The organism is Dyella sp. KRB-257 (genome assembly GCF_049445995.1).
Taxonomy (GTDB): Bacteria; Pseudomonadota; Gammaproteobacteria; order Xanthomonadales; family Rhodanobacteraceae; genus Dyella_A.
Genome location: NZ_JBMSDZ010000017.1, coordinates 1 through 56250, shown reverse-complemented (window position 1 = coordinate 56250; position 56250 = coordinate 1). Strand labels below are relative to the sequence as shown.

The following is a 56250-nucleotide window of genomic DNA, read 5'->3' as shown; positions in this document are numbered from 1 at the left end:
GCCTGCACCGGCCGCCCTCACTTCACTCAACAGGTCAGGATGACGATCAAGCACCTTGAGCAACTTCACCAGCGCCAGTGGGGGCTTGGTCTTGCCGGTTTCGTACCGCGAGAACGCATTGACGCCACCGCCGAAGATTTCGGCCGCTTCGCGTTGGTCGAGCGCCAGCTTCTTTCGGACACTGGCGATGAAGCTCGGATCGACGATGGAGGCGTTCACCTGCTTGTTGAAATCCAGCATCGCCGCACTGGTCCGCGTCGACTCGGCAACATCCAGGATCATTTCCCCGCAGCTCGGGCAGAAGTCACCCGTGACGCCCGCAATGAGGGTCGATTCGCCCTTGTAGGTGTAGGGCAGGTCACGGGTGTCTCGCACCAGTTCCGCGCCTGCGCACGATGGACATTTCATGGTCAAAGCTCCTTGAAGGACACGATGAGCACGTCATCGATGACCGTCAGTTTCAGGTAGACCTCGCCAGCGGACGTGCGGGGCCGGTACACGCCTGCCACACCCGATGATCCGCATGCGTAGTCATGCTCTTGTAGAAATCCTTCGTGGTCAGCGAGGCAACCACGCCGACGATGCCGTCAAAGTCGAAGCCCAAGGCAGCACCTCCTGCCAAGGCCGAAAAGGTAGAGCGCACCTTGCCGTCGGCAAGCAAGGTCTTCACGGCGGCCAGCTTGCAATGAGGCGTGCTTTTCTCCATGCGGCAAGCCTAACCTAATAGGTTTAATTTAGCAAGTAGGTTAATGGCGCGGGTGAGCGCCGTTTGGCCTGTGCGCCACCCTTTCCGGCCTCGCGGCCGAGGGTGTGGTTGCCCAACGCGAACGCTTCGGACAAGGGCGCCGACGCGCCACCTGGTACCGCGACTACCTCGAAACCCTTGTGCCGCGCGACGTGCGTGACCTGGCCCGAATCAGCGCGCTGGAAGCGTTGCCACGCCTGCTGGCGTTGGCCGCGGCGCAAACAGCGCAATTGTTCAATCTGAGCGCGCTGGCTGCTCCGTTCCAGCTCAGTCGCCCCACCATCGGTGATTACGTCACGCTGCTGGAACGAGTGTTCTTGCTTGAGCGTCTGCCGCCATGGCACAGCAACCGGGTCAGCCGTCTGGTGAAAACACCCAAACTGCACATGGGCGATACCGGACTGGCCTGCGCACTGCTGGGCGTCGATGCCACCGCACTGGCGGCCGATCGCGCCTTGCTGGGGCACTTGCTGGAAACCTTCGTGTTCCAGGAACTGCGCCGCCAGGCCAGCTGGCATGATCAGTCGCTCGCTTTTTACCACTACCGCGACAAGGACATGGCCGAAGTAGACATCGTCATGGAACAAGGTGCACGCGCCGTGGCCGGCGTGGAGGTCAAGGCCTCCGCCACGGTCAACGCCAGCGACTTCCGCGGCCTGCGCAAGCTGCGCGACGCGGCAGGCAAGCGTTTCGTCGCTGGGGTGGTGCTGTACGACGGAGAAACCTGCGCCAGCTTTGGTGACGGCCTGTTTGCCGTACCGTTGCGGGCACTCTGGGAGAAGAAATAAGGCAAGTGGTTCGCGTTGTGTGTAATGGAATGGGTCGAGCTGGCAATGATCCGTACCAATACGACCGTACTCAATGAAGTCGACGTCGAAACCGCTGCCCACATTCGGGTATCCTTGCGAAAAAAGCTGAAGGCGCAACCCATGCAACATACCTACACTGCGGTCGTAAAGCGCGTAGCCGACGCCTGGATCGGCTGGATTGAGGAGGTTCCCGGAGTGAACTGCCAAGAGACCAGCCGCGAAGAGCTTCTTGAGTCCCTGCGGATCACCTTGGTCGAGGCCATCGAATTCAACCGGGCTGAGGCTATCGGCGCCGCTGGACATGGATTCGAAGAGCTGCCTATCGCGGTATGAAGCGCCGCGATCTTCTTCAACACCTCACATCCGAAGGTTGCAGGCTCCTCCGCGAAGGTGGCCGTCATTCATGGTGGCACAATCCTGCTCTTGGCAACCGCAGTGCCATTCCACGGCATAGCGATATCAACGATCACCTGGCTCGCAAGATTTGCCGCGACCTCGGCATCCAGGAGCCAGAGCGGCTCTGACCCTTCCACAACCAAGTCGAAGCCGCTCCGCGGCTTGGCTTGAATCAGGCAATACGTGGCCATGAGCAAGATCCTCGTCATCGCCGAACACCTGCACGGCAGGCTCAACCCCTCCACCGCGCGCGCCGTGAGCGCCGCCGTCGCGGTCAGGCCCGAGGCCATCGACGTGCTGGTGCTGGCCGACACCGTCGACGCCAACGGCACCGGCGCCGCCCCGATCGAGACGCTGACCGCCGACGTGACACGACCCACGCACGCCCGCTTCGTCGAACTGAGGCAGGGCGGCAGCGACCGCCCCGACCTGCAGAGTGCCAGCAAGATGGTCTCCGGCGGCTACGTGCCGAACGAACTGCAGGTCGGCCAGACCGGCAAGATCATCGCCCCCGAGCGTACAGGGCGATCGGCATCTCCGGCGCCATCCAGCACCTCACCGGCATCAAGGACGCCGGTACCATCGTGGCGATCAACAAGGACGGTGAGGCGCCGATCTTCGAGGTCGCCGATTTCGGGCTGGTGGGCGATCTGTTCAAGATCGTTCCGGAGCTGGGGCAAATGATCGGCTGATCCTTCTGTAAGTATGCCTGCTCAATGTCAGTTTGAACTTGCCTTCACTGCCAACTGAGCACGAGAAGTCGTTGCGTTTGTGCGCAAGCACGAAGAATCGAAAGGGAATACGGATGACCCAAACACAGGTAAGCCAAGCACCATCGCCGCAGGAACGTACGCTCGTTCCGCTGTGCGTCGATCTGGACGGCACCCTGATCCGCTCCGATTTGTTGGTCGAGTCTGCGCTGGCACTGCTTGCTCGCAAGCCGCTCACCGTGTTTGCGATGCTACTGTGGTTGCTAGGTGGAAAAGCGCGCCTGAAGCGTGAGATCGCCCGTCGCGTCGAGCTCGACGCCACCACCCTTCCCTACAACCACGACCTCGTCACATGGGTGCGCGCCGAGCAGCAAGTCCGCCCCGTGGTGCTATGCACCGCCGCGGACGCTGCATTGGCCGAGCTCGTCGCCGCCCACGTGGGTGGCTTCGAACTCACATTGTCCAGCGACGGCGCACTGAACCTGTCCGGCGCTAACAAGGCGCAGGCACTGGTTGACCGCTATGGCGAACGCGGCTTCGACTACGCAGGCAATGCGGCAGTCGACCTGCACGTGTGGAAGCACGCGCGCTCGGCCATCGTCATCGCCTCGGGCCCGAGCCTTGCGCGCGCGGCAGCGCGGGTCACTGAGGTCGAACGGACCTTTGCTTCCCCGAAAGCTTCCGTACACAAGTGGCTGAAGGCGCTGCGCGTGCACCAGTGGGTCAAGAACGTGCTGGTGTTCCTGCCGCTACTCGCAGCCCATCGGATGCTGGACATGCATGCCGTTGCCGATACGCTGCTGGCCTTCTTCTGCTTCAACCTGTGCGCTTCCAGCGTGTACCTGACCAACGATTTGCTCGACCTGGCAGCCGATCGTCAGCATCCTCGCAAGCGGCATCGCCCATTTGCAGCCGGCACGCTGCCGCTCACAGCTGGACCGATCGCCGCGATCGCACTGCTGATCAGCAGTTTTGCGCTGGCGTGGCTGGTGGAACCGACTTTCTTTGCCGTGCTGCTGGGCTATTACCTGCTCACCAGCGCGTACTCGTTGAGGTTCAAGCGCATCATGATGCTCGACGTTGTGGTTCTGGCACTGCTGTACACCACGCGGATACTCGCTGGCGCCGCGGCGCTGGATACGCCGCCGTCGTTCTGGCTGCTGGCGTTTTCCATGTTCATTTTTCTCAGCCTGGCGATGGTCAAGCGCTACACCGAACTGCTGGCAGCGCAGAAGGCCGGCAAGGTCACGGCCAGCGGTCGTGGCTACGATGTGGAGGACATCCCACTGATCCAGTCGCTGGGCGGGTCCAGCGGCTATCTTTCGGTCTTGGTGCTGGCGCTTTACATCAACAGTACCGCCAGCGAATCGCTGTATCGCCATCCACAGTATCTTTGGGTGCTGTGTCCGCTGCTGCTGTACTGGATCAGCCGCACCTGGGCCATCGCACACCGCGGCATCATGCACGACGATCCGGTGGTGTTCGCGGTGAAAGACAGCGTCAGCCGTGTGCTGCTCGGGCTGGCAGCCCTGATCGCCCTGCTCGCCATCTGATGGCCACGGTCGGTCAATCCTGGGGACGCTATCCTGCCGCCACGCAGTCGGTTGTGGTGATCACTGACCGGCATGCACTGCTGCCGACCACGGATGGTTCCATGCTGCCGCACGGCAACGGTCGCAGTTACGGCGACAGCTGCCTCAACGACGGGGGTACGCTGCTGCACGCGCGCGGCCTTGATCGTTACATCCGTTTCGATTCTTCAACCGGCCTACTTGAGTGCGAGGCCGGCGTACTGTTCTCGGAAATTCTCGAGCTGGTGGTGCCGCAGGGCTGGTTTCTGCCGGTGACCCCGGGCACCAAGTTCATCACCGTCGGTGGCGCCATCGCCAACGACGTCCATGGCAAAAACCACCACAAGGCGGGTACGTTCGGCTGCCACGTGCTGGCGTTTGAACTGCTGCGCTCCGACGGCAGTCGCCGGCTATGCACCCCGGTCGACCATCCGGAATGGTTCGCCGCCACGATCGGCGGCCTGGGCCTGACCGGGTTGGTCACCTGGGCGCGCATCCAGCTGCGCCGCATCGCCGGGCCTTGGATGAGCACCGAGGTTCATCGCTTCAAGGATCTGACCGGCTTCTTTCGTCTGTCCGAAGCCTCCGACCGCGACTACGAGTACACCGTGGCCTGGATCGACTGTGCGGCCAAGGGGCGCGCGCTGGGACGTGGCCTGTTCACCCGCGCCAATCATGCGCCGGCATATCCCGATCGTCGCCCGGCGGCCAGCGCCCGTCGCCTCGGGGTACCGCTGGTACCGCCGGTGTCGCTGATCAACCCGCTCAGCCTGCGCGCGTTCAACACGCTGTACTACCATCGCCAGCGGCAGCAGGTGGTACATCAAACCACCCACTACGAGCCGCACTTCTATCCGCTGGATGGCATCCGCGACTGGAACCGCATCTACGGTCCGCGCGGTTTTCTGCAATATCAATGCGTGGTACCACCAGCCGCCGCGGAAGCCTGCGTCGAACAGCTGGCGCGGATGATCTCGGCCAGCGGTAGCGGCTCTTTTCTCGCAGTATTGAAGCAATTTGGCCAGCGGCGCTCGCCCGGACTGCTGTCCTTTCCGCGACCAGGGGCCACTCTGGCGCTGGACTTTCCCAACCGTGGCGCACACACGCTGCAACTGCTGGATCGTCTGGACGAGGTCGTCGCCAAAGCGGGCGGGGCAGTGTATCCGGCCAAGGATGCGCGCTTGTCTGGCAAGCTGTTCCGCCAGTATTTCCCGGCATGGGAAACCTTCCACCCGTTTATCGACCCGCGTTTCTCGTCCAGCTTCTGGCGCAGGGTCATGGAGTAAGCATGCTCAGAGTACTCATCATCGGCGCCACATCGGCCATTGCCGAGGCCACCGCGCGACGTTACGCGCAACGCGGTGCGCGCATCTTCCTGATCGGCCGCAACGCAAGCCGACTCCATGCCATTCGCGACGATCTTCGCGTCCGCGGCGCGGCCGATGTCAGCTGTGACACGCTGGAAGTGAATGATCTGGCGGCCCATGCCGGTGCGCTGGATCAAGCCTGGCAATGGCTCAATGGGGTGGATGTGGTACTGATTGCGCACGGCACCCTGCCCGACCAGACAGCCTGCGAAACGTCCGTGCAAACGGCCATGGCCGAATTTGCCACCAACGGCACATCCACCATCGCGCTGATGACGGCGATCGCGCCCCGCATGGAGGCGCAACGGTCCGGTGTACTTGCCGTCATCTCATCGGTAGCCGGTGATCGCGGCCGGCAGAGCAACTATCTCTATGGCGCTGCCAAGGCCGCCGTCAGCACCTTTGCCAGCGGGCTGCGCCAGCGGCTGGCCAAGGGCGGCGTGAACGTGCTCACCATCAAGCCGGGTTTTGTGGATACCCCGATGACCCGCGATTTCCCCAAGGGCGCGCTGTGGGCCAAACCCGAAGCGATTGCCCGCGGCATCGTGCGCGCCGCCGATCGCGGCCGCAGCGTGGTGTATCTGCCGGGGTTCTGGTTGCCGATCATGCTGATCATCCGCCACATTCCCGAATTCATCTTCAAGCGCATCAAGCTGTGACCACTGACCACCCCACGAGCAAGATCGACAAACACGCCAAACTGGTACTCACCGGCGCTGCCGGGCTGGTGGGCCAGAACCTGATCGTGGAACTGAAGGCGCAGGGCTATACCCGGCTGGTCGCGATCGACAAGCATGCCTACAACCTGGACATCCTGCGCCAGCTGCATCCCGACGTGGCGACCGTGCAGGCCGACCTCGCCGAGGACGGTGACTGGACGCAGACATTTGCCGGCGCCGCCTGCGTGGTGCAGCTGCACGCCCAGATCACCGGCAAGTCGTCGGAGCTCTTTGTACGAAATAACCTCGATGCCACCGCAAAGGTGCTCGATGCCGTGCGCCAGCACGCGGTGCCCTACCTGGTGCACATCAGCTCCTCGGTGGTGGTGTCGGTGGCCAACGACGACTACACCCGCACCAAGAAGGCGCAGGAGAAAATGGTGGTGGAAAGCGGCCTCACCCACTGCGTGCTGCGCCCCACCCTGATGTTCGGCTGGTTTGATCCCAAGCACCTGGGCTGGCTGTCCCGCTTCATGGCCAAGACGCCGGTGTTCCCCATTCCGGGTGATGGCCGCTACATGCGCCAGCCCTTGTACGAACGGGACTTCTGCCGCTGCATCGCGCACTGCATCGCGACGCAGCCCGATGGCGACGTGTACGACGTGGTCGGCGATACCCGCATCGACTACGTGGACATCATCAAGACCATCAAGCAGGCCAAGCGGCTGCGCACGGTGATCGTGCATATCCCTTACGGCCTGTTCCACCTCCTGCTGCGCGTCTACGCGCTGTTCAGCGGCAAGCCGCCGTTCACCGCCGACCAGCTCAAGGCACTGACTGCCGGCGACGAGTTTCACGGTGTGGATACGGCGCAGGTGTTTGGCGTACGGCAGACGCCGTTCGCCGAGGCGATCCGCGAAAGCTATTGCGATGAAAAATATTCAGGCATAACCCTCAAACGATAGGCGCGCGACAACACGCCCCCCGCCCCAAGGTCCGTGAGTCGCGACGCGGCTATCGACATTCACTCTGCAAAAGGTTTGAAACATGAGCTCGGAAGCTGAAGTACTAAAAAGCATGTATGAAGCGCGTTTCGACAAGAACGCCCAGGCAAGCAAGAATGAAATATGGAAAGTTCTCTGCCGGAACTATTTCCAGAAATACGTGAAATCAACCGATACCGTGGTTGATATCGGCGCGGGTTATTGCGAGTTCATCAACAACATTCAGTGCGCCGACAAAATTGCCGTGGATCTCAACCCTGACGTATCCACCCGCGCCAACGCCGGTATCAGAGTCATCAATGAGTCGTGCACCCAGCTCTCGTCGATCCCCTCCGGCAGCGTTGACTGCGTGTTCATGAGCAATTTTCTCGAGCACTTGCCCAGCAAGGAGCTGGTGCTGAATACCCTCCGCGAGTCCCGCCGCATTCTCAGGCCCGGCGGCCGCGTCATGATCTTGCAACCCAATATCCGCTACCTCCCGGGAGAATACTGGGACTATTTCGACCATCACACGGCACTTACGGACCGCAGCTTGGCCGAAGCGCTTGGCTTGGCCGGCTTCGACGTCCCCGTCTGCATCCCAAGATTCCTTCCATACACGACCAAGAGCCGCCTGCCCCAGTCGCCATGGCTGGTGGCACTTTACCTTCGATTGCCCATGTTCTGGCGATACATCGGCAAGCAGGCTTTCCTGGTGGGTACCGTCCCGGCCTGAAGGTCGTCGGTGTCCACGCTGCATCAAAAATTTGCATCTTTCGGAATCAGGCAATGAATTTCAAGATCATTGGCGCCGGCCCCATGGGCCTGATGGCTGCCATGGAGTTGCTCAAGCGCGGCCACGAGGTCGACATCCACGAGCGCGACGACCGCATCGGCGGGATGTCCGCCACGTTCGATTTCGACGGCCTGGAGATCGAGCGCTACTACCACTTCATTTGCAAGACCGACTACTCGTTGTTCGAACTGCTGGCCGAGCTTGGCCTCAGCGACAAGCTGCGCTGGACCGACACCAGGATGGGTTTCTACTACAACGGCAAGCTGTATCGGTGGGGCACCCCGTTCGCCCTGCTGGCGTTCGACGGGCTGGGCCTGATCGGCAAGCTCCGCTACGGCGTGCACGCCATGTACGCCAAGGGCATCAAGGACTGGCGTCCGTTCGACCGCATGCGCGCCACCGAATGGATCCGTCGCTGGGTAGGCGACCGTGCTTACAACGTGCTGTGGAAGAGCTTGTTTGAACTGAAGCTGTTCGAGCACAGCGAGGAGATCTCCGCCGCCTGGATCGGTACCCGCATCAAGCGCGTGGCGCTGTCGCGCCGCAATCTCATGCAGGAAACCATGGGTTACCTGGAGGGTGGGTCGGCGACATTGTTGGAAGCCATGGAGCGCTTCATTGTCGAACGCGGCGGGCGCATCCACCTCAAATCCGGTATCGACCGGGTCAACGTCACCGACGGCCGCGTCAGCAGCGTCGAGGTCGGCGGCGAGCAGCGCCGCTGCCAGGCGGTGATATCCACCGCCCCGATTCAGTACGTGCCCCGGCTGGTGCCCGACCTGCCAGCCGAGTTCACCGCCCGCATCAACCGGATCAAGAACATCCCTGTGGCCTGCGTGATCCTCAAGCTCAAGCAACCCCTGAGCGAAAATTTCTGGATGAACATCAACGACGCGAGCATCGAGATACCCGGCGTCATCGAGTACACCAACCTCAACCAGATGACGCCCTCAGTCCTCTATGCGCCGTTCTACATGCCCAAGACACATCCCAAGTGGGCGCACAGCAACGACGAACTGATCGACGAGGTGATCGGCTACCTCGCCAAGCTCAACCCGGCCTTTTCAGCGGACTGGGTGCTCGCCCGGCATTGTCATCGCTACGACTTTGCCCAGACCATCTGCCCGCCGGGCTTCTACGACATGCTGCCGCCCATGGAGACCCCGATTGCCGGTCTGTACATGGCGGATACCTCGTACTACTACCCGGAGGATCGCTCGATCAACGAAAGTATCGCCGTCGCACGCCAGCTGGCTACTAGCGCGATTGGAACGTCCATATGATGTCGCGCCAATTCATCAAGTTCCTCGTGACGGGCGGTGTTGCCGCCATTGCAAACTTCGGCTCGCGCATCGTCCTGAGTTACTGGCTGCCGTACATCCCGTCGATCATCATCGCGTTCTGCATCGGCCTTATATCGGCCTTCGTCCTCAATCGCACCTTCGTCTTCGTCAATGCCGCCAACACGCTACGAAACCAGGCCTGGTGGTTCACCATCGTCAACCTGGCAGCCTTGGTGCAGACCCTGGCCATCAGCGTCATCCTGGCCAAATATGCGCTGCCCGCGCTTGGAATGGGGACACACGCCGAAACGATTGCACACGGCGTAGGCGTGCTGGTGCCGGTGATGACCAGCTATCTAGGGCATAAACACCTATCGTTCAGGCAATAAAGATGTCTGATTTCCCTGATTAGCCCGGAAAAGCTCTTGCTGAAGTTACCTTTTTCGCAAACCATCAGCCGGCGTGGGCCGATGGTCTGCGTCAATCACACTAGCAACTTCTACGCGTCTCATTCATTTAGCAAGCTCTAAGCCAATTTTAAGTGTCCGCGGCAGAACCTTTCCATCCGGCAGAGTTATGGTGGACGTGGGCTCGCTATTCGGATAGGTATAAACGGCCAAACGATTGTCTCCAGATGAACGCGTGAGTACATATTTAACCGCATGACCCGACACAAGCATCAGCGACTTGGTTAACGGGATCTTGAAATACATATTATCCTTAGATGCTGCTAAATCCTCCGAACCATCTGAACACTTTTCATCTTGACAGACATGAACTGTCAGACGTCCGGCCGACGAATTTCCGTAATTACCAACTTGCACATCAAAGCTTTCAACAACCCCACCCCGCGGTACAACGAATTCACCCTTTATAGATTGATTGGACGCAAGACCTTCTGTAGCATTACTTCGCCCGTCTAGTGGAGCTTCAATCAAACTCGTCCCTTGATTAGCGGAAGGCGTTCCTTTTGACATATCAACGTCACTACTGGGATTCTGAGCCGCGTGCTGATTGCAACCAGTCAACATTGCAAAAAGTATAGCGCCTGAAACTAGGTATATATTCTTCATAAAGACACCTCAACGATAATTCAAAAGACTGGATACATTCCAGGCTTGATTGGGTCGCAGAAAATAAATATGCCAAACCATTAAATTGAAAATACGTACGCGCCAGGACGATATAATTCATTACTTACAACCCTAATGAACTGGCCCTAGCGACAATCATCGCTACGCTTGTCGACACTTGAAACGCAAAACATATTATTAGCCAACGAAATTTAAGCCTATCTTGCATCCATTTAAGTGAGAGCAAAAGTAAAACTGGAGCGATAGCCTGAAATCCCATGAGTACCGGAACTGCAGGGCTACTAAAGACCCCAATCAAGAGTGCACCGGGAATCACTATACCAAAAAATATCAGGAAGCGAAGTGATCGAGCGTAATAGAAGCAACCCGCATAGGCCGCCCATATAAAAAATAGCCCCACCGCGCCAGGTAAACTCACCAAATTTTCTTGCACGAACTGATTTGCCAGTAGCGGATAGTCCTGAAAAAAGCTCGGAAAAGTAGCGATGTACCCATTATGTAAGCGGACCCAAAGCAAATCCACAATGGAAGCGCTTGAATCAAAGTTCTGAGCTATCAAGTCGGAAGGGATAGCCAGAATAATTCTGGACCATATAAACCAGGGAGCTACAACCAGAACGAAAGAGACGCCAAACGTGACCACCTTCTTTATGCGCACCGAAATATCACTTCCGGATAGAAATAAATACACTGCATAACTAAAAGCGAATACGATGGCATAAGGATGGGACAGGTAGCCTAGCGCGCTCAGTATGCCTGCAAGTACTAGGTTTCGTCGAAACCTAATTGCATGAGTTGCCATCAGCAAAAAAAATGCCGCCATCTCTTTAGGCCACGTAAACAACACTTGGGAAATGACGTAGGGGTTAATAATAAGAAGGATTAGACCTACCACCAAGTACACATTTGAAAGGCCAAACGACGCAAACAAAAGACCTGCAGCTACAACAAGCATGGCATTCAGTACTATCCCGACGACCAAAAAAGACCGAAAATACCTATCACTACCTAACCGACCCACGTCGGGCCAAAGAGTCCCTACGTAGGTAAATTTCGGCAGTTTGCCATACTGCTTAGGTGGGGGATCAAAGCTCGCTCCAAATGGAAGGGCGACAAGGGACATCAATATAGGACGATTCGAAAGCTCTTGGCCAGGCATAAGAGGCCGTTCTTCACTGAATTGAATATCTCTCAGTAGATACTGCTCAGCAAGATATGGAATGTAATTGTCAGCGGGTAGATTTCCGGTTATTACCTGTATCTTCACGTGAAGATCGTGATTTTTTATGACGTATGGACCATCGACCAACGTGTTTGGAAATTTTATTGGCGCATAAGTTATCAATAGGCACACAGCAACGATAAATACCCAAGCAGCAATTAGTATATTTGTAAGAAACCATCCGCCGGTTGAAAGAACTGAAAAGATCTTCACACGCCACAAGTAAATCCATGCGCTTATATTGCAGGCGATTAGCGTAGCAGCTGCGTTGAATTGATAAGACCAAGGCAGACATACAGTAATAATCCCCATGCATGCATGTATACCGACGCCACAAGCAATACCATATGCCAGAACCTCAACGCCATTAAGATTTGATGATTTTCCCGTAATTGCTAGAAAACATGCAACACCGACCCCAATGATTGATAACATCACTACCGCGGTTAACAAAATCACAAATGGTATCGAATCAAAGTAAATCGCCAAAGTGCTGTCCTCGGAACATGAATTTCTTTGCTGACTAATAAGAGTAGTCTAAATGCAAGTTATCTATTTATAACTAATGTCCACTCGCTAATGTCCGGTTGACTGTTGTGGCCCCGCAATACGTTAAACGAGATGTTCTTAGAAAATGGTGTCGTCCGTCGAACACGTGAAATCATTTGCTCCTGGATCAGCACTACTGGCACTGTGAAACCTGCCGCAGCATAGTCTCCGCGCGGCATTTGTAGGTATGGTCGCGCAGTGTTCGTTGCTGTGCCGCCTGAGCGATGGACAAGCATCGCTGCCGATCCCTAGTCATCTCCGCCATATGGCGGGTAAACTCCGCAACCGAATCGTAAAGTAAAAATTCAGAACCCGGTTGATAATAATCCATAATTTCAAGGCTTTCGACAAACATTGCCTGTGTTGTCCCCGCCATGGCCGCCTCAAAGGTCCGTGGCCCAGGTGTCGATGGTTCCAGTCTGAAGCGATCGTTGGCGTAATGAAAGTCGCGCCCCATGTTCAATGTTATCCAGGAGCGCGCGTAATGATCAGAGAGCTGAGCGTTTGGTAGGCGCGTATTTCTACAGAATGGCAATTCAGAGGCCGGCCAATCTGCTCCCAAGATAGTAGCGTCCATCTCCGCCAGCGGCTTGGCCAGATCTCGCAGCAAGCGAACTCGATTGGCAAACGCCACACCGCAAAAGAATACATTGACGTTTTTAGCAGTGACGTCAATTTTTCGGTAGTGAAACGTCTCGCTGGCCGCCAACGGCAAATGATAGGTGTTGGGATGATCGTAGTGCTCAGCGCACCAACGGTCATTACTGAATATGATATCCGCAACCCCACTCAACTTATAGTTGTAATCGAATTCATAGGGGTCATCATGAAGCCAGAACACCATTGGCGTACCGGTCTTATTGCAATAACTTCGGAGGTGAGAATAGTCGGCATCATCCGGCATACATGAACCAAAACAGACAACGAGTTCAGGCCGCACACCCCACGATTTTTCTGCTGCATATTCCAATGGCACGTTGTAAACCAGTTCAATTCCCTGCAATTGGGCGAAACCTTCGACAACATAACTACGAAGGACGGTATTGCGGTTCTGATTGTCGGGAGATGCGCCACAGACGAGGACTCTCGAAGGCATACTCACTTCGCTTCTCCCATTTGCTTTCCCCTAACCAAGGTCACTACTCGGATTAACGTCTTGATAACCCCATGCTTTCTGAAGAAGCGATACGCTCGCTGAAGCACACTGGCCTCCGGCGTAACTGAGAGTTGCGTCTTGTCATCTACGGTGATCCTGGCTGCAAGTGACACACTGGTCCAAGCCTGATCCACGAGAAGGATATCGAGATCCTTGATCGAGTTGCCACGCGACACCAAGGCCGACGCGGCAGTTGGCGTGAATGGCTGGGCTGGCAGCAAACGCTCGTATAACTTACCTAGCCAAAGCATATGCTCGTCGTATTCGACACCTAACTTTTTGTGAATATTGGATCGGGCATATTCGATCGTTTCACGATCTGATATCAAACGCCGAACCAGGGCCACAATAGCGCCCGCTTCACCAGCAGGTAGCTTGAATCCATTCAAACCGTCAGTAACGCGCTCACCAAGTGCCCCAATGTCCGACACAATCGGAACCAGTCCAGCATTCCAGGCTTCCGACAGGCTGATGCAGTAGGTTTCCGGCCAGAGGGAAAAATGCATGGACATCGAGTAGCCCACCATGATCCGCGGCAAAGTACCGGGTGCGTAAGCACCGTGGACGTGCACGTTGGGAATCTCAAGCGCATCGAAAATTTCGTTATAAGGTTCAGCGACCTTTCCGAATATCGTGAACTCTACGTCATCGGCACGCAGCTGATTTAACGCATGGACCAGCTGGTCGCCACCCTTGTTATGTGTGAAATTACCGAGGATGGCGATTCGCAGCGTTCCTTCCTTAGAGTGATCGGCTCCTTTGGCACGTACTTCCGTGGCATCCTCGTCCAACGGCATCGGGACGCCAAGGATTTCAATTCTCGTATCACCATCAAGCAGCGGATACATCCTGCGGTAGAGTTCAGCCACGCCCTTTGTATTGGCGTGTAATACGTCTATCGCCAGTAGCATCCTGCCAAAAAAAGCCCGCCGCCGGGCCTGACTTCCCGCTGCACTACCTTGCGATGCATTCAGGCAGACATCGCAAGTTGCAGGCGGCAGTTCTGAAATATTGCAATACCTTCCGCGATAGTCCAGCAAATTAAATCGCGCGCAGACAGAATAGTAGTCGTGCAGGCTAAGCACTGATCGAATACCCAGTGAAGACGGAATGAATCCAAGCGAAGGCACATGTCCGATCAAATGTTGAAAGTGCACCACCTCAATTTCATAGTGACGCAACAAACGCGAAAACAGTTCTTCACGCTCTGGACAAGAAAGCAAGGCCTCATCGATCCTAGAATTGCAGTCGAAGCTCTCAAGTACCTGCATGTTTTCGTCCAGCATGAGATAGCGCATACCCGCGGGTTGCACTGACCTGTCTGGAACGTAGAACATGATCTCGAACCGGCCCTTGAGCGCCTGGCGAATGGACTCCTGGTAGACCTCCACCCCGCCGTATGGCTCAACCCCAAGGATGTTGTGCGACACGATCAGCAGCCGACTGCGGCCTCGTGGGGCCGCAAGCTTCCACGTGCAATCCTCTGCAGCAATATCTTCAAGCGACGCCAACAGGCTTGCAACGCGATTGGCGTATAGATGTTCGGCAAGTGCTCTTTGCTGTGCGCTGCGCGCGATCCGTAGCCGATCCTGCGGATGCGTGAGGTAATAGCCCAGCCTGTCTACACAATCTCTGACGCCGTCAAAACTAATAAATTCCTTACCCTCTTGGAAGTAAGCACCAACCCGGATATCCGCAATGGAGGTATCCACCAATTGAAACCCACCAGCGAGCGCGACCTCAAAAAAGCGGGGTCCCGGAGTGAGTGCAACCCGGTCGTTACCTGATGAAGAGAAGTCCCGATGCAGTGTCAGGACAGAACGGCTTCGGTTCGCAAATTTCGCGAACTCGCTATTCGGGGTGCGCCAATCGTATTCGCTTTTGCACATACCCAGCTTCGGTTCGGGAATGTGGGGATTAGCCGGAAGCGCAAGCTTCAGGTTGATGCCTGGGATCGCGGCTTTGAGCTCAGCCAGAAATTCTGATCGATTTGGCCACGCAGTACCGGCGAAAAAGAGATCATAAAAATAGTGGCCATCGTCATGCTCAGGAACACCATGAAAATGAAAGTGTTCATCAGATGCAAACGGCAGATGACGCCCTTTCCCACCATAGGCGTCCACGCTCCCAGCATCGTTTGTGAACACCAGATCGAATAAATCAGCGTTTTGCATATTGACACTGCGCTCGTAAGGATCTTCGGTCACCCAGAGCACGCTATGACGGCACACCTGAGTTACCCGCTCGATGATTGCCCGGTCCAGTTCCTCACCATCGAACGCAATAAATAGATCGCACGCTTCCGCCTGCGCGTCGCGTATCGCAGTGGCGTAGCTGGACTTGATGACGCTACCTACTCGATCGCTTTGGCGCAGAGCCCTGGCGATGGCCAAGCAAATGTAGTGATTCGGATTGCTCCGCTTAGTATCGAGTAGCAGTACTGTCCTTGGTTTCATCGAACATTCCAGTTTTTTTGTTTGAGTTTCTATTGAGACACAACCACAAGATCTTGATGGTCGCCTAGATTTTGCGCTGACGAGTCCTAAATGGCGACGTCAGTCGCCAGCTAAGTGACTTCTTCATTTTCTCGACCTCAAGTTCCACTTGATGAGCCGACATAGTAACCCGCTCCAACTCGCTGTTTTTTAGCACCAGCAACTCGGATAGACGCGACAGATCAGATCGTATCTGGTCAACCACGGACAGAACGTCTGCGGTGCGGGCCAATTCGCCCTGCAACTGCCTCACGAGCGCGGTGCACTCGTCAGCCTTCGTAGCCGCAGTCGCCAGCTCGATATTTCGCTGGACTTCTTTCTGGTAGTTGGCCTGCAACTGATCCACGCTTGTAGCCAGCTCGGCAGCCCTCCCTGCAGCAGCGGACAACTCGATATTTCGCTGGACTTCTTTCTGGTAGTTTGCCTGCAGCTGCTCCACGCTTGTGGCCAACTCGGCAGCCCTCGCTGCACCAGCAGACAGCTCGCTATTCCTCTGGACTTCTTTTCGGTAGATCTCAAGCTGCTCGTCAAGCTTCAACTCCAATGCCAGACAAGAATCCTTCAGCGCAGCATTCTCTGCTACCAACGAACCATTGGCCAAATTAGTCTCATTGAGCAGTCCAGCAAGCCGCCCCTGCTCCCGTGCAAGGGTGCCGATATCGATGTTCGACGTAATCAGTCGACCCATCTGATCGAAAAGCCGGTTGATCAGTACTGTCTCCTCTGAGTCCTTGGCGCGGCACAAATGCAACAACGCCTCAGGCTGCTCATTCCCAACCAAGAGCACGCCTAACCCATGCGTATGCGTGAATTCGAAGGACGGATAGCGAGAAGCCAATTCTGACCAGTACCGCCAGACTCCAAACTCACGCTCACGCACATTGACATCGTGGAATAGAACAACAGCTCTCTTGGAGAGCTTTGGCGCCCAAGTCTCAAAATCGCTTCGGACTGCCTCGTATGTATGCATTCCATCGATGTGCAACAAATCGATGCTGCGCTCATCGAAATACTGGACGGCGTCGTCAAAAGGCATTTTCAACAGTCGTGAGAAATCCGCGTAATTCCGCTGGTGGTAATCAAGCAAATTCAGATAGACGTCCTCACCGTACTCCCCGGAGTGCTTGTCTCCTTTCCAAGAGTCAACAGCAAAGCACTTCGTCTGCACGGCGCATCGCTGGATTGCCTGGCAGAATGCCAAATAGGATGCTCCGCGATAAGTGCCCAATTCAACAAAAATGCCGGGGCGCATCTCTTCCACCAACCAACCCGCAAAAGGAATGTGTCCAAGCCACGCACTTTCGGGCGTGCTTTGCGGTGTCATGAACATAGTGTTGTTAATTGGAAAGTTTAACATCGCCTCTCTCTTTTCAACCAATTTTTGGGACGCCGGTTGTCAACACGCTTTGGGAATGAATGCTTCTATGAAGGCATCGATGTCGTCGTTGCATAGCAAATGCTGACGCATATGAATTTCTTCTACTGTCCAGTCCCACCAACGAATGGCAAGAAGGGCCGCTATCTGGCCTTCCGTAAAGCGCCTCTTTAAAATTCTCGCCGGATTCCCCCCCACGATCGTATAGGGCATTACGTCGCGGGTAACAACGGCCCGCGCTCCGATGATGGCTCCATCACCGACGGTTACGCCCGAAAGCACACAGGCACCGTGGCCAATCCATACATCATTACCTATACGAGTAGGTCCTTTACTGGCGGGGTGGCCGTCCAATCCGGCTAACGCATTACCGAATGCTATTCGCAGTGGAAACGTGGTTACCCAATCGCTTCGGTGCTCGCCCCCCCCAAAAATAACCACTTCGTCGGCGATAGAACAAAAGGACCCGATACTCAGCGTGTCGTTTTCCCCCCAAACCTTTAAAGAGGGATTCCCGTATGTGAAACGACCAATTGAAATTCGGTGATCGTTACTCACCAACGAATCGATATGACTCTTGCGCGCCTCGTCCATTAGTCACCTATCTTGCGCATGTCAACTCGCTCGAAAGGAATGCCCACTAGACCATAGCGGAGCGAAGGAGAGGAAACTTTTATAATCAATGCGTCATGCAACCAATGATGCTGGGTATTCGTCAAGGGATCTCCTTCGGCAATGGAGACAGTCATTGAATAATCGCCATTTGGAAGCAATGGCAAATAGAAAACAAACTCTGACTCAAGCTTCTCCCCAGCCTTCACATGAAGCGGCGGCTGCACATGGGTGAAGGTGTGCTCGCCAAACAGTGACTGCCCAAGACTATCTTTGACGAAGAACCCAAGAATAGGGCTTTTCATCTCTCGATGTATTTCAGCGCTGATACGTAGAAGTACGCGTTCCCCTCCATAAAAATGCGAGCGGTCCGGATCGCTCATGTTGGTCAATTGAACTGACGAAATACTGGCCACTCCCGACTGCCACCCATCCGAGTTTGCAATATTATCGAAAAGCTCCAACCTCACTTCCTCGATGGGCTTGGCTGGCATGAACGATGTTTTACGATCTGAGCGCTCGCGACGCTCAAGACTCTGCAACTTGACCTCGTCGCCATAGCTTTCCTGAGCACAGTATTCTATGTAAGCCTGAGTAACTTCCTGAGCTGAGGATTGAAGCCGGATATGCCCGTTGTCAAGCCACAGCGCTGATTGACAAAAACTTAGCACAGAACCGGTATCATGACTAACAAAAAGTAGTGTTCCACGTTCACGAAATGAGCGTAAAAATCGCATACACTTTTGAACAAAAACAGCGTCGCCCACAGCCAATGCTTCGTCAATAACCATTACATCCGCATCAACGTGCGCTATAACGGCAAAAGCCAATCGAACGTACATGCCACTTGAGTAAAGCTTGACAGGATGGTCGATAAATGTGCCTATGTCTGCAAAGGCAAGAATTCGATCGTACCTCTCATCTATTTGATCCTTCGTAAGTCCGAGAATCATTGCACTGAGATACACGTTTTCCCGCCCCGTGAATTCAGGATTGAATCCCGCCCCAAGTTCCAGGAGAGCAGCCACGCGTCCATAAACTTTGACATGCCCCGAGGTTGGATTAAGAGTGCCGCAAATAATTTGAAGTAGAGTGGACTTTCCTGAGCCATTTCGGCCAATAATACCAACGGTATCCCCTCTCCGCACTTCAAAGGAGATATTTTTCAGCGCCCAAAATTCCTGGAAATACTTCCGCGGGGAAAGACCTGTGACGCTACGTAAGCGAGGTAAAATTGCCTGTTTTAGTCGATCATGTGGCTGATCATAAACTTGGTAGCATTTTGAGACACTAGCAACTTGAATTGCAAATTCAGCCATTTGTTTGCCTTTGTACTTGAATAATATGTAATCGCTATACGACGTCGGCGAAACCGCGTCGAGTGAGCTGAAACCAAAGATACCCAAGGTAGGCGAAAATAATGCTTCCAATAAAGTATTCCAGCAAACCAATCCAGTCCGGAGGCAACCCCCAAAGGAGTACGTTTCGCGACTGCTCAATCATAAATGTGAGTGGATTTAGATAGATTATTTTTTGCAATTTTAGAGGTAATGAAGAAATCGGGTAAAGAGCAGGACTCATGAAAAGCATTACCGTGGCTATAATGCCTGTAACCTGACTCAGGTCTCTATAATAGACCCCTAGAGCTGCAAAGAATGCCGTGAATCCGTAAGCGAGAATAACGATCGGGAAGATTACGAGTGGAAAATAGAAGACCGTCAATGGGATGTGTCCCATAAAAAGATATTGAACACACAACAAAACCAAAAGCGTAATTACCATGTGAAAAAATGATGAAGCAACGGCCGACCAATTAAGTATCTCTAGTGGAAAAATTACTTTTTTGACGTAGCTCGCGTTGGATAAAATGAGCATCGGGCCGCGGCTTATGCACTCGGTGAGAAACCCATGAACCATGATACCGACGAACAAGATGACCGCAAATTCAGATCGATCACCTCCTACAGAGGTTCCCCATCTCGCTTTCATTACGTAAGAAAAAACAAAAGTATATACGGCGAGCATGAGGAGCGGGTTAAAGAATGACCAAGCTAGACCCGCAATTGAACCACGATATCGGCCGATTACTTCACGCTTCGCCAATTGATAAATTAGTTTCCGATGTTTTCTGAAGCTATCTATTGCCGACATTGGAGACAGTGAATTTTCCATTAAGTTATCTTCCTTGTTATTTTAGGTACTGCGGTGGATGCTAGCGCCCGCGATAACTCTAGGTATAAATCTTCGATGTTCTCCACCCCCACCGACAACCGCACCAGCCCGTCGCTGATCCCCAGCCGCTTGCGGTTCGCCGCCGGCACCGAGGCGTGGGTCATGATCGCCGGGTGCTCGATCAGGCTCTCGACGCCACCGAGCGACTCGGCCAGTGCAAACAGTTCGCAACGCTCCAGCATCTTGCGTGCTTTCTTGAGCCCGCCCTTCACCTGCACGCTGATGATGCCGCCGAACCCATCCATCTGCCGCTTGGCCAGTGCATGCTGCGGGTGGCTCTTCAGTCCCGGATAAATCACGCGCTCGATCGCCGGATGCTTTTCCAGCCACTTGGCCAGTTCCAGCGCGCTCTCGCAGTGCGCCTTCATGCGCAGGTGCAGGGTCTTGAGGCCACGCATGGCGAGGAAGGCGTCGAACGGACCGGCGATGGCACCGACCGAGTTCTGCAGGAAGCCCATCTGCTCGGCCAGTTCCCTGGTGCCGGCGACCACGATGCCGCCGACCATGTCCGAGTGTCCGTTGAGGTACTTGGTGGCCGAATGCAGCACCAGGTCCGCGCCGAACTCCAGGGGGCGCTGCAGCATCGGGGAACAGAAGGTGTTGTCCACCACCAGGATCAGACCGTGTTTTTTTGCGAACGCGGCGACCTTGGCCAGGTTCACCAGCTTCAGCATCGGGTTGGTCGGCGTTTCGGCCCAGATCATTTTGGTGTTGGGCTTGAGCGCGGCCTTCATTGCGGCGCTGTCGTTGAGGTCGACGAAGCTGAAATCCAGCCCGGCCGAGCGCCGGCGAACTTTCTCGAACAGGCGGTAGGTGCCGCCGTAGAGGTCGTCCATGGCGATCACGTGGCTGCCCGAATCGAGCAGGTCCAGCACGGTGGATGCCGCTGCCAGCCCGGATCCGAACGCGAAGCCGGCCACGCCGCCTTCCAGATCCGCCACGCAGCGCTCGTAGGCCATGCGCGTCGGATTCTGCGTGCGCGAGTACTCGTATCCCTGGTGCTTGCCCGGGCTGCTCTGCACGTAGGTGGAGGTGGCGTAGATCGGCGTCATGATGGCGCCGGTGCTGGGGTCGGGATGTTGTCCGGCATGGATGGCCCTTGTTCCCAGGCCCAGGCTCGAAGACTTCGACTGCTTGCTCATGACTGTCCTTTCAGGGCCGGCAGGGGACCCGGCGTATCAGCAAACGGGCATGTTACCTGCAGTCCTGCGGTTTCTTGATCTCCAGCTGCGCTGTTTGTTCATGAACGTTGTTCATGAACGAACGCAAGTTGCTGTCGAGTTGCGGATACAGGAGGGTCGCAGCATGAGTCCATCCTGGTTCGTCGGCACCCATGCCGAGTACGACCGGGTCGATGCTGCTACCGTGGAGAAGCCATGGACATCCAACCCATCGGCAACGCGAAAGGCTAGATGATCGGGTGCATGTGCTGATCCATCGTCGCGGCCAGTCGGCGAAATTCATTCATGCTCATGCTTTGCTCACTCAAACAGCGTGACCGCAGTGGCCAGCACTTCATCCAGAATCGCCGCCGGCAACGTGTCCACCTTGCGACCGCTGCGGGCGGCCAGATCAAGCACGCGGGGTTGGTCGCATCGCACGACGCCGGTTGTCTTGATGCCGCTAATCGGCACGGCAAAGCCGACACGGCGGGCAAAGTCGCCGCCGTTGGTAATTGGCAGGATCACAGGGCATTGCGTCAGCCGGTTGAAGGCATCCGGGGACACGACCAACACGGGCCGATGGCCGCGCTGTTCGTGTCCCATCGTCGGTTCCAGATCGACCAGGTAGATATCGCCGCGCTTCATCAAAGCAGCTCTTTTCCGACCGCTGGGGCGTCGATCCATTCGCGTTCTTCCGCCGGCAGCGGATACATGCCGGCGGCTTCGGCTTCGGCCAGCAGCTCGGCCAGCGCGTAGCGCGGCCGCGACTGCGCCTCGACCACCAAGCGGCCGTTATCGACGGCCAAGCCAACCGTCGCCCCGGCTTGCAGGTGCAGTTGTTCAAGAAACGCGGGCGGGATGGCCAACATGATCGAGCCGCCGACCTTGCGCAGATTCGTTGTATGCACGATCCACCTTCAACCAATCAAGTTATATCAAAGTATAACTACATTGCCGCGTGTCGCGACCTCTGCCCTGAAACCTGTCCAGCATAGGCATGCTTGATAGACAAAATAGCCATTAAGGATTGCTTGTCCATTTTGGCTTGTCGGCGTAGGGTGGACATGCTGGGACAAGCCCACTGCGTCCCGCGCACCACCGATGAGGATGCCGTCATGACCGCCCACACCCCGCTGGACCGCCTGCCGACGATGGCCAGCAGCGACGCCAAGAACGGCTTTGCCGCGCTGTTGGAACGCGTGTTGCGCAAGCCCGAGCCGGTGGTGATCACCCGCCATGCACGGCCTGCCGCGGTGATGCTGTCGATCGAGGCCTATGAGCGGCTGGTCGAGGCCGTGCCCGATCCTCTGGCCCAGCTGGCGGCCGAGTTCGACGCGCTGGTGGCGCGTATGCAGACGCCGGCGGCGAAATCCGCGGTGGACGCGCTGTTCACGGCGACACCCGGGCAGTTGGGTGAGGCGGCCGTGCGCGGTGCCGGGCGGCCGGGCCACTGATGGCGCGGATCTGATGGCACGGATCACCGTGCTGGCCGGGACCAACGGCGCCGGGAAGAGCAGCATCGCCGGGCAGGCGCTGCGCCAGGCGGGCGGCGCCTACTTCAACCCGGATGAGGCCACCCGCCAAATCCTGGCCGCCAACCCCGCCCCGACCGAGGGTGCGGCCAACGCACTCGCGTGGCAGGAGAATCTGCGGCGCCTGCACGCGGCGATCGCCGACCGTGCCGACTACACGTTCGAGACCACGCTGGGTGGACAGACCGTCACCGGCTTGCTGCTGGCGGCAGCCGCTGCCGGACACGAGCTGGTGATCTGGTACTGCGGGCTGGACAGTCCCGAGCGGCACCTGGCCCGTGTGGCGGCGAGGGTCGCCGGCGGCGGCCATGACATCCCCGCGGCCAAGGTGCGCAAACGGTACGAGACCAGTCGCGCCAACCTGGTCCGACTGATACCCCATGCGACCATGCTGCGCGTCTACGACAACAGCGCCGAAGCCGATCCGGCGACCGGACAACAGCCCTCGCCCTGGCTCGTGCTCGAGATATTGCGTGGCACGCTGAGCTATCCGCGCAGCGCGGCGGAGCTTGCCTCGACCCCCTCCTGGGCCAGGCCGCTGGTCGCCCGCGCCTTCCAAGGGTAGTCCGCCGCACCGCGGTCAGGGGCGCTGTTGTGGGAGCGACTTCAGTCGCGACGCTCTGACTCGGTGGTTGGGAAGGTCGGGGCATCCCTTGGTTGCCGGGCGATGAACAGGCATCATTCGGCGGTTGCCGGTTTCGATGCTGCCCGGCTCCTCTCCGCCAACCATGGACGTATTGATGAACCATCCATCCACCGGGCTCAAGACCCTGCTGGTGACCGGCGGCGCCGGTTTCATCGGCGCCAATTTCGTGCTGCAGGCGATCGCCGATGGCCTGCGTGTGGTGAACCTGGACAAGCTCACCTACGCCGGCAACCTCGACACGCTGGCCTCGCTGCAGGGCCAGGCCCACCACGTGTTCGTGCAGGGTGACATCGGCGACCGCGCGCTGGTTGAACGCCTGCTGGCCGAGCACCGACCCGACGCGATCGTGAATTTCGCGGCCGAATCGCACGTGGATCGCTCGATCGACGGCCCTGCGGAGTTCGTGCAGACCAACGTGGTGGGCACGCTGGGCCTGCTGGAATCCGTGCGCGATTACTGGCGCAGCCTGGAAGGCAGCGCGCGCGACACGTTCCGCTTCCTGCATGTGTCCACCGACGAGGTCTACGGCTCGCTCGGTGCCGAGGGCAAGTTCACCGAGACCACGCCGTACGCGCCGAACTCGCCCTACTCCGCCTCCAAGGCGGCCTCCGACCACCTTGTTCGGGCGTTCCATCACACCTACGGCCTACCGGTACTCACCACCAACTGCTCGAACAACTACGGGCCGTACCAGTTCCCCGAGAAGTTGATCCCGCTGGTGATCCAGAAGGCGCTGGCCGGCGAGCCGCTGCCGGTCTACGGCGACGGCCTGAATATCCGCGACTGGCTGTTCGTGGGCGACCACTGCAGCGCCATCCGTCGGGTGCTCGATGCCGGCCGCGTGGGCGAAACCTACACCGTGGGCGGCAACGCCGAGCGCACCAACATCACCGTGGTGAAGACCATCTGCGCGCTGCTGGACGAGCGCCGCCCGCTGGCCGATGGCCGCCAGCGCGAGTCGTTGATCACTTACGTCAAGGACCGCCCCGGGCACGACCGCCGCTACGCCATCGACGCCAGCAAGCTGGAGCACGAGCTCGGCTGGAAACCGTCGCAGACCTTCGAGAGCGGCATCGCGCAGACGGTGGACTGGTACCTCGACCATCAGCCCTGGGTGCAGCGCGTGCTGGACGGCAGCTACCGCATGGAGCGACTGGGCTCATGAGCATGAAGCGCAAGGGCATCATCCTCGCCGGCGGCTCCGGCACCCGGCTCTACCCGATCACCCAGGCGGTGAGCAAGCAGCTGCTGCCGGTGTACGACAAGCCGATGATCTACTACCCGCTGGCCACGCTGATGCTGGCCGGCATCCGCGACGTGCTGATCATCAACACGCCGCACGAGCAGGCGTTGTTCCAGCGACTGCTGGGCGACGGCTCGCAATGGGGCCTCAACCTGCAATACGCCGTGCAGCCCTCGCCGGACGGCCTCGCGCAGGCGTTCCTGATCGGCCGCGACTTCATCGGCGGCGACCCGAGCTGCCTGGTGCTGGGCGACAACATCTTCTACGGCCACGGGCTCACCGACAGCCTCCAGCGCGCGGCGGCGCGCGGGCACGGCGCCACCGTGTTCGGCTACTGGGTGAAGGATCCGCAGCGCTACGGCGTGGCGGAGTTCGACGCCGCCGGTCGCGTGATCGGGCTGGAGGAAAAGCCGGCCAACCCGAAGTCGCCCTACGCCGTCACCGGCCTGTATTTCTATGACGAACGCGTGTGCGACTACGCCGCCGCGCTCAAGCCGTCGCCGCGCGGCGAGCTGGAAATCACCGATCTCAACCGCTGCTATCTGGACGATGGCTCGCTGCATCTGGAACAGCTCGGCCGCGGCTTTGCGTGGCTCGACACCGGCACGCATGAATCGCTGATGGAAGCGGGCAACTACATCGAGACGATCGAGAACCGCCAGGGCCTGAAGGTCTGCTGCCCCGAAGAGATCGCCCACCTGCACGGCTGGATCGACGATGCTCAGCTGCTGAAGCTCGCCGAGCCGCTCGCCAAGACCGGCTACGGCCAATACCTGCGCAAGCTGGTCGAGGAAGGGCACGCCCGATGAAGGTGATCGAGACGCGCCTGCCGGGCGCGATGGTGATCGAACCGCAGGTGTTCGGCGACGCGCGCGGCTTCTTCTACGAGAGCTACCACGAGGCGAAGTACCGCGAGGCGGGCATCGACCGGCGCTTCGTGCAATCCAACGTCTCGCGCTCGGCGCGCGGCGTGCTGCGCGGCCTGCATTACCAGTGGCCGAATCCGCAGGGCAAGCTGGTGAGCGTGCTGGAGGGCGAGGTGTACGACGTGGCCGTGGACATCCGCCGCGGCTCGCCCACCTTCGGACAGTGGGCCGGCGTCATGCTCACGGCGCAGAACCACCGCCACTTCTGGATCCCGGAAGGCTTCGCCCACGGCTTCTGCGTGCTCTCCGACTACGCGACCTTCACCTACCAGTGCACGGCGCTCTACGACGCCAAGGCGGATGCGGGAATCCTGTGGAACGATGCCGAGATCGGCATCGACTGGCCGCTCGCCGAGCCGCTGCTCTCAGGCAAGGATGAGAAAGCCCCCCTGCTGCGCGACGTGCCCGCCGAGCGCCTTCCGGTACTGGGTGCATGAAGATCCTGCTGCTGGGCGCGAATGGCCAGCTTGGCCGCAGCTTCGTGGAGGACGGTCGCCTGGCGCGGTTCGGCGAGCTGCGCACGGCAAGCCGTGACGGCCGACGCTTCGACGGTGCATCCATCGACACCGCCGACCTGGCGGCGCCGGACTCGCTCCAATCCCTGCTGGACGCCCGGTGCCCCGACCTGATCGTCAACGCCGCGGCGTATACCGCCGTCGACCGCGCCGAGCAGGAGGAGGCCCTGGCCACGCGCGTGAACGGCGAGGCGGTGGGGGTCATCGGCCGATGGTCGGCCGCGCGCGGTGCGCTGGTGGTGCATTACTCCACCGACTACGTTTTCGACGGCGGCGCACGCTCGCCCTACCGCACCGACGATCCAACCGGCCCGCTCGGTGCCTACGGACGAAGCAAGCTGGCCGGCGAACAGGCGCTGGCTGCCAGCGGGGCGCATCATCTGATCTTTCGCACGGCCTGGGTCTATGCCGCGCACGGCCAAAATTTCCTGCGCACCATGCTGCGCCTCGGCGGCGAGCGCGACGTGCTGAACGTGGTGGCGGATCAATCCGGCGCCCCCACCAGCACCGAGGTCATCGTCGAGGGCACGCTGGCCGCGCTCGCGGCGTGGAAGACGGCCGACGCCGAGACGCGCCGGACCATGCAGGGCATCCATCATCTGGTCGCCAGCGGCACGACCACCTGGCACGGTTTCGCCGAAGTGATCTTCGCGGCCGCCCACCGGCGCGGCCTGCTGGCACGGGTGCCCGAAGTGCGCGCGATCAGCACCGCCGAGTTTCCCACCCCGGCACGACGGCCGGCCTGGTCGGTGCTGTCGAACCAGGACATGCTCACGCACTTCGGCTACGCGGCCCCGGCATGGCAGGCCGCGCTCGATCGCGTGATGGATCGGCTCGCCGGTCGCTGATGGGCCGGCGCGGCAACTGTATTCGAGGGTAAGGTCATGGAACCCCTCTCCCTGCGGGAGAGGGGTTGGGGTGAGGGTTCGGACGAAGCGGCAAGCCACACCCCGCCAGGGGCACACATCGCGCGGCGGCCGAACCCTCATCCGTCGCTGCGCGCCACCTTCTCCCGGGGGGAGAAGGATACGTCTGCCGCAGTTCGACGCTGATCGGGTTCTCGCTTGACCAGCCACTCGCCCGTTGACAGCCGCGGGGACGACGGCCTCGGGATTCTCGTTGTTTGATCGCGGTTCCGGATGCGCGAGAATCCCCGAACCATTCGCCCGCGTCCGCAACGTCCGCGCCGCCTCGCCAGGATATCTACACCATGCTCACCCCCCTCATTCTCAGCGGCGGCAGCGGCACGCGCCTGTGGCCGGTGTCGCGGCGCAACCTGCCCAAGCAGTTCCTGGCGCTGGCCGGCGATGGCACGCTGTTCGGGCAGACGATCCGCCGGACCCGCGGCCTGCCCGACGTCACCGCGCCGATCGTGGTGGCCAGCGAGGACCACCGTTTCCTCGCTGCCGAGCAACTGCTCGAAGCGGGCATCGAGGGGGCTGCGATCATCCTGGAGCCGCTGGCCCGCAACACCGCGCCAGCGATCGCCCTGGGCGCCCTTCGTGCCGTGGAGACCGATCCGGACGCCATCGTGCTGGTGCTGCCGGCCGACCATCTGGTCGGTGACGACGGCCAGTTCGTGGAGGCCGTCACCCGGGCGCTGCCGCTGGCCCGGGCCGGCTGGCTGGCGACGTTCGGCATCCGCCCCGCCCGCCCGGAAACCGGCTTCGGCTACATCCGCCGCGGCGATGCGCTGCCCGAAGGCGGCTTTCGGGTGGAGCGCTTCGTGGAGAAGCCCGATCTGGCCACCGCCGAGGCCTACCTGGCCGATGGCGGCTACGACTGGAACTCGGGCATGTTCCTGTTCCGCGCCGCGCGTTATCTGGAAGAGCTGGAGCTGCATGCGCCGGGCATGCTGGCCGCCGTGCGCGAGGCCTACGGCTTGGCGCGCCGGGATCTGGATTTCCTGCGCGTGGATGCCGCGCTGTTCGCCGCCGTGCCGGACAACTCGATCGACTACGCGGTGATGGAGAAGACGCAGCGCGCCGCGGTGCTGCCGGTGGACTTTGGCTGGAGCGACATCGGCTCGTGGTCGGCGCTGTGGATGGTGGGCCCGCGTGATGCCGGCGGCAACGTGCGCGAGGGCGACACGCTCGCCGTCGATACGCGCGACTGCCTGCTGCGCTCGCACGAGCGGCACCTCATCGCCACGGTGGGCGTGGACAACCTGATCGTCGTCTCCACGCCCGATGCCACCCTGGTCGCGCATCGCGATGCGGCCCAGGACGTCAAGAAAATCGTCGACCAGCTGAAGGCCTCCGGCCGCAGCGAGCATTCGCTGCACCGCGTCGTGCGCCGCCCCTGGGGCAGCTACGACTCGCTGGAGGCGGCCGACCGCTTCCAGGTCAAGCGCATCGTGGTGAAGCCCGGCGCGTCCCTGAGCCTGCAGAAGCACCACCACCGCGCCGAGCACTGGATCGTGGTCTCGGGCACCGCCGAAGTGACCTGCGACGAGAAGGTGTTCCTGCTCGGCGAGAACCAGAGCACCTACATTCCGCTGGGCAGCGTCCACCGCCTGCGCAACCCGGGCAAGGTGCCGCTGGAGCTGATCGAGGTGCAGTCGGGCAGCTATCTCGGCGAGGACGACATCGTGCGCTTCGACGACGTGTACGGGCGCGCCTGAGCTGCCAGCGCTTCACGCGCTGACGCTTCACAGCAGGGTGCGCCCCTACCAGGAGGATCAGCTTGTAGGAGCGCACCCTGTGCGCGACCCGCCTTGTACCTTGGCTCCCACGCTAGCGGACGCAATGGCCGCTTATGCGTCCCCGTGCAGAATGAGCCCCTCAAGCTCTGCGGTCCTCTCGCGCATCAGCGCCTCGTCACCGCGCGATTCCACGTTGAGCCGCAGCAGCGGCTCGGTGTTGGATGAGCGCAGATTGAAGCGCCAGTGCGCAAAGGCGACGCTGACGCCGTCCACATGCTCGATCTGCGGCTGCTGCGGCTCGTAGAAGCGCATCACGCGCGCGACGGCCGCAGCGGCGTCCTCGACCCGGAAGTTGATCTCGCCGCTGCACGGACAGGCCTGCATGCGCTCCTCCAGCATGGCGGCCAGGGGGATGCCGGTGGAGCCGATGCGTTCGGCGACCAGCAGCCACGGAATCATGCCCGAGTCGCAATAGGCGAAATCTCGGAAGTAGTGATGCGCGCTCATCTCGCCGCCGTACACCGCGTCCTCGGCGCGCATGCGCTCCTTGATGAAGGCGTGGCCGGTCTTGCTCTCGATCGCCACGCCGCCGGCCGCCTGCACCATGTCGATGGTGTTCCAGGTGAGTCGCGGGTCGTGGATGATCTTGGCGCCGGGATGCTTTTCCAGCAGCTGCGCCGCCAGCAGGCCGACGATGTAGTAGCCCTCGATGAAGCGCCCGGCCGCGTCGAACAGGAAGCAGCGATCGAAGTCGCCGTCCCAGGCGATGCCGAGGTCCGCGCCGCTTTCGACCACGGCGCGGGCGGTCGCCGCGCGGTTCTCCGGCAGCAGCGGGTTGGGGATGCCGCTGGGGAACGTCCCGTCCGGTTCGTGGTGGATGCGCACGAACTCGAACGGCAGGTGCGGCGCCAGCAGGTCGAGCACCGCGCCGGCACCGCCGTTGCCGGCATTCACCACGATCTTCAGCGGCCGCAGGCGACCGGTGTCGACATAGCCCAGCAGATGCGCGATGTAGGCCGACTTGTCGTGGTCGCGCATGAGCTTGCCCGCGGGCACGACGGGCGCGGCGAAGGCGTTCGCCTCGACCTTGCGCTCGATGTCGCGCAGGCCGGTGTCGCCGCTGATCGGCCGTGCGCCCTCGCGCACCAGCTTCATGCCGTTGTAGTCGATCGGGTTGTGGCTGGCGGTCACCATGATGCCGCCGGCCGCGCCGCGGTGGGCGGTCTGGAAGTAGACCTCCTCGGTGCCGCAAAGACCGATGTCGATGACGTCGCAGCCGCCGTCGTTGAGACCGCGGCTGACCGCCTCGGCCAGCGCCGGACTGTCCAGCCGCACGTCGTAGCCGACCACCACGGAGCCGACACCGACCGTCTCGGCGAAGGCGCGGCCGATGCGGTAGGCGATGTCGGCATTCAACTCGTCCGGGAGGCGCCCGCGGATGTCATAGGCCTTGAAACACTTCATGCGGTTTTCGCTCCTTCGTGTTGTCGTTTCCGCAGCGGCTCAACCCCGGCGCAGATGCCGCACGTGCCGCCATATATAGAGCGCGATGCCCAGCACGATCAGCGCGCCGATCAGCGCATCGAAGCGGTGGAAATACACGCCCAGCGTATTCCAGTGCTCGCCGAGCTTGAGCCCGATCCAGGCCAGCCCCCAGCACCAGATCAGCGAGCCGAGAAAGGTGTAGACGGTGAAGCGCCACAGCGACATGCGCGCCACGCCGGCGGGAAACGCGATGAAGGTGCGCACCACCGGCAGCAGCCGACCGACGAAGATGGTGATGTCGCCGTGGCGCTGGAACCAGCGGTCGGCCATGTCCAGGTCATGCTGCGAGACCAGCAGGTAACGCCCGTAGCGCTCGGCCAGCGGCCGACCGCCCCACGCGCCGACCGCGTAGGCCAGCCAGGAGCCGAGCACGCAACCCACGGCACCGGCCACGGCCACCATCCACAGCACCAGTTCGCCGCGCGAGACCAGGTAGCCCGAGAAGGGCATGATGATCTCCGACGGCAGCGGCACGCAGGCGCTCTCGATCGCCATCAGCAGCGCGATGCCGGCGTATTGCAGGCGCGAGATCACCGCGATGACGAAGCCGGCGAGCGCGGCGATCAGTTTTTCGATCATGGGGCGGGCCTGCCTATTCCACCGTCACCGATTTGGCGAGATTGCGCGGCTGGTCGACGTCGGTGCCGCGCAGCACGGCCACGTGGTAGGCGAGCAGCTGCAGTGGGATGGTGAACACGGCCGGCGCGATGAACTCGCCCACCGGATCGAGGCGCAGCGCCACGCCGTGGCCGGTCTCGGCGTCCATGCCGGCATCGCCGGCGGCGAACACGATCAGTTCGCCACCGCGCGCCTTCACTTCCTGCAGGTTGGACTTGAGCTTGTCCAGCAGCGGGCCGTTCGGCGCCACCGCCACCACCGGCATCTCTTCGTCGACCAGCGCCAGCGGGCCGTGCTTGAGCTCGCCGGCCGGGTAGGCCTCGGCGTGAATGTAGGAGATTTCCTTGAGCTTGAGCGAGCCCTCCAGCGCCACCGGATACTGCGCGCCGCGGCCGAGGAACAGCGCATGCTGGCGATGGATGAAGCGCGCCGACAGTTCGATTACTTGCGGCTCCAGCGCCAGTGCACGCTCGATGGCGCGCGGCAGTGAGAGCAGCTGCTGGCAGAGGTCGGCGTGGCGTGCGGCATCCAGCCCGCGCTGCTGCGCCAGCTGCAGCGTGAGCAGGGCCAGCGCGGTGAGCTGGGTGGTGAAGGCCTTGGTCGAGGCCACGCCGATCTCCGGGCCGGCCCGGGTCATCAGCTTGAGGTCGGCCTCGCGCACCACCGAGGACTCCGGCACGTTGCAGATCGCCAGCGTGCCGAGGTAACCGCGCCGGCGCGATTCGCGCATCGCCGCGAGCGTGTCGGCGGTCTCGCCGGACTGGGAAATGGCCACGAACAGCGTGTTCGCCGGCACCACCACGTCGCGGTAGCGGTATTCGCTGGCCACCTCGACGCTGACCGGCAGGCGGGCGAATTCCTCGATCCAGTAACGCGCCACCATGCCGGCGTGGTAGCTGGTGCCGCAGGCGACGATGTGGATGCCCTGCACTTTCGCCAGCAACTCGTCGCCGCCCACGCCGAAGATGTTCGGCAACACGCCGTGCGGACCGATGCGCGACTCCAGCGTGTCGGCCACGGCGCGCGGCTGCTCGAAGATTTCCTTCTGCATGTAGTGGCGGTATTCGCCGCGCTCCACCGCATCGCTGGACAGCTCGCTCTCGTGCACCGCGCGCTCGACCGGCGCGCCGGCGATGTCGAAGATCTGCACGCGTTCGCGGGTGATCTCAACGACGTCGTTCTCTTCCAGGTAGATCATCCGGTTGGTGACCTGGATCAACGCCTGCGCGTCGGAGCCCAGGAAGTGCTCGCCGATGCCCATGCCCACCAGCAGCGGTGCGCCGCGGCGCGCCCCCACCACGTGGCCGGGCTCGTCGCGGCTGATCACCGCGATGGCGTAGGCACCCTCCAGCTCGCGCACCACGGCGAGCACGGCATCGCGCAGGCTGCCGCCCCGATCGAGCCGCGCCTCGATCAGGGCGGCGATCACCTCGGTGTCGGTCTCGGAGGTGAACACGTGTCCGGCCGCCTGCAGCTCGGCGCGCAGCGGCGCGTAATTCTCGATGATGCCGTTGTGCACCAGCGCCACGCGGCCGGCCGTATGCGGATGGGCGTTGGCCTCGCTCGGCACGCCGTGGGTGGCCCAGCGGGTGTGCGCGATGCCGGTGCCGCCCGGCAGCGGGGCGGCCAGGTACAGCGACTCCATCTCGCGCACCTTGCCCTTGGCGCGCACGCGCTGGATCTCGCCACCGTCGAGCACGGCCAGGCCGGCCGAGTCGTAGCCGCGGTATTCCAGCGCCTTGAGGCCGGCGATCAGCAGGGGCGCCACGTCACGCTGGGCCGCGGCTGCAACGATTCCACACATGTTCTGGTGTCCTTCTTAGAGAGACCGGGCGCCACCACCCGCGATGCCGCGGCATGCTGGCAACCCATCATTCCAACGCCCTTTCATGGCGCGGCCGTGGCCCGTTTCGGACCGGCGGCGGGCCGCCGCACTCAGGGCACGCGTCGGCGCAGGTAGTTGAGCAGGTCGATCCGCGTGATCAGGCCCATGAAGCGCTCCCCATCCATCACGATCGCCACCAGGCCGCGCTCGAACACCGGCAGCAGTGCCTCGATCGGCGAGCGCATGTCGATCTTCTGCAGCGTGGTGATCATGGCGGTGGATACCGACTCGCGGAAACGCGACTGGTCGGCGTGCACGTGCATCAGCACGTCCGACTCATCCAGGATGCCCACCAGCTGCAGGCCGTCCATCACCGGCAATTGCGACACGTCGTAGAGCTTCATGCGGGTGTAGGCGGTCATCAGCAGCTCGTTCGGCCCCACCACGATGGTGTCGCGCTGGGCGAACGGGCGCAGCAGCAGGTCGCGCAGGTCGCCGTGCTGCTCGCGCTCCAGGAAGCCGTTATCAAGCATCCAGTAGTCGTTGTACATCTTCGACAGGTACTTGTTGCCGGTGTCGCAGACGATCGACACCACCCGCTTGGGCGCGGTCTGCTCGCGGCAATACCTGAGCGCCGCGGCCAGCAGCGTGCCGGTGGACGACCCGCCGAGGATGCCCTCTTTCGCCAGCAGCTCGCGCCCGGCCAGGAAGCTCTCCCGGTCGGAGATCGCGTAGGCCTTGCTGACCCGCGAGAAGTCGCTGATGACGGGCAGGAAATCCTCGCCGATGCCCTCGACCATCCAGCTGCCGGACTTCTCCGACAGCGTGCCCTCGTTGATGTACTGGGCGAGGATCGAACCCACCGGATCGGCCAGGATCAGCTCGGTGTGCGGCGAATGCTCGGCGAAGTAGCGCGACAGTCCGGTCATGGTGCCGGACGAGCCGCAGCCGAACACGATGGCGTCGACGCGGCCGTCCATCTGCTCGAGGATCTCCGGACCGGTGGTCTCGTAGTGCGCGCGCGGATTGTCGGGGTTGCCGAACTGGTTGATGAAACAGGCGCCGGGCGTTTCGCGGGCGATCCGCTCAGCCATGTCCTGGTAGTACTCGGGATGGCCCTTGGCCACGTCCGAGCGGGTCAGCACCACTTCGGCGCCCATCGCCTTGAGGTTGAAGATCTTCTCGCGGCTCATCTTGTCCGGCACCACCAGGATCAGCTTGTAGCCCTTCTGCTGGGCGACCAGCGCCAGGCCGATGCCGGTGTTGCCGGCGGTGCCTTCGACCAGGGTGGCGCCCGGACGGATCCTGCCGGCCTTTTCGGCGCCCTCGATCATCGACAGGCCGATGCGGTCCTTGATCGAGCCGCCCGGATTGGCGCTCTCCAGCTTGAGGAACAGCTCGCACACCCCGGCGTCCAGGCGGTTGGCGCGCACCATGGGCGTGTGGCCGATCAGATCGAGGACGCTGTGGTGAACCGGCATGGAAACTCCGTTGGGCGGGAAAGAAGCCATCGGCGCGCGAACCGGCGCCGGTGGGCGGCCATGATAACCGAGCGCTCCGGCTCCCCCACTTGAGCCGGCGCAAACGGAAGCGGCCCGGTTTCCGTCAGGAGAACCGGGCCGCGGATGTCGCCAATCGCGTTGCATCAAAGCAGGGTGAATCAGTGTCGTCGCTGCATCTTTGCGTCCCAGATGCGCTGCAGGCGATCCTTGGCGTAGAGCTTCTCGCGTTTCATGACCGAGAGCCTGGCCTCGGGGATCGGGAGTACGCCGATATCGGCGTCGTGCACTTTGCTGTCGAGTTCGCGGTGACGCTGGTACAGGTGGCGGAACTCCGCATCGGCCTTCAGCAATGCCTCGACATCATCACGCTGCTGGTTTTCGAACATGAGCGACCTCCTCGCAGGGCAAGCGGGCGCGTGACCGGTGCGCCCGTGGCGGTGTGACGCGTGCGCGTCATCCCCACGCCGACGGGGATCGGCGCGGGAACGGCGGGAGTTCGGGAGGATGTGCGCATGCGTCAGGTCAGTGATCCACGCCGCGCAGATGCCGCGTGGATGACCGACGCTACTCCGGCCAGCCGGGCCTCGCAAGCACAGCCCATGGCACGCCTGATGCAATCAACACGCCGGACAAAAGCCTGTCGGAACAGTCATGTACCCGACCCGGACCGGCACGGGACACGGACGGTCCGGGCTCCCGGCGGGAGCCCGGAACTCCTCAGGGCTTGCCCTTCCCGGCGGGCTTGGTGGCGGGCTTGGCGGCCGGTTCCTGGGCGCCCCCTTCCTGCATCTGCGCGCGCAGCGCGCGGGCGGCCTGGGCGGCCAGCGCCGCTTCGCGCCTGGCCGCGCTGGCCACCCGGCTCTGCGCCGCGGCCAGCTTGCGGGCGCGTTCGGCCTCGGCCCTGGCCTGCTCCGCCGCCTGGTTGGCTTCCAGCCCCTGCTGCTGCAGACGGGCGGCCTCCTCCTGCGCCAGCTGGTACTGCAGGCGCTGGCGCTCCAGCTCCAGCCGGGCCGCCTCGGCATCGCGGCGAGCCGATTCGAGCATGATCTGGTCGTGCTCGCGATCGAGCTGGGCCAGCTTGGCCTGTGCGTCCTGCAACTGCGCCGCGACGCGGGCCAGGTCGACGCGTCGCTCGGCCAGGTACAGCGCGTGCGGCCGCTCCCTGGAACCCGCCTGCGCGAGCCGGGCCAGCGCGTCGCGGGCGCGCGCCTGTTCGGCCTGTGCGTAGTGGCCCAGCACCGGATCGCTGGCCAGCTGGTCGAGGCTGCCGCTGAGCCGGCTCACGTCGATATCCTGATCGGCCGCCAGGCCGACGCTGCTGCCCAGGGCGAACACCGCGCCGGCGAACAGGATCGTCCATCGCTTCATGGCTGCTCTCCCTGGTGCCTGTCGGCGGGAGCCGCGCCGCCCTGCGGCACGGTCTGGAAGCCGCCGTCACCCGGCGGGGGCGCCGCCAGCACCGACGAGGCGGGCGCGGGCATGTCGCCCACGGGAGCGGCCGGCGGCAGCGTGGTGGGCATCGACACGCGCGCGCGCGACAGCTCCGGATGCGCCTGCTCCATGCGCTCGCGCAGACGGCGGTTTTCGTCCACCTTGGCGTGGATTCTGGCGCGGGCCGCGCCCAGACGCGCCTTGGTCAGCGCCAGCTCGGCATCGGCTTGCGCCTCGTCGGCGAGATCGGCCGCGTCCGCGTACTTGCGGCTGGCCATGGCCGCCTGCGCCTGCTGGAACTTGTTCTGCGCAAAACCCAGGTCCACCGGCGCATAATCCGCCGCATCGGCGTCGCGCGCGGCCTGCAACTGGATCTGCGCCATGGTCATGGCGCCATCGGGCGGGGGAACGCTGGCACAGCCACCCAGTGCCAGCAGCGCGCACAAGGTCAAGCCCTGCATGCTCCTGCCGATACGTCCGGGGCGTGCGGCAGGCCGGGAAAAGCTGTGCACCATCACTCAGTACCTCGTAGTGTTGCGGCGTATTGTCGGTGGGCATAATCGCCCAATGCAATGTAGTTGAATTCAGGGGACTTCAGGTGGATATCGGTTACTTCCTCAAGCTGATGGTGGACAAGGGCGCGTCGGACATGTTCCTGACCACCGGTGCCCCGGTGAACATCAAGGTGGAGGGCAAGCTCTATCCGCTCGGCAACACCGGCCTGCCGGGCGGCATGGTCAAGAAGATCGCCTATTCGCTCATGGACGAGGGCCAGGTGCCGCAGTTCGAGCGCAACCTCGAACTGAACATGGCGCTGGCGGTGAAGGAGGCCGGGCGCTTCCGCATCAACGTGTTCAAGCAGCGCGGCGAAGTGGGCATGGTGATCCGCGCGATCAAGAGCGACATTCCCAGCATCGAGCAGTTGCAGCTGCCAAGCATCTTCCGCGACCTGATCATGGAGCAGCGCGGGCTGATCCTGGTGGTGGGCGCGACCGGCTCGGGCAAGTCGACCACGCTGGCGGCGATGATCGACCACCGCAACGCCCACTCGCCCGGCCACATCCTCACCATCGAGGATCCGATCGAGTTCCTGCACCGGCACAAGAAGTCGATCGTCAACCAGCGCGAAGTGGGGCTCGATACCCACAGCTATCACGAGGCGCTGAAGAACGCGATGCGCGAGGCGCCGGACGTGATCATGATCGGCGAGATCCGCGACACCGACACGATGGAGGCGGCGATCTCCTTCTCCGAGACCGGCCACCTGTGCCTGGCCACCCTGCACTCCAACAATGCCGACCAGACGCTGGAGCGCATCCTCAACTTCTTCCCCGAGTCGGCGCACAAGAACGTGCTGATGAACCTGGCGCTCAATCTGCGCGCGGTGATCAGCCAGCGTCTGGTGACCGGCAAGGACGGGCGCCGTCTGCCGGCGACCGAGGTGCTGCTGAACACCCCGCTGATCCGCGACATGATCCGCCGCGGCCAGATCCACGAGGTGAAGGAAGCGATGGACCGCAGCCTGCAGGAAGGCATGCGCACGTTCGACCAGTCGCTGTACCGGCTCTACCGCGACGGCCGCATCGAGCTGGAAGAGGCACTGGCCAAGGCCGATTCGCGCGACGGCCTGGCGCTGAAGATCCGCCTCTCCGAAGGCGGCGGCGCCAGCGCCGACAACGAGCTGGCCGGCAACGATCCGTACGGCATGGGCTTCTGATTCGACATGGGCTTCTGATTCGTTGCTCACTGTGGGCGGGGCTTCAGCCGACTCTCTGCAGGGGCCACAGCCTGCCCTCTGTGGGAGGGGCTTCAGCCCAGCAGCGGATTGTCGAAGGTCACCGGCTCGGCCCACGCCTCGGCGAACACGCCGGCCAGGCGCGCGGTGAAGGCCGGATCGGGGGCGTCGTTCGACCACAGGCCGAAGATGCCGCCGGGCTTGAGGTAGCGTGCCAGCGCGCGCAGGCCGTCGGGGCGATAGAAGCTGCTGCTGCGCGCATCCAGCAGCGCGTCGGGCGAGTGGTCGATGTCGAGCAGGATGGCGTCGAAGCGCCGGCCCGGCTGCTGCGGATCGAAGCCTTCGGCGGAGGCCGCCATGGCGAAGAAGTCGCCCTGCACGAAGCGGCAGCGCGCATCGCCGGTGAGCTCCGGGCCGAGCGGCAGCAGGCCGTCGCGATGCCAGGCGATCACCGGCACCAGGTACTCGACCACCGCCAGCGCGCGCACCCGCGCGTCCTCCAGCGCCGCACGCGCCGTGTAGCCCAGGCCCAGCCCGCCCACCACCACGTCCAGAGCGTCGCCCTGCAACGCCGCCAGGCCCAGCCGCGCCAGCGCTTCCTCCGAGGCGGTGAACAGGCTGGACATCAGGAACTCGTCGCCCAGCTTCACCTCGTACACCACGCGCTTGACGGTGAGCTCCATGCGACGGCGCAGGCTCACCGGCCCGATCGGCGTGGGGCAGTAGTCGAGCTCTTCGAACAACAAGGGATCCATCGGGCGCATTCCGGTGTGGGGCAAGCGTGCAAGGCTACCAGCGGCGCGAGCCGGGCCCATCGGTGACCGAAACCGGCGCTGACTTCAGGCGCTGACGGCGAGGCTCGCGTGCCGGCATGGTTGGCCCATCATGCGTGAAGCGAATCGGCATCCACCGTCATGCTGACCAGCGCGCCCGGGTGCTCTGACTACATCTGCTCCATCGGCAGCACCCGTCGGCGGGTGCGTTCGCGCAGCGAGCATTCGCGCAGGGTGTCGGCCATCGCTTCCAGCCCGGGGATGCCGTAGAGGTTGACCACCGGCATCTCGTCGTCGGACGAATGCAGCGTGACGCGGCACAGGCCAAGCAGGCGCATGCCCAGCGGCTTGAGAATGTCGAAGTGATCGATGCGGAACAGCTCCACGTTGTCCTGCGCCTTGGAGAACAGCCCGCGCTCCACGCGCACGCGCTGGGTGGTGATGGTGAAGGTGAGGCTCAGGCTGCGCAGCCAATACACCAGCAGGGCCAGACCCAGCGTGAGCACCACCACCACGTACTGGCCGAAGGTGTAGATCACCTTCGGATGACCGGCGAACAGCGTCTGCTCCACGCTGGCCTCGTGGGCCGACGCGTAGGCCTCGATGTCGGTGCCGCAAAAGCGGCATTTGCGGGCGGCGGCCTGGATCAGCTCGGCGCAGGCGGGGCAGCGCTTCATCTCGTCGGTCATGGGTGGCATCCGTTCGGCAGGTCAGGGGCTGCGGCGATGGTAGAGGATCGGGCCTTGCGCCGGCCTGACCGGGCGTCGAGTTCGGCCCGGCCGCCACGGCGGCATCACTTCACCCCGGCCCCGGGGCCGCGCGCGCTGCTGGCCGCGGCCTGCACGCTCCTGAGCCAGCGCAGCGCGCGGCGGATCAGCGCGCCGACGGGGTCCGGCGTCCAGACGAAGGTGGCCACGCTTTGTGCGGGCAACTGGTACTGGAACCCGGTGGTGCCCTCGGCCACGGTGAGGGTGCGCGCATCCGCGTGGCTGTTCACCACCACCAGCACCAGCGACTCGTCACCGGGGTTGCGGAAGGCCACGTTGTTGACGCCCTTCTCCGTTTCGCTTGAGCCCAGCCGCCGTGCACCGGGCAGCACGAAGCGGCTGAAGTGCGCGAACGCGTAGTACTCGTCGTTGCGGCTCACCTCGCCGGTGCGCGAGTCGATGGTGACCAAGCCCTTGCACAGGTCGCAACCCCCGCTGTGCGGGCCGTGCTGCTCGTCCAGCGCCACGTTCCAGTACACCACCCCGCGCGCCCAGTTGCGCACGCCGGCCAGCAGCAGATCGCGCGCAAACCACAGCAGCTCGCCGTTGCGCGCCGAGGCCCAGTCGCCGCCTGAGCACTCGGTGATGTAGGTGTCCTTGCCGGGGTAGGCGCGATGCACGTCCGACTGCGCCGACGGCGTGCCCGCATAGCAATGCCAGGCCACGCCGGCCACGTAGCGCGATGCGTCCGGATCGGCCAGCACGTCCAGCGGCTGGGAGGGGTCGTCCCAGTTGTGGTCCCACTCCAGGATGCGCGTCCTGGGCGCACGCCTGGCCAGCGCCGGCCCGAGGTATTGCCCGATCAGGCGTGCGCGCGTGGCCGCCGGCACCACCATGCCCGGGTAGGTGGCCGGCTCGTACGCCGGCTCGTTCTGCACGGTAAGCGCGAAGATGGGGATGCCGTAGCTGCGAAAGGCCTCCACGTACTTCACCAGGTAGTCCGCGAACGCGCTCTCGAACGGCTCCAGCAGCCCGCCCTGGATCAGGCTGCCGCTGCTCTTCATCCACGCCGGCGCGCTCCACGGCGAGGCGATCACCTGCAGCTGCGGATTGATCGCCAGCGCCTCGCGCACAGTGGGAATCACGTCGGCCACGTCGGGCGCCACGTTGAAGTGCTCCAGCGCCGGGTCGGTCTGCCCGACGGGCATGTCGTCCAGCGTGTACGGCTGCAGCGAAAAATCCGACGCGCCGATGGTCACCCGCGTCATGCTCAGGTTGAGCCCCGGCGGCGGGCCGAACAGCTCGCGCAGCAGCGCCGTGCGCTGGGTCTCGCTCATCCTGTTGCGGATCAGCCACGCCGAGGAGTCGGTGATCGCGGCGCCGAAACCCACCATGGCCTGATAGGTGGCGCGCGTATCGATCACCACGCCCTTGGGCAGCGTGTCGCGCGGGCTCATCGCGATGTCCGGCTGGCGCGCCAGCCGCAGGCGGCGATCGGCCGTGCTCACCCACACCTCCACCGAGGGCAGCACCGGCGGCTCGACGCGCGGGGTCTGCTGCGGGATCACCTGGCGCGGCTGCTCGATGCGCGAGGCAAACAGCGAAGCCAGCGTGAACAAGGCGATGACCGCAAACGAGCCGATCGCCAGCCCGCCGCGCATATCCCAGTGCCCACCTTCATGCCGCCCGTCGACCTTGTGCTCAACCATGGCGCACAAACGGCCTTTCGCACTCGATGCAGTTCACTCGCGCCATGCTCACGATCACGACATTCCCCCGCCTGCGGCAAGCAGGCCCGTGAAGAGTGCAGTGAAACGCGGGGCGCGTCGAGGCCGACCAAAGGCGGGAAAGTGTGATCTGGAGCGGGATTCCGGATCGCCCCGGGCGCTCGCCGCATCGCGATTTCCGGCGCAACGGAGAACCGGGGAGCGCCGCGCCGCGCGGGCCCGCCAGCAACGGCGCGAAGGACGCCGCGACCATCAAATCATGCGCAAGCCGCACGCTCAGCGCGCCGATTCCACCGCACTCTCCGCCGCTTTCAGCGCGACTTCCTTGATCTTCAGCACGCGCGCCTGCTCGGCCTTCCTGAGCCCCTCGCGCGCCTCCTTGATCACTGCATGAGCCAGGTTCTGGCTGGTGTGATGCCGCTTCGCGTCGATCGCCGCATCCAGCCGCAGCTGCGCCGTCTGGATCGCCTTGTCGACGCGGTAGAGCGGATCGTGCGGGTGGGTGGCCAGCGGTGGGGTGTAGGTTTTCATCGGGCGATTCGTGGGGATCAGGACGGCACGATAGCTCAATCCGCTGCTGTCGCCGGGCACGTCCGCATCGTGGTGACATCGAACCCATCACCACGCGCGGGAGGCGGCCACACGAGTTCCGGGCTCACTTTCTTGCTAGTGAACCCCGTTCGGCTCGTTCGGTTAAAATCTGCAGGAAGTCGATGGCCGAGCCGCAGGCTCAGGCTCGAACGGGACGCCGATGCACGGCATGGCCGGTGGGTCAGACACCCTCACGCGTCGATGGCGGCCTACAGGTTCACGCCAGCTTTCTTCGAGAACAGATCGGTTTCAGGCAAGCCCATGGATATCGGCCAGCTCTTGCGCCGCCAATCGGAACGACGCCCGCAGCACCCTGCACTCATCCATCAGGACCGGGTCGTGGATTTCCGCGAACTGGACCGGCGCGTCGAATCGGTACGCCGACAACTGCTCGAACGGGGCATACGCCAGGGCACGCCGGTGGGCATCATCCTGCCCAACTGCCTCGAGTTTGCCTACCTGTATCTGGCGCTGATGCGCATGGGCGCCATCGCGGCGCCCATGGACGTGCGGCTGGGGGCGCCGGAGCTGAGCGACCTGCTGGCGCACTGCGCGATTCGCCATGCCTTCGCCGCCGCGGATTTTGTCCATGCCCAGTCGCTGCCCGCGTCCGTGCAGTTGATCCCGACGAGCGCGCTCGTGCTCGACCAGCCGCCACCGGACGCGCCGCCGGCGCCGATCGATCCCCAGGCCACCGCCCTGTACCTGCACACCTCCGGCACGACCGGCCTGCCCAAGGTGGTCGAGCTCAGTTTTGCCAATCTGGACTGCTTCCCGCAGGCGATGACGATGCTGGGCACCGGGGCGGACGAGGTGCTCGCCATGGTGCTGCCGATGAGCCATATCTCCGGTCCGATCCTGCTCAACGAGATGCTCGACAAGGGCTCCTCGCTGGTCATCATCGACCGTCTGAGCGGCGCGCACCTGCTCGAGGCCATCGAGCGCTACCGCATCAGCTTCATCCATGCGGTGCCACCGATCTTCCAGATGATGCTGGCGGCCGAACCGGAGACCTACGACCTGTCCAGCCTGCGGGTGGCGGCGATGATGGGCACCTCGGTGCCGCTGGCCGTCATGCAGGCGTTCAAGGCCCGGCTGCCGCACGTCAAGGTGCTGCAGGGCTACGGGCTGACCGAGACCTCGCCGCTGCTGACCCTGACGCCGCCGGCGCAGGCCGATGGCCACCTGGACAGCATCGGTCGGGCCGTGCCGATGGGGGAAGTGTTCATCGCCGATGGGCAAGGCCGGCCGCTGCGCCCGGGGCAGGTCGGCGAGATCGTCGCGCGCGGGCCGATGGTGATGAAGGGGTATCTCAACAACCCCCAGGCGACGGCAGCGCGTATTCACAACGGGCTGCTGCATACCGGCGATGCCGGCAAGCAGGACGCCGATGGCTTCTTCTATCACTTGGGTCGGCTCGACGATCAGATCGTGACCGGCCGGGGGCTCAACGTCTATCCGGCCGAGGTGGAGAACGCGCTGCTGCTGCATCCGGCCGTGATGGACGCCGCGGTGGTCGGCATTCAGGACGCCGCCGAGCAGGGGCAGATCGTCGTCGCCTACGTGATCGCGCGCGATCCGGTCCCGAGCGTCACCGAACTGCGCCGGCACTGCCTGAAGCATCTGGCCGCCTATGAGGTACCCAAGCGCTTCGTCTTCGTCAGCGAATTGCCGCGCAACGCCACCGGCAAGGTGGTGCGGGAACGCCTGCGGCAAACCGGATGAACGGCTCCCCTGAAGCATCCACGCGGCGGCTGCCCTGGCTTGGCATGCGAGGCCTGATGCTGCTGGCCGCGCACCTGCCGGAGCGGGTCAGACCGGCGGCGGCGCGACGGCTGGGCGGGGTGCTGGTCCGTTTGCCGCTGGCGCGCCGACGTATCGCACTCGACAATCTGGCGATCGCTTTTCCGCATCTGGATGAACCCGCACGCCGGCGCATCCTCGAAACCAGCCTGGGCTACTGGATGCAGACCACGCTCGAACTGGCCGCCTGTGCCGAGCGGGTCATCTCCGCCGGGCAGTTGCTCCGTCGGGTCGAGATCCAGGGGCTCGCCCATCTGGAGCAGGCGCTCGCCCAGGGCCACGGCGTGATTGCGATGACCGCGCATTTCGGCAATTTCCCCTGGATCGCGCTGGCGCTGGCCGCGCGCGGCTATCCGGTGGCGGCGGTCTACAAGGAGGCCAACGACTTCGTCCCCGATTTCTTCGGCCGCATCATGCAGGACTATGGCGTGACGCCCATCCGCGTCATCGGCCGGAAACGCGCAGGTCTGGCACGCCCCATTCTGGGCGCCCTGCGCGAAGGCCGCATCGTGTTGATGCACATGGATCAGAGCACGCCCAACGGCCTGCCGGTGCCGTTCTTCGGCCGATCGGCATGGACGCCCAGCGGGCCGGTGGTGCTGGCACGGCGCAGCGGTGCAACCATCCTGCCCATGTTCATGCATCACCAGGGCGGCGGGCACCGGCTGGCGATCCAGGCGCCGTATCCGCTCGGCCAGCAGGCGGACGGTGCGCTGCAGGAGGACCTGCAGCGCCTCAGCGCCGTGATCGAGCAGGCCGTGCGCGCCGAGCCGCAGGAATGGTATTGGGTGCATCGGCGTTGGAAACGACCATCGCGAGCTGACGCGAAAGCCTGATCGCGTCGATGGATCCGAGAGCACCCTCCCCGCCGCTCGGTCGGCGCGTCCGTGGCCGCGCGGCTTGGCCCTCCCCCTGTTTCCACTCTGTTTCTGCCCGGCCAGTCGCCGGGACACTTCCCCCGGATACCGGGGAAGCTCTTTCCTGCCAGCATCGAATCTCAGTGAGAAAGGTTGCTCGCCAAGCGCAGGATCGGCTCTGGACAAGGCTTGCAGAGCACCATCGCACGGGTCAGTCGTGGCAGCGGCTCGCGCAGTCGAAACCGACGATTGAAGCGGTAGGCTGCATATGAGGCTATCCGCACTTGGAATACCCACAATTCAAGCAAGTCTGACACCCATCCATCAGCACCAGCGCCTGGGTGTTGCACTTGGCGCAGAGCGTGGCGCCGGGCGGGAAGCCGGAGGCGGCGGGTTCGGTCGGCTGGGCGGCGGTGTCGCGCACAGAGCCTACCCTCGACTCGATCGGGGGGTGCGCTCCTACGCTGGCCCGCTCGTAGGCGGCACGCTTCTCGGCGATCAGCTTGCGCGTCGACTCGTCCATCTCCGGATCGTGGATGAGGCCGATGTTCTTCATGTGCTGCTCGATCACCGCGCCGATCTCGGCGACGATGCTGGGCATGTAGACGCCGCCGGACTTGAAGTAGCCACCGCGCGGGTCGAACACGGCCTTCATCTCCTCGGCCAGGAAGGTGACGTCGCCGCCCTTGCGGAACACGGCGGAGATGATGCGGGTGAGCGCCACGATCCACTGGAAGTGGTCCATGTTCTTCGAGTTGATGAAGATCTCGAAGGGGCGGCGCTGCTCGTGCGGGGTGCCGGCGTTGAGCACGATGTCGTTGATGGTGACGTAGAGCGCGTGCTCGAACAGCGGCGACTTGATCTTGAAGGTGGAGCCGACGAGGGTCTCGGGGCGCTCCACGCTCTCGTGCATCTGGATGACTTCGGCCTGCTTGGGCTCGGGCTTGGCGGCCTTGGGCGCAGCGGCGGGGGCGGCGGCCGGCGCGGCCTTGTCTTCGGGCTTGACGACGGCGTAGCCCTTGATTTTCTTTTCGATCTTGATCGCCATGGTGTGCGCTTCTTCTTTGGATGGTTGGCGGATAAGTCGGCGCGCGGCGCTGGTGGATGCTTTACGCCCTGCCCTTCAAGACGCTGGATTCCGGCGTTCGCCGGAATGACGACTTGGGGGTAGCGGGATGGGATGGACGAAGCCCATCAAGCGATCCCTGGAGAAAAAACAGCCGGCCCGGCGAGCCGGGCCGGCTGCGTTGACGACTTACTTCTTGCGGGCGGCCTTCTTGGCGGCGGGCTTCTTGGCCTTCGCCACCTTCACGCTCGCCTTCTTGCTGGCAGTGGACCTCTTGGCTGCCTTGGGGGCGGCCTTTTTCACGGCGGCCTTCTTGGCCGTCTTCTTGGGAGCGGCTTTCTTCGCCGTCTTCTTGCTGCTGGCTTTCTTCACGGCCTTCTTGGCGGCGGCCTTTTTCGGCGCGGCCTTCTTGGCGACTTTCCTGGTGGCGGCTTTCTTCACCGCTTTCTTGGCGATCTTCTTGGCCGCGGCTTTCTTCACGGCCTTCCTGGCCGTTTTCTTGGCGGCGGCCTTCTTCGGGGCGGCCTTCCTGGCGGCGGCTTTCTTCACCGCTTTCTTGGCGGTCTTCTTGGCAGCGGCTTTCTTCGGGGCGGCCTTCCTGGCTGCAGCCTTTTTGGGAGCGGCCTTCTTGGCCGCCGCCTTCTTCGGAGCAGCCTTCCTGGCTGCTGCCTTCCTGGCGGGCTTCTTCCTGGCCGGGGCCTGCTTCGGCACGGCGCTCACGACCGGCGCAGCCGGCTGGGACGCGGGTGCCGCATCAGCGGCCGGTGCTACGTCGTTTTTCACTTCGGTATCGATGGACATGCTGGGGTTCCCCTCCGACTGTTATTGGTGCCTGCCGTACGCCCGCGACGGAGACCGCCGCGGGCAAGACTAGAACTCTCTGTTGCCGGCCCTCTTTCGAGAACTCAGAACTTGCCGTAATAGCCTTCCTTCAGCGCATCGAAGAGGTTGGCGGCGGTATGCATTTCACCGTCGTATTCCACCTGCTCGTTGCCCTTCAGTTCGACAACGCTACCGTCTTCCAATTCGAAGCGGTAGAGGGTGTTCTCAAGGTCGGCTTCCTTCACCAGCACGCCCTGGAACGCGGCGGGGTTGAAGCGGAACGTGGTGCAGCCCTTGAGGCCCTGTTTGTACGCGTAGAAGTAGATGTCCTTGAAGTCTTCGTAGGGGTAGTCGGTGGGCACGTTGGCGGTCTTGGAAATGGACGAGTCGATCCATTTCTGCGAGGCGGCCTGGATGTCCACGTGCTCCTTGGGGCTGATGTCGTCGGCGGAGACGAAGTACTCCGGCAGCCTGGCGTCGGGCTCGGTGCTGAAGGGCATGGCCTTGCCGTTGATCAGCTCGCGGTAGGCGAGCAGCTCGTAGCTGTACACCTCCACCTTTTCCTTGGACTTCTTGCCCTCACGGATCACGTTGCGCGAGTAGTGGTGGGCAAAGCTGGGCTCGATGCCGTTGGAGGCATTGTTGGCCAGCGACAGCGAGATCGTGCCGGTGGGCGCGATCGAGGAGTGATGGGTGAAGCGCGCGCCGGTTTCGGCCAGCTCGTTCACCAGATCGGGCGCCACGGTGGCGATGCGCTGCATGTAGCGGCTGTACCTGGCGTGCAGCACGCGGCCGGGGATGGTGTCGCCGACCTTGTAGCCGTCGGCCGCCATTTCCGGGCGCTTGCGCAGCATCTCGCCGGTGACGGTGAAGTCCCGGGCGAGGATCGGGGCCGGGCCCTTTTCCCTGGCCAGCTCCAGCGCCACTTCCCAGCCGGCCACGGCCATCTCGCGCGAGACGTCCTCGGTGAAGCTGACCGCATCGGCCGAGCCGTAGCGCATCTTGAGCATGGTGAGCGTGCTCCCCAGGCCCAGGAAGCCCATGCCGTGGCGGCGCTTGCTCATGATCTCGTCGCGCTGCTGCGGCAGCGGCAGGCCGTTGATCTCCACCACGTTGTCGAGCATGCGGGTGAACACCTTCACCACTTCGCGGTACTCGTCCCAGTCGAAGCGGGCCTTGGGGCCGAACGGATCGCGCACGAAGGTGGTGAGGTTGATCGAGCCGAGCAGGCACGAGCCGTACGGCGGCAGCGGCTGCTCGCCGCAGTTGTGTGCGTGCAAGCCGTTGCCGTCGAAGGTGTTGATGCCGGGCACCTGCACGTCGTAGACGTCCTCCACGCCGTCGGCGTGGAGCGAGGCGACGGTGGCGACGAAGCGCGCGCGGTTGGGCGTGCGCTTGTAGCCGGACAGCGCCGCTTTCAGCCGTACGGCCTTGTCGGTGTCGGCAAAGCCGACCAGCTCGGCGAAGCGCGCCAGCGACTCGCCGGCGATAACCAGCTCGTGCTGGGCCTGGGTGGCGTAGGCCTGCGTGCCGCCGCGGCCGTCCGGCAGCGTGCTTTCGCCGGCGACGCGACGATCGCGGTAGATCCGCGACGGCATGCCCAGGCGCAGCAGCATGCGCTGCACCGCTTCCAGTCTCGGTAGGTCCGACTGCGCCAGGCGCACGGACACGCCCTTGGCCTGGCTGCCCTGCACCGAACCGTCGGCGTCGAAGAAACCACGCAGGAAGCCGCGGTAGGCATCGCTGGAGGCACGCTCCAGCGCCGGGGTGATCGCCTTGTCGCCCACGCGCATGCCCAGCTCGAAGGCCAGGTCGCGCAGCGCGGCGGACTTCAGCCGGAACTCGCCACGCCCGGCCACTTCGGACCAGCCGGCGAAATCGGCGCGGTGCGGCAGGGTCTGGGCGCAACGCAGCGCTTCGTCCATCAGCGCGGTGGCGCCATCGGCCGAACCGTTGACGGCCGCGGCCTGTGGCCACACCGACAGCACGGCGGCCTCGCTCTTCAGCGTGCCGTCGCCGACCAGCAGGCCGAGCAGATAGCCCTGCTCTTCAGTCAGCGCACCAGCCCAGGACGCATTGCGGCGATGATCGTTCATCAGCACGCGGTCGCCCGGCTGCAGCGCGCCGGCGGCGCACCATTCGGTTTCCACGTTCCAGCGCGTCATGCGCGCGACACGGCGCACGCGGTGGTCGCTGGTCAGGCGCAGGCGATAGCCCTCTTCGGTCTGCAGCGCCAGCACGGGTTTGGTCGCCGTGCGGAAAAACCCTTCTGCGCCGGTGGCGTGGTCCTTGCCGTCCACGCGCGCCATGAAGCCGGCGCCGAGCAGGTCGGCGACCTGGCGCGGACCTTCGGACGTCTGCACCCAGGTGTCCCCGGTAACGCACGGGTTGGTGGCGCGGATGTGCTCGCACCACCAGTTGTTGTTCATCTCGTTGACCTTGTCGACCAGGATGAACCCGGGCTCCGCGTAGTCGTACGTGGAGACCATGATCATGTCCCACAGGTGACGGGCGCGGATGGTGCCGTAGATCTTGCAGGCGACCAGTCCGTCCTCGCGGGCGATGTAGTTGTCGTGGGTGGGCCACTCGCGCCACACCACCTTGCCGGGGTCGTCGAGGTCGAGCTCGCCCTGCTCCTTGACGTGGATGGGGAACACCATCGGCCAGTCCTGGTCGTGCTCGACCGCTTCCATGAAGCCGTCGGTGATCAGCAGGCTGAGGTTGAACTGGCGCAGGCGGCCATCCTCGCGCTTGGCGCGGATGAACTCCTTGGCGTCCGGGTGGGAAATGTCGAACGTGCCCATCTGCGCGCCGCGGCGACCGCCGGCGGAGGACACGGTGAAGCACATCTTGTCGTAGATGTCCATGAACGACAGCGGGCCGGAGGTGTACGCGCCGGCGCCGGACACGTACGCGCCACGCGGACGCAGCGTGGAAAACTCGTAGCCGATGCCGCAATTGTGGATGACCAGCAGCCCCGCGTTGCCCGCCAGGTAATTGTTGTGCTTCGCGACGGTGAAGTCGTAGAAGGTTTCCGGCAAATCGAGGCCATGCTCGATCGACTCGACCGGACGCAGGCAGCGTGCGAAGTCGATCAGCGGCTGCAGCGCCGGGAAGCGTTGCGCCCAGCGATCGAGCCAGACACGGCTGACCCGCGGCGCGACGTGGTAGCCGTGATAGAAGCCGAGCCGCTGGCGCTCGTCGTGCCCCAGCGTGCCGGCCAGTTCGGTCAATGCATTGGAGAGATCGCGCGGCAGCACGTAACGGTCGTACTGACCGGATTGGCTGGCATGCTCCGCGATGCGCCCGCGCTTGCCGCTGTCGGCCATGTAGCGCGCGACGACGGCGAGAAACGCCGAGTCGGAGATCTTCAGCGTGGCGCCGCCGCTGTCACGAATGTCGCAGCCGTTGTACTGATGGCTGCGCGGTTTGCGCCGGGTCAGGCTGGCGTGCACACCGAACAGGCCGAGCAGCGCCTTCAGCTCGCCGGCAAAGTCGGCATTCTGGGCGGCGATGATGGCGCTGCCGTGCTCGCGGCTGACGGTGCCGTCGGTGTCGATCAGGCCGGCCAGGAACGGCAGGAAATGCCGCTCCGGATGCTGCGCGATCCAGGCGGGGACACGCAGATGGGCGGTTTTCGCCCCGATCTGGTGATCGATCAATTCGGCGGCACGGCTGGCCGCAAAACTCGACACGGTGTAATCCCACACCGATGTACCGTTCAGCGTGCTGGTGGCGACCACCTGCGCGCGGCTGGCGCAGAATCCGGCGAAGAACGCCGCGTAACGTTCGACCACCTCGCGCTCGGCCGCGCGGATCTTGAACACCAGGCGACGGCCCAGCAGCTGCGCACGCTGCTGCCAGGCGCTGCGGCTCGGGCGGTAGGCATGATGCTTTTCGTAGGCGCTGCCGTCGCCCAGATGCGCGCCGGCGAACCACGCCTCGAGCATGCTGGCGTCGTCCGCCTGCCAGGCGAAGCTGTGCTGCACCAGCGCATCGCTGGCGACGACCTCGTCGGCACGCACGTAGCGCTGGGCGTTGTCGCGATACACCAGCACCGGATGGCGCACCGAGGTGGTCAGCGCCACCCCGTTCGCATGGATCCGGATGTTGTCCGCGCGCGCCACGTGCGTGGTCAGATGCTGTTCGATCGTCTGCATCTCGAACCGGCGTGCATCGCGGTCGTAGCTGAGAATTCGGGCATGGCGCTCGGCCACCGCCTGATCGGCGGTGACCAGGCCGCGATCGGTGACCACCCAGGTGCCGGGCGCAACGCACCCCGCCTTCAGCGTGAGGCCGGCCTCGTGCACCTTCTCCAGGATGTCGTCCATGGAGTCGCGGATGGTGCCGGACACGGTGCAGTTGATGGTGGAGGTGGCGGGCTTGTGCTCCAGCGCGCCGGCGTTGGAGGTGATGCGGCCGGCGGGAATCGCACCGCGGCGCAGCGCCCACAGGAAACGCTCGTTCCAGTGCTCGCGCAGCCCGGGAGTGGCTTCCACGTCGGACAGCGCGCGCGCCACGCGGCGGTAGGTACCGTCCACGCTGTCGTCGACCGGTTCGCCGGCCTTGTTCTTCAAGCGGTATTTCTTGTCCCAGATGTCATGGGACGCCGGCTGCAGGGGAATCTGCACGGCATCACGACCCACTGCTGGCGCGCGAGCGGTACTCATTGATTTGCTGACCTCCGGGTGCCGCCTCACGGCGGCACGTAGTTGTATTCGACCAGATCGTTCGCAACGACTCGCCGGCTCCGTGCCCGGGCTCTGTGGCCCGTCTTGCGGGATCGCTTGCTGCGACGGCCTCCTCCTTCGAGAAACAACCATCACCACACCAGCTCTAGGGTAAAACCCAGGCACGCGCACACAAGATATTGTGGTTGCGGACGGAGGGAGACCGTACCGCCGGGCGCCCGGGTTGTAAAGAAATTTTTGTACGTTCCGACGCCGTCGCGATGGTGCGCCGCGGGCAGGCCGCGACAGCCCGCGGCAGCCGCCCGCGCCACGACTGGAAATCGCCTGCGACACGCCGCACACCGCGCATCCGGAACCCACGCGCAGTCGCTTTGTAGGAACGCACCCTGTGCGCGAACGCCCCCGGAACCCGCGCGCACGCGCGCAGTCGAACAGCGGTTCGCGGCGCCCGCCATGGACGCCGCCCATGCATCGTCACCATGAGGAGGAATCGATGAAGCACCGGATTCGTCGCATCACGCGCACGCTCGCCCTGTGCAGCGCGCTCGCGCTCGGCACCTTGCCGCTGGCCAGCCGCGCCGCGCTGCCACCGGTGGTGGATGGACAGCCGCTGCCCTCGCTGGCACCGATGCTGCACAAGGTGACTCCGGCGGTGGTGAACATCTCCACCAGGACGCGCGTGCCGGTGCGCGATCCGTATTTCGACGATCCGCTGTTCCGCCAGTTCTTCGGCCTGCCCGACGTGCCGCGCGAGCGCACCGAGCAGAGCCTGGGCTCGGGCGTGATCGTGGATGCGGCCAAGGGCTACATCCTTACCAACAACCACGTGGTGGGTGGCGCCGACGACATCACCGTGACGCTGCAGGACGGGCGCAATTTCAAGGGCACGCTGATCGGCGCCGATCCGGACACCGACGTAGCGGTGGTGCAGATCCACGCCAGCGGGCTGCAGGCGCTGCCGATGGCCGATTCGTCGCAACTGCAGGTGGGCGACTTCGTGGTGGCAGTGGGCGACCCGTTCGGGCTGGGCCAGACGGTGACCTCGGGCATCGTCTCGGCGCTGGGTCGCTCGGGCCTGGGCGGCACCAACTACCAGAATTTCATCCAGACCGACGCCTCGATCAACCCGGGCAACTCCGGCGGCGCGCTGGTGAACCTGCGCGGCGAACTGGTGGGCATCAACTCGATGATCTTCTCGCCCTCGGGCGCCAGCGCCGGCATCGGCTTCGCCATTCCCAGCAACCTCTCCGGCGAGGTGATGAAGCAGCTGATCGCCCACGGCAAGGTGCAGCGCGGCAGCCTGGGCGTGCAGACGCAGGACATCACTCCACGCATCGCCCGGCTGCTCGGCGTGCGCGGCACCGAGGGCGCGGTGGTGACGCGGGTGAGCGAGGGCTCGCCGGCCGCCGCGGCTGGCATCGAGCCGGGCGACGTGCTCACCACGCTCAATGGCAAACCGCTGCACGACAGCGACGAGCTGCGCAACAGCGAGGGCCTGCTGCCGCTGGGCAGCAAGGTGACGCTGGGCCTGCTGCGCGACGGCAGGATGCGTCAGGTGTACGCCACGCTGGCGGCGGAAAAGCTGGCCACGGTGGAGGGCGCGCAGCTCGACCCGCGCCTGACCGGCGTGCGCTTCAGCGAGTTGAGCCAGAGCGAGCGAGCGCAGGGCCTGGCCGGCGTGCGCGTCACCCGCGTGCAGCCCGGCAGCATTGCCGCACGCGCGGGGTTGCAGCAGGGCGACGTGGTGATCGGCATCGGCAACCGCCGCATCACCAGCGTGCGCGGGCTGCAGGCGCTGGCCGGGGTGCGTCCGCGTCAGTTGGCGCTGGCGATCGCCGACGACGACGGCATGCACTACGTGCTGATGAATTGAGAGGCCGCGTGCCGCGCGGGCTAACGACGGGCGCACAGGCGGACAGTGAAGCGGCGCACAGGTGCGCCGCTTCCTTAACACCAGCCCGCGCGCGTGCTTGATGTTTGGGGGGCGGACCGATGAAATAGCCCTCTTTCCGCCTTGCGCCGGCCTGCAAGGTGCCGCGTCGCGCCCTGTCGTCGCCCCAAGCACGTCGTCCGAGGTAGTCCGTCATCATGTCCGTCCGTCCAGTCCGCCTGCTGCCCATCGCCCTGATCGGCGCCTGCCTCGTCGCCGCCTCGCCCGCCATTGCCAAGACGCACGGTCGCAGCGGCCAGTCCGCGCAGGGCCGCAGCGCCTCAACGCTCACCTGGCGCGGCGACGTGACCGTGGCGCACGGCGTGGTGACCGACGTGGCGCAGGCATGGCAGCGCGCCGGCCACGGCCGCATCGAACTGCAGACCTTCAACACCGCCTCGGGCCTGGACGCGGTGCGCACCGGCACGGCGGACCTCGCCGGCGCGGCGCGCGGCGCCAGCGGCAGCCCGCAGGAGGCCGGCCTCACCTTCACGCCGGTGGCGTGGGACGGGCTGGTGATGGTGACCCACCCGTCCAACCCGGTGAGCAGCCTCACGCTCCCGCAGCTGCACGACATCTACTACGGCAGGATCACCAACTGGAGCCAGGTCGGCGGCCGCAATGAACCGATCGACCTGTACGCGGTGGCCAGCCCCGCCGACGGCGTGGAGTTCAGCCTGCGCAAGCTGCTGTTCGGCCGCGGCACCCAGCCGGTGGCCGCGCCGCGCCTGTACGTCAACACCAGCAAGCTGCAGGAGGGCATCACCCTCGATCCGAAGGGACTGGGCGCCACCACGCTCTCCAACGTGGTCGGCAACCCGAAGATGAAGATGATCCGCATCAACGGCGTGGCCCCGTCCACCAGCACCGTGGCCAACGGCAGCTATCCGCTGTTCACCCAGCTCTACCTGATCACCAACTCCAGCAGCCCGAAGGCTGCGCAGGCGCAGGCCTTCGTCGACTTCGTCAACTCCGACGCGGCCGAGGCGGTGATCCGCCGCCACGGCCTGGTGCCCTACCGGGACGGCGCCACGCTGGCCTCGATGGACGCCTCGCGCCGCGCGCGCATCCTCGCCGAAGTGGGCGCTCGTCCGGTGCCCTCGACGCCTGCCACGACGCCGATCTCCGCGCCGGGCGCCACCTACGCCTCGCAGGTGGCGCGCGCGCCGACGTCCGAGCGCACCCTGGCCGCGCGTCAGGCGCTGGACGCGCGCCGTGCCAGGGAAGCCGAAGCCAGGGCGGCAGCGGCCGCCGCCGCGGCGCGCCCGAGCCTGGCCAGGGTCAGTGGCGAGGCCACCACCGTGGAGACCTCTGCCGACGGCCGCTTCGCCAAGGTCAGCAGCACCGCCTACGGCACGACGCCGAAGGGCGCCAGGTCGTACAAGGTGAGCCGCGGCGACACGCTGTCGTCGATCGCGCGCAAGCACGCGGTGGACGTGGCCGACCTGCGCCGCTGGAACCACCTGCGCAGCGACAGCGTGAAGCCCGGCCAGGTGCTGGTCGTCGGTCCGCGCTGATCGCCGTGGGCGGAATCATCCGCGCGCTCACGCTGGATCTGGATGATACGCTGTGGCCGGTGTGGCCGGCGCTGGAACGCGCCGACCACGATGTGGACGCCTGGCTGCGCGAACACCATCCGGCCGTGGCCGCGGCGTGGCCGATCCCCGCCATGCGTGAACTGCGCGCCCGCATCGCCGCCGAGCGGCTGGACCTGGCGCACGACTTCACCGCCCAGCGCCACCTCACCATGCGCTACGCGTTCGCCGCCTGCGGCCTGGACGAGGCGCCGGTGGAGGCGCTGTGGGAGGTGTACTTCAACGCGCGCAACCGGGTGGACCTGTACGAAGACAGCTTGCCCGCGCTGCGCCGCATCGCCGCGCGCTGGCCGGTGGCCAGCCTCACCAACGGCAACGCCGACCTGGAGCGCGTGGGCATCGCGGCGCACTTCCGCCACCACGTGAGCGCGCGCGAGGTGGGCGCATCGAAACCGCAGCCGGCGATCTTCCACGCCGCGGTGGAACGCCTCGGCGTGGCCGCGCACGAGGTGCTGCATGTGGGCGACGATCCCGCGCTCGACGTGGCCGGCGCACGCGACGCCGGCCTGCGCACCGCCTGGATCAACCGCCGCGGCGAGCCCTGGCCGGCGGAGCTCGGCGCCCCGCCCGAGCTGGACCTGCCGGACATGGCCGCGCTCGCCGACTGGCTCGACGCGCAGCATCCGGCGTAGTCAGCGATTGGCGAAAGCGCGCATCATGTCGTGCTGTCCGGCCGGTCTCTTGCGAACGCCCCGCACTCCCCCGATGTCGGACGACACGCATTCACGCCAGCGCGCCGTGCAGCGGCGCGACGCCAAGGAGCCTTCATGTCCGCCCTGATCGAACGCAAGAGCGGCGACCGCCGCAGCATTCCCGTCGAAGCCGTCACGGCCGCCAGCCTGTCCGCCGCGCGCAGGCGGCTCACTGCGGCGCAGAGGCGCTGGCTGGACGAATGCGCGTTCACCGCCGCGCCGGGCACGCATGCCCTGCTCGCCGATGAAAAAGGCAAGCTGGTGCGCGTGCTGGCCAGCGTGGACGGCGGCGATGCGCTGGGCGCGCTGGCCGGCCTGCCCGGCACGCTGCCGGTGGGCAGCTACCATCTCGCCGACGAGGGCGTGGCGCTGGATGCGCAGCACGCGGCGCTGGGCTGGGCGCTGGGCGCCTACCAGTTCACCCGCTACCGCAAGCCGCGGCGCGCGCCGGCCACGCTGGCCGTGCCGGCGGCCGACCTCAAGGTGCTGGCGCCGCTGGTGGATGCCACCGCGCTGGTGCGCGACCTGGTCAATACGCCCACCGAGGACATGGGCCCGGAGCAGTTGGGCGACGCCATCGCCAAGCTCGGCAAGACGCACAAGGCGAAGGTGCGCGACTGGGTCGGCGACGAGCTGCTCAAGCACAACTTCCCCACCATCCACGCGGTGGGCCGCGCCAGTCATCGCGCGCCGCGGCTGATCGAACTGAGCTGGGGCAGGAGCGACGATCCGAAGCTGGTGATCGTCGGCAAGGGTGTGTGCTTCGACACCGGCGGGCTGGACCTCAAGCCCTCCGACGGCATGCGCTGGATGAAGAAGGACATGGGCGGCGCCGCGCACGCCATCGCCCTGGCCTCGCTGGTGATGCAGGCGAGGCTGCCGGTGCGGCTCACCCTGCTGGTGCCGGCGGTGGAGAACGCAGTGAGCGGCAACGCGATGCGCCCGGGCGAGGTGATCACCACCCGCGCCGGCCTCACCGTGGAAGTGGACAACACCGATGCCGAGGGCCGGCTGATCCTGTGCGACGCGCTGGCCTACGCCAGCGAGGGCAAGCCCGACCTGATCGTCGACTTCGCCACCCTCACCGGCGCCGCGCGCGTGGCGCTGGGCCCGGACCTGCCGGCGCTGTTCAGCAACCGCGAGGAGTTGGCCGACGCCGTGCTGGCCGCCGGCAAGCGCACCGCCGACCCGCTGTGGCAACTGCCGCTGTGGCGGCCATACCGCAAAATGCTTGACTCCTACCTGGCCGACATGGCCAACGCCGGCGCCTCGCGCCACGCCGGGGCGATCACCGCCGCGCTGTACCTGGAGCGCTTCGTGCCCGAGTCGCAGGCATGGATGCACCTGGACACCTACGCCTGGAACGACACCAACCGCCCGGGCCACCCGCGCGGCGGCGAAGCGATGGGGCTGCGCGCGTTCTTCGCGTTTCTCGCGGCGCGTTACGGCAAGTAGCGCGACTGGCCTGCCGGGACTTCGGCGCGGACGGCCTGAGAGGCTGAGAAAAAATCGCCCGCCTACTGCGACCGTCGCCAAACGCCCGTGCCGGCGGCGCGCTGGGCGCAAATCCGGGTCATTTGGTTCACCAAACTCCCCGGATTTGCGCCCAACGCACCT

53 protein-coding genes and 2 pseudogenes (2 of these 55 cut by a window edge) are annotated in these 56250 nt (G+C 63.5%); 26 read left to right on the top strand and 29 right to left on the bottom strand.

Going from position 1 to position 56250, the window contains the following annotated elements; genetic code table 11:
• Positions 1–59, top strand: partial view of a DUF4143 domain-containing protein gene (locus ACO2Q2_RS13170; RefSeq protein ID WP_423256236.1) — the end only. It extends 352 nt beyond the left edge of the window; the window shows 59 of its 411 coding nt (coding positions 353–411); its start codon lies off the left edge, out of view; it ends in the stop codon at positions 57–59.
• Here ACO2Q2_RS13170 and ACO2Q2_RS13165 read toward each other — a convergent pair.
• The 3 genes in view from ACO2Q2_RS13165 to ACO2Q2_RS13155 are tightly spaced (at most 2 nt apart) and all read right to left on the bottom strand, a layout consistent with a single transcriptional unit that may run on beyond the window.
• Positions 1–408, bottom strand: the 5' portion of a protein-coding gene (locus ACO2Q2_RS13165; RefSeq protein WP_423256235.1) for a type II toxin-antitoxin system MqsA family antitoxin. It extends 21 nt beyond the left edge of the window; 408 of the gene's 429 nt are visible here — the first part of the coding sequence; it begins with the start codon at positions 406–408; the stop codon falls past the left edge of the window. The genes ACO2Q2_RS13170 and ACO2Q2_RS13165 overlap by 80 nt on opposite strands.
• A gap of 2 nt (positions 409–410) precedes the next feature.
• Positions 411–500, bottom strand: coding sequence for a type II toxin-antitoxin system MqsR family toxin (locus ACO2Q2_RS13160; RefSeq protein ID WP_423256234.1), 90 nt, complete (start codon positions 498–500; stop codon positions 411–413).
• Entirely contained in the window at positions 461–706 is a 246-nt protein-coding gene (locus tag ACO2Q2_RS13155; RefSeq protein ID WP_423256233.1) for a type II toxin-antitoxin system MqsR family toxin, read from the bottom strand. The genes ACO2Q2_RS13160 and ACO2Q2_RS13155 overlap by 40 nt, the downstream gene beginning before the upstream one ends.
• Positions 707–810: 104 nt before the next feature.
• Here ACO2Q2_RS13155 and ACO2Q2_RS13150 point away from each other — a divergent pair, with 104 nt between their 5' ends.
• From ACO2Q2_RS13150 to ACO2Q2_RS13100, 11 genes and pseudogenes are all read left to right on the top strand, one after another.
• Complete coding sequence (locus ACO2Q2_RS13150; RefSeq protein ID WP_423256232.1) at positions 811–1533, top strand: ATP-binding protein; 723 nt, start codon at positions 811–813, stop codon at positions 1531–1533.
• A 24-nt stretch (positions 1534–1557) separates the two neighbouring features.
• Positions 1558–1887 (top strand): type II toxin-antitoxin system HicB family antitoxin, encoded by a 330-nt coding sequence (locus ACO2Q2_RS13145; protein WP_423256231.1) that lies wholly within the window; start codon positions 1558–1560, stop codon positions 1885–1887.
• Positions 1884–2078: a type II toxin-antitoxin system HicA family toxin gene (locus tag ACO2Q2_RS13140; protein WP_423256230.1), complete on the top strand. Its 195-nt coding sequence runs from the start codon at positions 1884–1886 to the stop codon at positions 2076–2078. Before ACO2Q2_RS13145 ends, ACO2Q2_RS13140 begins: the two co-directional genes overlap by 4 nt.
• Positions 2079–2139: 61 nt before the next feature.
• Positions 2140–2642: pseudogene (locus ACO2Q2_RS13135) on the top strand (electron transfer flavoprotein subunit alpha/FixB family protein).
• 170 nt (positions 2643–2812) lie between these two features.
• Positions 2813–4213 carry a UbiA family prenyltransferase gene (locus ACO2Q2_RS13130; RefSeq protein WP_423256259.1) on the top strand — a complete coding sequence of 467 codons (1401 nt, stop codon included), beginning with the start codon at positions 2813–2815 and terminating at the stop codon, positions 4211–4213.
• Positions 4213–5517, top strand: coding sequence for an FAD-binding oxidoreductase (locus ACO2Q2_RS13125; protein WP_423256229.1), 1305 nt, complete (start codon positions 4213–4215; stop codon positions 5515–5517). The genes ACO2Q2_RS13130 and ACO2Q2_RS13125 overlap by 1 nt, the downstream gene beginning before the upstream one ends.
• Positions 5518–5519: 2 nt before the next feature.
• The gene (locus ACO2Q2_RS13120; protein WP_423256228.1) at positions 5520–6257 is read left to right on the top strand and encodes an SDR family oxidoreductase; all 738 of its coding nucleotides are present in this window, start codon (positions 5520–5522) and stop codon (positions 6255–6257) included.
• Positions 6258–6280: 23 nt separating this feature from the next.
• The gene (locus ACO2Q2_RS13115; RefSeq protein ID WP_423256258.1) at positions 6281–7222 is read left to right on the top strand and encodes an NAD-dependent epimerase/dehydratase family protein; all 942 of its coding nucleotides are present in this window, start codon (positions 6281–6283) and stop codon (positions 7220–7222) included.
• Between the two features lie 82 nt (positions 7223–7304).
• Positions 7305–7976 carry a methyltransferase domain-containing protein gene (locus tag ACO2Q2_RS13110; protein WP_423256227.1) on the top strand — a complete coding sequence of 224 codons (672 nt, stop codon included), beginning with the start codon at positions 7305–7307 and terminating at the stop codon, positions 7974–7976.
• Positions 7977–8029: 53 nt separating this feature from the next.
• Positions 8030–9319 (top strand): NAD(P)/FAD-dependent oxidoreductase, encoded by a 1290-nt coding sequence (locus ACO2Q2_RS13105; protein ID WP_423256226.1) that lies wholly within the window; start codon positions 8030–8032, stop codon positions 9317–9319.
• Positions 9316–9708, top strand: coding sequence for a GtrA family protein (locus tag ACO2Q2_RS13100; RefSeq protein WP_423256225.1), 393 nt, complete (start codon positions 9316–9318; stop codon positions 9706–9708). The genes ACO2Q2_RS13105 and ACO2Q2_RS13100 overlap by 4 nt, the downstream gene beginning before the upstream one ends.
• Positions 9709–9831: 123 nt before the next feature.
• Here ACO2Q2_RS13100 and ACO2Q2_RS13095 read toward each other — a convergent pair whose 3' ends face one another.
• The 11 genes from ACO2Q2_RS13095 to ACO2Q2_RS13045 all read right to left on the bottom strand — a co-directional run bounded on the left by ACO2Q2_RS13095 (position 9832) and on the right by ACO2Q2_RS13045 (position 22125).
• Positions 9832–10392 carry a hypothetical protein gene (locus tag ACO2Q2_RS13095; RefSeq protein ID WP_423256224.1) on the bottom strand — a complete coding sequence of 187 codons (561 nt, stop codon included), beginning with the start codon at positions 10390–10392 and terminating at the stop codon, positions 9832–9834.
• A 124-nt stretch (positions 10393–10516) separates the two neighbouring features.
• Positions 10517–12124, bottom strand: coding sequence for a hypothetical protein (locus tag ACO2Q2_RS13090; RefSeq protein WP_423256223.1), 1608 nt, complete (start codon positions 12122–12124; stop codon positions 10517–10519).
• A gap of 193 nt (positions 12125–12317) precedes the next feature.
• Positions 12318–13280: a CgeB family protein gene (locus ACO2Q2_RS13085; RefSeq protein WP_423256257.1), complete on the bottom strand. Its 963-nt coding sequence runs from the start codon at positions 13278–13280 to the stop codon at positions 12318–12320.
• A 2-nt stretch (positions 13281–13282) separates the two neighbouring features.
• Positions 13283–15796, bottom strand: coding sequence for a glycosyltransferase family protein (locus ACO2Q2_RS13080; protein WP_423256222.1), 2514 nt, complete (start codon positions 15794–15796; stop codon positions 13283–13285).
• A gap of 64 nt (positions 15797–15860) precedes the next feature.
• Positions 15861–17192 carry a class I SAM-dependent methyltransferase gene (locus ACO2Q2_RS13075; protein WP_423256221.1) on the bottom strand — a complete coding sequence of 444 codons (1332 nt, stop codon included), beginning with the start codon at positions 17190–17192 and terminating at the stop codon, positions 15861–15863.
• Positions 17193–17231: 39 nt separating this feature from the next.
• Entirely contained in the window at positions 17232–17804 is a 573-nt protein-coding gene (locus ACO2Q2_RS13070) for a CatB-related O-acetyltransferase (protein ID WP_423256220.1), read from the bottom strand.
• Positions 17804–19141: an ABC transporter ATP-binding protein gene (locus ACO2Q2_RS13065; protein WP_423256219.1), complete on the bottom strand. Its 1338-nt coding sequence runs from the start codon at positions 19139–19141 to the stop codon at positions 17804–17806. Before ACO2Q2_RS13065 ends, ACO2Q2_RS13070 begins: the two co-directional genes overlap by 1 nt.
• 34 nt (positions 19142–19175) lie before the next feature.
• The gene (locus ACO2Q2_RS13060) at positions 19176–19994 is read right to left on the bottom strand and encodes an ABC transporter permease (RefSeq protein WP_423256218.1); all 819 of its coding nucleotides are present in this window, start codon (positions 19992–19994) and stop codon (positions 19176–19178) included.
• Positions 19994–21196 carry a cystathionine gamma-synthase gene (locus ACO2Q2_RS13055; RefSeq protein WP_423256217.1) on the bottom strand — a complete coding sequence of 401 codons (1203 nt, stop codon included), beginning with the start codon at positions 21194–21196 and terminating at the stop codon, positions 19994–19996. The genes ACO2Q2_RS13060 and ACO2Q2_RS13055 overlap by 1 nt, the downstream gene beginning before the upstream one ends.
• A 339-nt stretch (positions 21197–21535) precedes the next feature.
• Positions 21536–21862: a type II toxin-antitoxin system PemK/MazF family toxin gene (locus ACO2Q2_RS13050; protein ID WP_423256216.1), complete on the bottom strand. Its 327-nt coding sequence runs from the start codon at positions 21860–21862 to the stop codon at positions 21536–21538.
• Positions 21862–22125 (bottom strand): AbrB/MazE/SpoVT family DNA-binding domain-containing protein, encoded by a 264-nt coding sequence (locus ACO2Q2_RS13045; RefSeq protein WP_423256215.1) that lies wholly within the window; start codon positions 22123–22125, stop codon positions 21862–21864. The genes ACO2Q2_RS13050 and ACO2Q2_RS13045 overlap by 1 nt, the downstream gene beginning before the upstream one ends.
• 207 nt (positions 22126–22332) lie before the next feature.
• Here ACO2Q2_RS13045 and ACO2Q2_RS13040 point away from each other — a divergent pair, with 207 nt between their 5' ends.
• From ACO2Q2_RS13040 to ACO2Q2_RS13010, 7 genes are all read left to right on the top strand, one after another.
• Positions 22333–22671 carry a type II toxin-antitoxin system Phd/YefM family antitoxin gene (locus ACO2Q2_RS13040; protein ID WP_423256214.1) on the top strand — a complete coding sequence of 113 codons (339 nt, stop codon included), beginning with the start codon at positions 22333–22335 and terminating at the stop codon, positions 22669–22671.
• 13 nt (positions 22672–22684) lie between these two features.
• Positions 22685–23314 (top strand): AAA family ATPase, encoded by a 630-nt coding sequence (locus ACO2Q2_RS13035; protein ID WP_423256213.1) that lies wholly within the window; start codon positions 22685–22687, stop codon positions 23312–23314.
• Between the two features lie 175 nt (positions 23315–23489).
• Positions 23490–24560, top strand: coding sequence for a dTDP-glucose 4,6-dehydratase (gene rfbB / locus ACO2Q2_RS13030; protein ID WP_423256212.1), 1071 nt, complete (start codon positions 23490–23492; stop codon positions 24558–24560).
• Positions 24557–25447, top strand: coding sequence for a glucose-1-phosphate thymidylyltransferase RfbA (gene rfbA / locus ACO2Q2_RS13025; protein WP_423256211.1), 891 nt, complete (start codon positions 24557–24559; stop codon positions 25445–25447). Before rfbB ends, rfbA begins: the two co-directional genes overlap by 4 nt.
• The gene (rfbC, locus tag ACO2Q2_RS13020) at positions 25444–26001 is read left to right on the top strand and encodes a dTDP-4-dehydrorhamnose 3,5-epimerase (RefSeq protein WP_423256210.1); all 558 of its coding nucleotides are present in this window, start codon (positions 25444–25446) and stop codon (positions 25999–26001) included. Before rfbA ends, rfbC begins: the two co-directional genes overlap by 4 nt.
• Positions 25998–26927, top strand: coding sequence for a dTDP-4-dehydrorhamnose reductase (rfbD, locus tag ACO2Q2_RS13015; protein ID WP_423256209.1), 930 nt, complete (start codon positions 25998–26000; stop codon positions 26925–26927). The genes rfbC and rfbD overlap by 4 nt, the downstream gene beginning before the upstream one ends.
• Before the next feature lie 362 nt (positions 26928–27289).
• A complete protein-coding gene (locus tag ACO2Q2_RS13010) occupies positions 27290–28702 on the top strand; it encodes a mannose-1-phosphate guanylyltransferase/mannose-6-phosphate isomerase (protein ID WP_423256208.1) in 1413 nt (470 codons plus the stop codon).
• Positions 28703–28834: 132 nt separating this feature from the next.
• Here the strand turns inward: ACO2Q2_RS13010 and ACO2Q2_RS13005 are convergent, their stop codons facing one another.
• From ACO2Q2_RS13005 to ACO2Q2_RS12975, 7 genes are all read right to left on the bottom strand, one after another.
• Positions 28835–30187, bottom strand: a complete 1353-nt coding sequence (locus ACO2Q2_RS13005; protein WP_423256207.1) for a phosphomannomutase — start codon at positions 30185–30187, stop codon at positions 28835–28837.
• A gap of 39 nt (positions 30188–30226) precedes the next feature.
• Entirely contained in the window at positions 30227–30847 is a 621-nt protein-coding gene (locus tag ACO2Q2_RS13000; RefSeq protein WP_423256206.1) for a DedA family protein, read from the bottom strand.
• Positions 30848–30860: 13 nt separating this feature from the next.
• A complete protein-coding gene (gene glmS / locus ACO2Q2_RS12995) occupies positions 30861–32690 on the bottom strand; it encodes a glutamine--fructose-6-phosphate transaminase (isomerizing) (RefSeq protein WP_423256205.1) in 1830 nt (609 codons plus the stop codon).
• A 131-nt stretch (positions 32691–32821) separates the two neighbouring features.
• On the bottom strand, positions 32822–34192 hold the full coding sequence (locus ACO2Q2_RS12990; RefSeq protein WP_423256204.1) for a pyridoxal-phosphate dependent enzyme: 1371 nt from the start codon (positions 34190–34192) through the stop codon (positions 32822–32824).
• A gap of 179 nt (positions 34193–34371) precedes the next feature.
• Positions 34372–34599, bottom strand: coding sequence for a YdcH family protein (locus ACO2Q2_RS12985; protein WP_423256203.1), 228 nt, complete (start codon positions 34597–34599; stop codon positions 34372–34374).
• A gap of 331 nt (positions 34600–34930) precedes the next feature.
• Positions 34931–35581: a hypothetical protein gene (locus ACO2Q2_RS12980; protein ID WP_423256202.1), complete on the bottom strand. Its 651-nt coding sequence runs from the start codon at positions 35579–35581 to the stop codon at positions 34931–34933.
• Entirely contained in the window at positions 35578–36033 is a 456-nt protein-coding gene (locus tag ACO2Q2_RS12975) for a DUF4398 domain-containing protein (RefSeq protein ID WP_423256201.1), read from the bottom strand. Before ACO2Q2_RS12975 ends, ACO2Q2_RS12980 begins: the two co-directional genes overlap by 4 nt.
• Before the next feature lie 209 nt (positions 36034–36242).
• On the opposite strand from ACO2Q2_RS12975, the gene ACO2Q2_RS12970 reads away from it, so the two are divergent.
• Entirely contained in the window at positions 36243–37361 is a 1119-nt protein-coding gene (locus ACO2Q2_RS12970) for a PilT/PilU family type 4a pilus ATPase (protein WP_423256200.1), read from the top strand.
• 92 nt (positions 37362–37453) lie between these two features.
• Here the strand turns inward: ACO2Q2_RS12970 and ACO2Q2_RS12965 are convergent, their stop codons facing one another.
• The 4 genes from ACO2Q2_RS12965 to ACO2Q2_RS12950 all read right to left on the bottom strand — a co-directional run bounded on the left by ACO2Q2_RS12965 (position 37454) and on the right by ACO2Q2_RS12950 (position 41117).
• Entirely contained in the window at positions 37454–38134 is a 681-nt protein-coding gene (locus tag ACO2Q2_RS12965; RefSeq protein WP_423256199.1) for a hypothetical protein, read from the bottom strand.
• A 188-nt stretch (positions 38135–38322) separates the two neighbouring features.
• Complete coding sequence (locus tag ACO2Q2_RS12960; protein ID WP_423256198.1) at positions 38323–38841, bottom strand: PH domain-containing protein; 519 nt, start codon at positions 38839–38841, stop codon at positions 38323–38325.
• Positions 38842–38945: 104 nt separating this feature from the next.
• Complete coding sequence (locus ACO2Q2_RS12955; protein WP_423256197.1) at positions 38946–40568, bottom strand: glycoside hydrolase family 30 protein; 1623 nt, start codon at positions 40566–40568, stop codon at positions 38946–38948.
• A 294-nt stretch (positions 40569–40862) separates the two neighbouring features.
• A complete protein-coding gene (locus ACO2Q2_RS12950) occupies positions 40863–41117 on the bottom strand; it encodes a hypothetical protein (protein WP_423256196.1) in 255 nt (84 codons plus the stop codon).
• Positions 41118–41255: 138 nt separating this feature from the next.
• On the opposite strand from ACO2Q2_RS12950, the gene ACO2Q2_RS12945 reads away from it, so the two are divergent.
• On the top strand, positions 41256–42902 hold the full coding sequence (locus ACO2Q2_RS12945) for a class I adenylate-forming enzyme family protein (protein WP_423256256.1): 1647 nt from the start codon (positions 41256–41258) through the stop codon (positions 42900–42902).
• Entirely contained in the window at positions 42899–43816 is a 918-nt protein-coding gene (locus ACO2Q2_RS12940) for a lysophospholipid acyltransferase family protein (RefSeq protein ID WP_423256195.1), read from the top strand. Before ACO2Q2_RS12945 ends, ACO2Q2_RS12940 begins: the two co-directional genes overlap by 4 nt.
• A 161-nt stretch (positions 43817–43977) precedes the next feature.
• Here ACO2Q2_RS12940 and ACO2Q2_RS12935 read toward each other — a convergent pair.
• The 4 genes and pseudogenes from ACO2Q2_RS12935 to ACO2Q2_RS12920 form a co-directional block, all read right to left on the bottom strand.
• Positions 43978–44118 (bottom strand): annotated as a pseudogene (locus ACO2Q2_RS12935) (IS1595 family transposase); the annotation flags it as partial.
• Positions 44112–44885 (bottom strand): NrdJb, encoded by a 774-nt coding sequence (locus ACO2Q2_RS12930; RefSeq protein ID WP_423256194.1) that lies wholly within the window; start codon positions 44883–44885, stop codon positions 44112–44114. The gene ACO2Q2_RS12930 and the pseudogene ACO2Q2_RS12935, both read right to left, overlap by 7 nt.
• A gap of 207 nt (positions 44886–45092) precedes the next feature.
• Positions 45093–45704 (bottom strand): hypothetical protein, encoded by a 612-nt coding sequence (locus tag ACO2Q2_RS12925; RefSeq protein ID WP_423256193.1) that lies wholly within the window; start codon positions 45702–45704, stop codon positions 45093–45095.
• 104 nt (positions 45705–45808) lie between these two features.
• Positions 45809–50395 carry an LAGLIDADG family homing endonuclease gene (locus ACO2Q2_RS12920; protein ID WP_423256192.1) on the bottom strand — a complete coding sequence of 1529 codons (4587 nt, stop codon included), beginning with the start codon at positions 50393–50395 and terminating at the stop codon, positions 45809–45811.
• A 514-nt stretch (positions 50396–50909) separates the two neighbouring features.
• Here ACO2Q2_RS12920 and ACO2Q2_RS12915 point away from each other — a divergent pair.
• From ACO2Q2_RS12915 to ACO2Q2_RS12900, 4 genes are all read left to right on the top strand, one after another.
• Entirely contained in the window at positions 50910–52289 is a 1380-nt protein-coding gene (locus ACO2Q2_RS12915) for a DegQ family serine endoprotease (protein WP_423256255.1), read from the top strand.
• 215 nt (positions 52290–52504) lie between these two features.
• A complete protein-coding gene (locus ACO2Q2_RS12910) occupies positions 52505–53863 on the top strand; it encodes a substrate-binding domain-containing protein (protein WP_423256191.1) in 1359 nt (452 codons plus the stop codon).
• Between the two features lie 5 nt (positions 53864–53868).
• Entirely contained in the window at positions 53869–54573 is a 705-nt protein-coding gene (locus ACO2Q2_RS12905; protein ID WP_423256190.1) for an HAD family hydrolase, read from the top strand.
• Positions 54574–54708: 135 nt separating this feature from the next.
• Positions 54709–56088 carry a leucyl aminopeptidase family protein gene (locus ACO2Q2_RS12900; protein WP_423256189.1) on the top strand — a complete coding sequence of 460 codons (1380 nt, stop codon included), beginning with the start codon at positions 54709–54711 and terminating at the stop codon, positions 56086–56088.
• Positions 56089–56250 lie beyond the last annotated feature (162 nt).

Coding starts and splice junctions, on each gene's coding strand:
- ACO2Q2_RS13080 (WP_423256222.1), bottom strand. CDS start 15,796: ATGAAACCAAGGACAGTACTGCTACTCGATACTAAGCGGAGCAATCCG.
- ACO2Q2_RS12950 (WP_423256196.1), bottom strand. CDS start 41,117: ATGAAAACCTACACCCCACCGCTGGCCACCCACCCGCACGATCCGCTC.
- ACO2Q2_RS12985 (WP_423256203.1), bottom strand. CDS start 34,599: ATGTTCGAAAACCAGCAGCGTGATGATGTCGAGGCATTGCTGAAGGCC.
- ACO2Q2_RS13035 (WP_423256213.1), top strand. CDS start 22,685: ATGGCACGGATCACCGTGCTGGCCGGGACCAACGGCGCCGGGAAGAGC.
- ACO2Q2_RS13100 (WP_423256225.1), top strand. CDS start 9,316: ATGATGTCGCGCCAATTCATCAAGTTCCTCGTGACGGGCGGTGTTGCC.
- ACO2Q2_RS13125 (WP_423256229.1), top strand. CDS start 4,213: ATGGCCACGGTCGGTCAATCCTGGGGACGCTATCCTGCCGCCACGCAG.
- ACO2Q2_RS12975 (WP_423256201.1), bottom strand. CDS start 36,033: ATGACCATGGCGCAGATCCAGTTGCAGGCCGCGCGCGACGCCGATGCG.
- ACO2Q2_RS13050 (WP_423256216.1), bottom strand. CDS start 21,862: ATGAAGCGCGGCGATATCTACCTGGTCGATCTGGAACCGACGATGGGA.
- ACO2Q2_RS13155 (WP_423256233.1), bottom strand. CDS start 706: ATGGAGAAAAGCACGCCTCATTGCAAGCTGGCCGCCGTGAAGACCTTG.
- ACO2Q2_RS13075 (WP_423256221.1), bottom strand. CDS start 17,192: ATGTTAAACTTTCCAATTAACAACACTATGTTCATGACACCGCAAAGC.
- ACO2Q2_RS13060 (WP_423256218.1), bottom strand. CDS start 19,994: ATGGAAAATTCACTGTCTCCAATGTCGGCAATAGATAGCTTCAGAAAA.
- rfbB (WP_423256212.1), top strand. CDS start 23,490: ATGAACCATCCATCCACCGGGCTCAAGACCCTGCTGGTGACCGGCGGC.
- ACO2Q2_RS12920 (WP_423256192.1), bottom strand. CDS start 50,395: ATGAGTACCGCTCGCGCGCCAGCAGTGGGTCGTGATGCCGTGCAGATT.
- ACO2Q2_RS12990 (WP_423256204.1), bottom strand. CDS start 34,192: ATGCCGGTTCACCACAGCGTCCTCGATCTGATCGGCCACACGCCCATG.
- ACO2Q2_RS12925 (WP_423256193.1), bottom strand. CDS start 45,704: ATGTCCATCGATACCGAAGTGAAAAACGACGTAGCACCGGCCGCTGAT.
- glmS (WP_423256205.1), bottom strand. CDS start 32,690: ATGTGTGGAATCGTTGCAGCCGCGGCCCAGCGTGACGTGGCGCCCCTG.
- ACO2Q2_RS13070 (WP_423256220.1), bottom strand. CDS start 17,804: ATGGACGAGGCGCGCAAGAGTCATATCGATTCGTTGGTGAGTAACGAT.
- rfbD (WP_423256209.1), top strand. CDS start 25,998: ATGAAGATCCTGCTGCTGGGCGCGAATGGCCAGCTTGGCCGCAGCTTC.
- ACO2Q2_RS12915 (WP_423256255.1), top strand. CDS start 50,910: ATGAAGCACCGGATTCGTCGCATCACGCGCACGCTCGCCCTGTGCAGC.
- ACO2Q2_RS12955 (WP_423256197.1), bottom strand. CDS start 40,568: ATGGTTGAGCACAAGGTCGACGGGCGGCATGAAGGTGGGCACTGGGAT.
- ACO2Q2_RS12900 (WP_423256189.1), top strand. CDS start 54,709: ATGTCCGCCCTGATCGAACGCAAGAGCGGCGACCGCCGCAGCATTCCC.
- ACO2Q2_RS13140 (WP_423256230.1), top strand. CDS start 1,884: ATGAAGCGCCGCGATCTTCTTCAACACCTCACATCCGAAGGTTGCAGG.
- ACO2Q2_RS13145 (WP_423256231.1), top strand. CDS start 1,558: ATGGAATGGGTCGAGCTGGCAATGATCCGTACCAATACGACCGTACTC.
- ACO2Q2_RS12980 (WP_423256202.1), bottom strand. CDS start 35,581: ATGAAGCGATGGACGATCCTGTTCGCCGGCGCGGTGTTCGCCCTGGGC.
- ACO2Q2_RS13105 (WP_423256226.1), top strand. CDS start 8,030: ATGAATTTCAAGATCATTGGCGCCGGCCCCATGGGCCTGATGGCTGCC.
- ACO2Q2_RS13110 (WP_423256227.1), top strand. CDS start 7,305: ATGAGCTCGGAAGCTGAAGTACTAAAAAGCATGTATGAAGCGCGTTTC.
- ACO2Q2_RS13005 (WP_423256207.1), bottom strand. CDS start 30,187: ATGAAGTGTTTCAAGGCCTATGACATCCGCGGGCGCCTCCCGGACGAG.
- ACO2Q2_RS12960 (WP_423256198.1), bottom strand. CDS start 38,841: ATGACCGACGAGATGAAGCGCTGCCCCGCCTGCGCCGAGCTGATCCAG.
- ACO2Q2_RS12930 (WP_423256194.1), bottom strand. CDS start 44,885: ATGGCGATCAAGATCGAAAAGAAAATCAAGGGCTACGCCGTCGTCAAG.
- ACO2Q2_RS13120 (WP_423256228.1), top strand. CDS start 5,520: ATGCTCAGAGTACTCATCATCGGCGCCACATCGGCCATTGCCGAGGCC.
- ACO2Q2_RS13065 (WP_423256219.1), bottom strand. CDS start 19,141: ATGGCTGAATTTGCAATTCAAGTTGCTAGTGTCTCAAAATGCTACCAA.
- ACO2Q2_RS12940 (WP_423256195.1), top strand. CDS start 42,899: ATGAACGGCTCCCCTGAAGCATCCACGCGGCGGCTGCCCTGGCTTGGC.
- ACO2Q2_RS13040 (WP_423256214.1), top strand. CDS start 22,333: ATGACCGCCCACACCCCGCTGGACCGCCTGCCGACGATGGCCAGCAGC.
- rfbC (WP_423256210.1), top strand. CDS start 25,444: ATGAAGGTGATCGAGACGCGCCTGCCGGGCGCGATGGTGATCGAACCG.
- ACO2Q2_RS13085 (WP_423256257.1), bottom strand. CDS start 13,280: ATGCCTTCGAGAGTCCTCGTCTGTGGCGCATCTCCCGACAATCAGAAC.
- ACO2Q2_RS13010 (WP_423256208.1), top strand. CDS start 27,290: ATGCTCACCCCCCTCATTCTCAGCGGCGGCAGCGGCACGCGCCTGTGG.
- ACO2Q2_RS13000 (WP_423256206.1), bottom strand. CDS start 30,847: ATGATCGAAAAACTGATCGCCGCGCTCGCCGGCTTCGTCATCGCGGTG.
- ACO2Q2_RS13095 (WP_423256224.1), bottom strand. CDS start 10,392: ATGAAGAATATATACCTAGTTTCAGGCGCTATACTTTTTGCAATGTTG.
- rfbA (WP_423256211.1), top strand. CDS start 24,557: ATGAGCATGAAGCGCAAGGGCATCATCCTCGCCGGCGGCTCCGGCACC.
- ACO2Q2_RS13055 (WP_423256217.1), bottom strand. CDS start 21,196: ATGAGCAAGCAGTCGAAGTCTTCGAGCCTGGGCCTGGGAACAAGGGCC.
- ACO2Q2_RS12910 (WP_423256191.1), top strand. CDS start 52,505: ATGTCCGTCCGTCCAGTCCGCCTGCTGCCCATCGCCCTGATCGGCGCC.
- ACO2Q2_RS12965 (WP_423256199.1), bottom strand. CDS start 38,134: ATGGATCCCTTGTTGTTCGAAGAGCTCGACTACTGCCCCACGCCGATC.